This is a genomic window from Streptomyces sp. NPDC032091 (genome assembly GCF_055580265.1).
This window is the reverse complement of record NZ_JBVILR010000006.1, coordinates 248,091-305,153: the sequence shown is the minus strand read 5'-3', so window position 1 is coordinate 305,153 and position 57,063 is coordinate 248,091. Positions and strand designations below refer to the sequence as shown.

Here is a 57,063-nt window from a genome sequence, read left to right as displayed (position 1 = left end):
CCCGGCTCGGTCGGCTCGTTGCCGTGGGTGCGGGCCGCTTCCCGGCAGCGCAGGAGCAGGGTGTCGGCGGCGGTCACGGCAGGCCCCCTTGACATTTCGGCAGGTCGACCCGGCAGGCGGGCACGGGAGCGGAAAGGGTGATGCCTCGCATGATCATGGCCCTCTCGGAAGACGAGGCGGACGACACGTCTCCTCCGACGCTAGGCAATGACGGGTTAGCGTCCGGCCCGTTCGCGGTGAGACGACGGTAAACGCCCAGGTCACCCGCCCAGACCGGGCGTCCTTCCCTGCCCGCCCGCCCCGACGCAGGGAGATGCGCCAGGGCGTCGGCGTCGGCGTCGGGCATACGTCAGGTTGTGCCGCCGAGAGAGGTGAGGAGCGTGGTGAGCGCGTCGACCTCGGTGGCCTTGTCGGGGCGCGGGGCGCGCACTGCCTTCAGGACCTGGTCGATCTCGCCGTCGAGGAAGCCCCACGCCTTCTCGTTCTTGGGCTCAAGGGTGGACTGGTCCTCGTCCCACGCGGCCTCCAGGTCGGTGACGCGGCCGGCCGCGGCTCGCTGATCACCCGCGTCGACCTTCGCCAGGGTGTCGGCGGTGAGGGTGCGGAACGTGGCGAGGTCGGCCGGAGGGAACGGTGCCGTCGCCTCCTGCGGGGTGAGGTGACCGGCCGCGGGCGCGGGGGTGCCCGCTTCCTCGCTCGCGGTGGCGTGCGGCTGGTGGTTCGCCCAGGCGAGCAGCGCCGTGGCCGCGACGGCTACGACGGCGTGGTAGGCGAGCATGCCGCGCTCACGTGCCGGACTCGGCGTCCGCGGGGCACGGGCCGGTTCCTGGGCCTCGATGACGTCACTGCGGCTGAACGTCAGGTACACGACCGTGACGAGGATGGCGACCAGGAAGATCACGCTGGTCAGTGCGGTGCCAAGACCCAGGCCGCCCTCGCCGCTGGACGATCCGAGCCAGTCGCCGAGGTTGGCGCCGAGCGGGCGGGTGAGGACGTAGGCCAGCCAGAAGGAGAGCACGGCGTTGGCGCCGAGGCGCCGGCCGACGACGGTCGCGGCGATCAGGCTGAGCGGCAGGAGGACGGAGACCCCCGCGGTCCAGCCGGTGAGTTCGAGGGTCCAGTCCCCGGTGGCGGTGCCGAGCGCGAAGGTGACCAGGACCGCGAGCCAGTAGAAGAGTTCGCGGGGCCGGGTGGTGATGCTGTGGACCGACAGGGTCCCCTCTCGCACGTACCAGACGCCGAAGACCAGGGCGAGCACGGCGGCGAACACACCGCTGCTCAGGGGGAGGGGCACTCCCAGGCTGTCAGTGAGGATGTCGGTGTAGAGGGTGCCGGTCACGCTGACCACCACGACGGTGAGCCAGTACACGAACGGGATGTAGCGCGAGGCGCCGAGTTGCCAGGCCAGGACTGCTGCCAGGGCTCCGGTGAAGATCAGCGCGGTGTTGAACAGGCCGACGCCGAGGTTCATGTTGATCCAGTCGGCGAAGCTCTCGCCCACCGTGGTGCACAGGATCTTGATGACCCAGAACCAGACCGTGACCCCGGGCACCTTGTTCGGCATCCGGCCGGCAGAGGTCCGGACGCTCTCGCCGGCTCGCGGCTGGTCTCCTGGGCGGGCGGCTGCCCCTGGAGCCGTGGGACTCTCGGACGTTTCGTAGGTCATGCGGCCCGACTGTGCCATCGGGAACCTGAACGCATCCTGACCATCCGGCCGGAGCCCCCGTGGCCGTACTCGGTGGTGCGCGGTCGAGTACGGCCACGGGGGCCGAGCGTCAGGACGAAGTCCGTGCCGCACCGCGGTCGGCCGCGCTCAGCCACAGGACCACGGCGACGATGATCACGGCGAGGACCAGGCTGACCGGCCCGGTACCCAGCCCGAGGCCGCCGCGCTCGGCGCCGACACCGGCCCAGTCCGCGAAGGAGGCGCCGAGGGGGCGGGTGAGCACGTACGCCCACCAGAAGCCGAGCACGGGCGGGAGGGCGAACAGCCTGTGAGCCAGTGCCGGCAGGGCGATCAGGGCGGCGAAGAGCAGTCCCGACGGCAGGTATCCCCAGCCCAGGGTCGCCGCGGTCAGGTCACCGACGGCCGTGCCGAGGGCGAAGGTGGCCATGACCACGGTCCAGTAGAAGACCTCGCGGCGTCCACCGGACACGGTCTCCACGGCGAGCGTGCCCTCGGTCCGCCGCCAGACCGAGAAGACCAGGGCCAGGGCCAGGGCGAACGCCAGCGCGGACACCGTGTAGGGCACGCCGAGGGCGACGTGCGCGACGTCTGCGGCCATGGTCCCGAAGACGCTGACCATGACCACGGCGGACCAGTAGACGGCCGGGACGTAGCGGCGCGTGCGGGCCTGCGCAGCCAGCGCGGCGGCCAGCAGGAGGCCGGCCGCCGCGACCGCGGGGACGGGCCCGAGGGTCCGTGCGAGGTAGTCCGAGGTGGTCTCGCCCATGCCGGTGGTGAGGATCTTGACGATCCAGAACACCGCGGTCACCTCGGGGACCTTGCTCGCCGCGGAGCGTACGGCCTGTGCCTGGGCGCGGCGGTGCGCCCGAGGGGTTGTCGTGGCGCCCAAGACGGCGGCACTCCTTTCTGCGCGGCGCGGCGGGGCCGCGCCGCCCGATCGGTCTGGTTCAGCCGCCCAGAACGGTGTTGCCGGTCAGCGTGCCGCCGGCACCGTCGACGGTCACCGCGTGCCGCACGCCGTCGGGTCCGACGACGACGACCCGCCAGGCTCGGCCGCCGCCCTGCTCCGTGACCGGTGCCAGCGACTCGACCTTGCCGTCGTTGACGGCCGCGGCGGCCTTGCTCACGGCGTCCGCTGCGGAGAGCGACGGCAGCGGGGCCGGCGCGTCGTTGGCCGAAGGGGCACGGAAGCCGCCGGCACGCGGGCCTCGCTCACCCTCCTTGTGCCGGCCGTCGTGTCCGGCGCGGCCGTCGCGGCCCCCGTCCCCCCGCTCGTGGTCTCCGGCCGCCACCTTGTGCTCGCCGCGTCCCTCTTCCTCGTGATGGTGGATGGCCGCCGCAGCCGCGCCACCGCCGATCACCACGACCGCGGCGGCACCGGCTGCCGCCCATCGGGCCCTGCGGCTGCCCAGCCGGCCCTTGCGGGCCGGCTTCTTCGCCGGGGTGCCGGAGCCCCCCTCGCCCGCCTGCTCCTGCGGCTCGACGCCACCCACGGATTCACTCACTGTGACCACCCCGACCTCTTGGCACGGTCCGGGGCCTTGCGCCCGGACGTCGGGGCACAGCATCGTCCGGACACGCTGAAGGGATGCTGAAGACCTGAAGGCCCCTTCAGCTTGGCGGCTCCGCCGCCGGGCGGCGTGCCACTCTGGGGGCATGCGTGTACTGGTGGTGGAGGACGAGCGCCGGATGGCCCTGGCGCTTCAGCACGGGCTGACCGCCGAGGGGTTCAGTGTGGACGTCGCCCACGACGGCCTGTCCGGCTTCGCCAGGGCCACCCGCAACACCTACGACGTCGTCGTGCTCGACATCATGCTGCCCGGCCTGAACGGCTACCGTGTGTGCTCGCGTCTACGGGCCTGCGGCAGCGACGTCGGCATCCTCATGCTGACCGCCAAGGACGGCGAATGGGACGAGGCCGAGGCCCTGGACACCGGCGCCGACGACTACCTCTCCAAGCCGTTCTCCTTCGTGGTGCTCGTCGCCCGCCTGCGGGCGCTGGCCCGCCGGATCGGCAGCCGCGCCCCGCAGCGCACCGTCCTGGGCGACCTGGTCGTCGACTCCGCCGCCCGCACCTGCACCCGCGGCGGCACGCACATCCCCCTCACGCCACGGGAGTTCGCGGTCCTGGACCACCTGGCGCGGCGGGCCGGTGAGGCCGTCTCCAAGCGCGAGATCCTGGACGAGGTCTGGGACGGCAACACAGACAGCGACCCCAACACCGTGGAAGTCCACGTGAGCGCCCTGCGGCGCAAGATCGACGCCCCGTTCGGGCGGGCGGCGGTGCAGACCGTCCGAGGCGCCGGTTACCGGCTGGCGGCCGACGGTGGCTGAGCCGCGAACGGTCACGCCCGAGCCGCGGCGCCCCGGTATGGTCCCCTCCGCACGCCGCCGGGCCGGTGCGCTTCTGCGCCCCTTGGCCGCTCACCCCAGGGCGGCTGCGCTGCTCCAGCGGCTGGCGCCGCGCTCGGTCCGCACCCGTACCACCCTCGCCGCGTGCGTGAGCGTCGCCGTCGTCATGCTCGCCGCATCGGCCGTCGTCCAGACCCTGTTGCGCGTCAACCTGGAACACACCGTCGAAACCGGGGCGCGCGAGGAGACCCAGGCCGTTTCACGCCTCGCCGCCGCCGGCCACCTCACCCCTCGGCTGCCGCTCGGCCCCGGAACCGACTTCATCCAGGTCGTCGACGCCCACGGAAGGGTGGTCGCACAGAGCCAGAACCTCACCGGTCGCCCCACCCTCACCCCCACGGGCACCCACGAGGGCCACCGGACGTACAACTTCGACGCCCTGGGCGAGAAGCACGACCAGCGCGTCACGACCGTCACCACCGACACCCCCACCGGGCCGGTGACCATTCACGTCGGCGCCTCACTGCGTACGGCCGACACGGCGGAGGACATCACCACGGCAGCCCTCACCGTCCTGAGCGTCCTGTTGCTCCTCACCGTCGGCGTCCTGACCTGGCGTACGACCGGCCGCGCGCTGCGGCCCGTCGAAGCCATCCGGGCCGAGGTCGCCGCGATCAGCGACCGCGACCTGGACCGCCGGGTCCCCGCCCCGCGCGGCGCCGACGAGATCGCCCGCCTCGCCGAGACCATGAACGCCATGCTGGAACGCCTGGAAGCGGCGGGGATCCGGCAGCGCAGGTTCATCGCCGATGCCTCCCACGAACTCCGCAGCCCCCTCGCCGTGCTTCGGACCCAGCTGGAGGTCGCGCACACCCATCCCGACCCGAAGGTGCGCGACACCCTGCTGGAGGGCGCCCTCCAGGACACCGAACGCCTCCAGGCGCTCTCCGCCGACCTGCTGCTGCTCGCCCGCCTCGACGCCACCGGCCAAAGTCGGCCCGGCGAACCCGTCGACCTCACCGACCTCGTCCGTACCACCGTGGCGGCACGCTCGACGGACCCGCACGAGGTCGCCCTCCACACGTCCGGCGACATCACCGTCTCCGGCAATGCGCTGTGGCTCGGCCGTCTCCTGACCAACCTCCTGGACAACGCCCAGCGGCACGCCCGTCAGTCCGTCACCGTGCGGCTCGCGGCGGACCCGGTGACCGGCGACGCCGTCCTGGACGTCTCGAACGACGGTCCCGCGATCGCCGCCGCCGACCGGGAGAAGATCTTCGAGCGGTTCACGCGCCTCGACGACGCGAGGAGCCGCGACGACGGTGGCACGGGCCTCGGCCTGTCCATCGCCCTCGACATCGCGGCCCTGCACAGCGGCACGATCACCGTCGAAGACACTTCGGACGGCGTCACCTTCCGCACCCGCCTCGTCGCCGGCCCCCGCCGGTAGCCGCTGCTCGCCGCGAACCGGCTCACGGCTGTTCGCGCAGGGGCAGCAGCAGCGTGAACCGGGTCGGAGCGGTGGAGGTCAGCGAGAGGCGGCCGCCGGCCGCAGCGGCGAGCTGGCGTGCGAGAGCCAAGCCGATGCCGGAGCCGTCGCCGATACCCCGCTCGAAGATCATCTGAGCGTCCAAGTCGGCGGTTCCCTCATCGGCGACGTCCAGGGCGATGGCCGTCGTCAGATCGCGCAGGGTCAGGGTGACGGTTCCCCGGCCGTGCCGGTGGGCGTTCTCCAGGAGGATGTCCAGGATCTGTTCGACCGTCCGGTCCGGCACCTCCAATCCCCCGGCCTGGGGTTCCCAGGTCGTGGTCAGGCGGCGTCCGTCTTCGGCGAAGGCACCGTGCCAGCGGTGCTCGGCGGCCTCCAGGACGTCTTCGGCGGGCTGTTCATGGACCGTTGGAAGCGGACCTGCTCCCGACCTCGCGAGTCTCAGGACCTCTTCGACGGTGTGGTCCAGGTGCCTGGAGCGTTCCGCGGCCTCGGCGAGGGCGGACCGCGGGTCCGCGTCCGGATCGGCCAAGGCGGCTTCCAGACCGAGCTGCAAGCCGGCCAAGGGGGTGCGCAGCTGGTGGGAGGCATTGGCCGTGAAATGGCGTTCGTGTGCGAGGAGCTGCGCCAGGCGGTCGACCATGGTGTTGTGGGCCGTGGCGACCTCGTCGATCTCCGCGATCGTGCTCGGCTCGGCTCGCGCGGTGAGGTCTCCGTCGGCGACGGCGAGCGAGGTGCCGGCGAGGGCCTCCAGAGGGGCGGCGAGGACGGATGCCTGTCGGCGGGCGACGATCACCGCCGCGCCGAGTGCCACCAGGCCAAGGCCCAGCAGGGCGGCCCAGCCCCACAGGACCCGTGCCCACACGGTGCTCGCGCTCGTCGAGGCGCGGATCACTCCGATGACCTGCTCGCCACTGGAGACGGGCACCGCGACGACCAGTTCACCGTCGGACCGGCTCTGGATCACGCTCCCCGCCAGCGCGCGGGTGACAGCGCCCCCTCCGTGGGCCGGCCCCGCCCCGGAACGCAGTCTTCCCGCCGTGTCGTAGAGGGCGAGTCCTTCGCCGGGACGAGCCGCGTGCAGTTCGACCGGGTCCCGCGTCGCGAATTCGGGTCCCACCCGGACGACGGCGGCCATGGCGTCACGTTCCAGTTCTCCGCCTTCGTCGGCGAAGAACGCGTAGCGGACGGCCACCGCCAGCGGCACGGCGAGCAAGATCAGGGCGACGGCCGCGGCCACCAGGGCCACGCGGACCACGCGAGCTCTCATAGCGCCCATCATGAAGGCGGGGCAGCCGCCGCCGGCGCTTCCGGTACGGCGGGTTTTGCCGTCCTCTCACCGTGCGCGGGGCGGGCGCTAACCGGCGTGGACCTAGTGTCGCAGTCGGAGCAGTCCGCCTCCTGTGAAGGAGCACGAGGACCATGCGACTCACCTATGTCCTTCCCCTTCCCGTGGTCGCGCTGACCGTGGCCCTGTCCGCGCTGGCGGGTTGCGGTTCCGCGCACCCTCCCGCCCTTCCCCGAGCCGCCGTCGCCGTCACGGCACCGGCTCCTGCGGAGTCCAACCCGGCCGGCGACATCCCCGACAACCAGGCCTATGTCATCTACCGGTCCGCTTCCGGCTCGTTCAGCCTGAAGGTGCCTGAGGGGTGGTCCCGTACGGACGCGGCCAACGGCGACGTCACGTTCACCGACAAGCTGAACCGCATCGCTGTCCACACCGGCGCGGCGCCAGCGCCCGCCACGGTGCGGAGCGTCAACGCATCCGTCGTCCCGGCACTGCGCGGACAGGTCCCCGGCTTCACCGCGGGCAAGGCCACCACGGTCACCCGGCCCGCAGGAGAGGCGGTCCTCTACACCTACCAGGGCGACGGTCCCACGGACCCGGTGACCGGCAAGGCGGTACGCGACGCCTTCGAGAGGTACGCGTTCTTCCACGCCGGTCAGGAGACCACCCTCACCCTTTCGGGACCGGTCGGAGCCGACAACGTCGACCCCTGGCGCACCGTCACGGACTCGCTGAGGTGGCAGTGATGGGCAGGGCCGACGGCCGTGCGGCCGAGGTCCTGACCGCCCACGACCTGTACCGCTTCTACCGTTCGGGCGTGGAGGAGACCCTCGCGCTGCGGGGGGTCAGCCTGAGCTTGGGGCGCGGGGAGACCCTCGCCGTCATCGGTCCGTCCGGATCGGGGAAGTCCACGCTGCTGGCCTGCCTGGCCGGGTTGGACGAGCCGGACGGCGGCTACGTGTACGTGGGCGGCGAGCGTGTCAGCCACCTGCCCGAAGCGGCGCGGGCCCGGGTGCGGGCCCGGCGGATCGGCGTGCTGCTCCAGTCCGGGAACCTCCTGCCCCACCTCGATCTGGCCGGCAACATCCGCCTGGCCCGCTCGGCGGCCCGCGCGCCCGGCCCCTCGTCCCACCGGCCCGACGCCGGAGAACTCCTCGACCAGGTGGGGCTGGGCGCCCGCGGCCGGGCGCTGGTCCGCGAGCTGGCCGGAGGAGAACGGGCCCGCGCGGGTCTGGCCGTCGCCCTGGCCAACGATCCCGCCGTCCTGCTCGCCGACGAGCCCACGGGCGAACTCGACGGCCGCACCGAACAGCGGATCCTCGACCTGCTGCAGGACCGGGCGCGCCGCGGAACCGGGGTCCTCCTCGTCACCCACAGCCGGCAGGCGGTCAGGATCGCCGACCGGGTCGTCGTCTTGCGCGACGGAAGGATCCGGCGGTGAACACCACCGACGTCCTGGTCCGGTGCGAGGCGGCAGCCCGCACGTACGGCACAGGAACCACCGCCGTCGTCGCGGTCCACGGCGCCAGCTGCGAGGTCCGTACGGGGGACCGCATCGCGATCACCGGTCCCTCGGGATCCGGCAAGTCCACCCTGCTCCACCTGATGGCCGCCCTCGAAGAGCCGACCACCGGCACGGTCACCTGGCCTGCCCTGGCCGAGAAGCCCGGGCCGGAGGCCGTCGGGGTCGTCTTCCAGGGTCCGAGCCTCATCCCCGCCCTGGACGTCGTGGAGAACACGGCCCTCCCCCTGGTCCTCTCCGGGCAGTCGGAACCGTCCGCCCGCCGACGCGCCCTGGACTGCCTTGCCCTCGTAGCCGCCGCCCACCTCGTGGACAAGCTGCCCGAGGAACTCTCCGGCGGGCAGACGCAGCGGGTGGCCGTCGCCCGGGCACTGGCGGCAGCGCCCCGGCTCATCCTCGCGGACGAGCCGACGGGACAACTCGACCGGGCCACGGGACGACACGTCATCGACGTGCTCCTGTCCGCCGCGGACACCCTCGGCGCCGGCCTGGTCGTCACCACCCATGATCCCGGCGTCGCCCGGCGCCTGAGCCGGCAGTGGTCCATGCACGACGGCCGCCTCCAGCCCGAACCCGACGCCTCCTCACCCTCCGTGACGGCCACTGCGCGGGGGGCCGAGCCGTGATCGTCAGCTGGGTCCGGGGACTCCTGCTCCACCGGACGGGGCGGCTCGCCGCCACTGCTGCGGGCATCGCCCTCGCGGTCGCACTCGTCGCCGCCCTCGGTTCCTTCCTGACCGCCTCGAAGTCCACGATGACGCACCGCGCCGTGCGTTCGGTGGCCGTCGACTGGCAGGCCGGGGTCCAGCCCGGCGCCGACACGCGCGCCGTCGTCGCGGCGATCCGGGCCGACCCGGGCGTCCGTGCCAGTGAAACGGTCGGCATGGTCCGCAGCACCGGGCTGCAGAGCACCACCGCGGGCAGCACCCAGAGCACCGGTCCGGGCATCGTTCTCGGACTGTCCGACGGCTACCGCCAGACCTTCCCCCACGCCGTGCGCCTGCTCACCGGGACCGGCACCGGAGTGCTCCTCGCCCAGCAGACCGCGGCGAACCTGCACGCGGCACCGGGTGACACCGTCACCGTCCATCTGCCGGGCACCGCGCCCGCCTCCGTGCCCGTGGCAGGGGTCGTGGACCTGCCCCAGGCGGACTCCCTGTTCCAGAAGGTCGGCGCCCCGCCACAGTCCCAGCCCTCCGCCCCGCCCGACAATGTCGTCATCGTCCCGCAGAGCCTCTTCACGCGGCTGACCGCGCCGATCGCCACCACGGATCCGACCGCCGTCACCACGCAGATCCACATCGCCCGCGACGCACCTCTACCGGCCGACCCGGCGGCCGCCTACACCGCTGTCACCGCTGCCGTCCGCAACCTGGAAGCCCGCACGGCCGGCGGCGTCGTCATCGGAGACAACCTGGGCGCCACACTCGATGCCGCCCGCCAGGACGCCCTCTACGCCCAGGTCCTCTTCCTGTTCCTGGGGATTCCCGGCTCCGTGCTCGCCGCCCTGTTGACCGCCGCGGTGGCCGGGGCGGGCGCTGACCGCAGACGCCAGGAACAGGCACTTCTGCGCACCCGCGGACTCTCGCCCCGCCGAGTGATCGCCCTGGCCGCGGCCGAGGCCGCCGTAGTCGGAATCACCGGAGGTCTGCTGGGCATCGGGATCGCCGCACTCGCCGGCCTGGCCGCCTTCGGCACCGCCTCCTTCGGGGTGAGCGCCGCCTCCGCACTGGCCTGGTCCTCCGCCGCCTTCCTGCTGGGCGTTGCCGTGGCCGGCGCGGCCGTCCTGGTTCCCGCGCTCCGTGACCTGCGGGCCACCACGATCGCCCAGGCCCGGCGTGAGGTGCGGCGCGCCCGTTCCCCCCGCTGGATGCGCTACGGCCTGGACTTCGTCCTCCTCGCCGTCTCCCTGCTGGTCTTCACGGCAGCCGGGGCCAACCAGTACGCCCTCGTCCTGGCCCCGGAAGGCGTGCCGAGCATCTCTGTGTCCTACTGGGCCTTCCTCGGGCCCGCCCTGCTGTGGCTCGGCGGCGCCCTGCTCCTGTGGCGGCTGATCTACCTGGCCCTCGCCCACGGCAGGCCGGTCCTCGCCCGCCTCGCGCGGCCCCTGACGGGCACGCTCGCCGCCACCACGGCGGCCGGCATGTCGCGCAGGCGCCGGCCGCTGGCACACGCGGCCGTCCTGTTGGGCCTGGCCCTGGCCTTCGCCGTGTCCACCTCCGTCTTCAACGCCACCTACCGGCAGCAGGCAGAGGTCGACGCGCGCCTCACCAACGGCGCCGACGTCACCGTCACCGAGCCTCCCGGTACGAGCACCGGGCCCGGCGCGGCCGCGGCTCTGCACGTGGCGGGCGTCCGGCACGTCGAACCCCTCGTCCACCGCTTCGCCTACGTCGGGGCGGACCTCCAGGACCTGTACGGCGTCCGGGCCGCCACCATCGCGAGCGCCACCTCGCTCCAGGACGCCTACTTCGCGGGCGGCACGGCTCGCGCCCTGATGCACCGGCTCGCCGCCCGCCCCGACGCCCTCCTCGTCAGCGAGGAGACCGTAAAGGACTTCCGTCTCGCCCCCGGAGACACGGTCAACCTGCGGCTTCGGGACAGCCGCACCCGGGCCCTGCGCACCGTTGCCTTCCACTACGCGGGCGTCGTCAAGGAGTTCCCCACCGCACCCAAGGACAGCTTCCTGGTCGCGAACGCCGACTACCTGGCACGTGCCACGGGCAGTGACGCCGTCGGCTCGTTCCTCATCGACACGGGCGGCACGGACCAGCACACCGTCGCCGACACCCTGCGCCACCGGCTGGGCCCCTCCGCCACGGTCACCGACATCACCCAGACCCGCTCGAACGTCGGCTCCAGCCTGACCTCCGTGGATCTGGCCGGCCTGTCCCGGATCGAACTCGGCTTCGCCGTGCTCCTGGCCGCCGCATCCGGAGGCATCGTGCTGGCCCTGGGCCTGGCCGAACGCCGACGCACCTTCGCGATCACCACCGTGCTCGGCGCCACACGGAGCCAGCTGCGCGGCCTGGTCCTGGCCGAGGCGGCCTCCCTGACCACCGCGGGGTTCGGGGGCGGCGCCGTCGTCGGCTGGGCCCTGTCCCAGATGCTGATCAAGGTGCTGACCGGCGTCTTCGACCCGCCACCGGCCCACGCGGCCATCCCCTGGGGCTACCTGGGCCTCACCGCCGGGGCGTCCGTCGCAGCGCTCACCGCGGCGGCCCTGAACGCTGCCCGACGCTCGGCCCGCCCACCCGTCGAGGAACTGCGCGAACTGTGACACCCACGCCTACGCTGCTGACCATGCCCGCCCCCCACGACCGCAACCACTCCCCCGCCCTCCTGATCATCGAGGACGACGACACCATCGGACGCCACCTCGACACCGGACTCCGGGCGCACGGGTACGCCACCACGTGGTGCCGCACCGGGAACGGGGGGCTCCAAGCGGCTCGTGCCACACCGCCGGAGATCATCCTGCTCGATCTCGGCCTGCCGGACGCGGACGGCATCGACATCGCCCGGGAGCTCCGCAGCCGCCATCCCGATCTGCTGCTCGTCATCCTGACCGCCCGCAGCGAAGAGATCGACATCATCGCCGGGCTCGACGCCGGTGCCGACGACTACCTCGTCAAACCCTTCGCCCTGTCCGTGCTGCTGGCCCGGCTCCGCGCCCACCTGCGCCGCCTTCCCCCCGGACACGACGATCAAGAGACGGTGCACCGCATCGGGCCCCTCGTGGTGGACACGCGCGCCCGAACATGTCTCCTGGGCAGTGAAGGGGTCGCTCTGCGCCCGAAGGAATTCGACCTGCTCGCCGTGCTGGCCAAGCACGCCGGCACCGCCGTCTCGCGCGAAGACCTCATGGCCCAGGTGTGGGACGAGAACTGGTTCGGCCCCACCAAGACCCTGGACGTCACCCTGGCCTCGCTCCGCCACCGGCTCGCCCAGACCGCTGCCCGGGCCGTTCCCCCCACGCGCCCTCCGAGCATCTCCACCCTCCGCGGCTTCGGCTACCGCCTCGAAGCCGAGCGTGGGTGACAGGAGAGCGCCGCTTCGAGACCCCGTGCCTGCGCTGGCACCTTGGCTGACGAAGGAGAGCTCGTCCGCGCGGCCGCCTGCTCCGCGGCGCGCTGCTGCGCATCGTGGAGCAGGTCGACGCCTCCCCGCGTCACCCGGCGGTAGGCACCTTGGAGCGGCGGTCGCCGACAGCGGGCGGGGGGATCTCGAACACCTATCGGGCTTTGCGTGACGACGGCGGCACGGCCGCCGTACCCGCGCGAGCACGAAGGACGGCAGGTGTAGGGGAGGTGTTCTGCGTCCAGGGCTCGTTCCAGACGAAGTTCTGGCCGTTGACGTCTCCGTGCGTCTGCCACACCTGCCCGGACGTGGTCACGACCTTCACCCATGCGTCGTTGCCTTGGGAGTTGAAGGCCACAGCGCACACACCCGCCGGGTAGTTGGGGTTGGCGGGGTCGGTCGGAGTCGCGACCGCGTTCGTGAGGTCCTGCCACACGATGGTCCCGCCATTCGACGGAGCACGGCCGGCGTAGGTCCGGCCGCCGGTGAGCACTGCCTGGAAGTCCTCCGTGTTGTTGGGGCTTTCAGAGTCAATGTCGGAGCACGGGCCGGCGGCCCCGGTCGCACCGGCTGGCCCCGTCGCACCGGCCGGACCGGTCGCGCCCGCAGGACCCGTAGCACCGGCCGGACCGGTCGCACCCGCGGGACCCGTGGCACCCGCCGGACCCGTGGCACCCGCCGGACCGGTCGCACCCGCGGGACCCGTGGCACCGGCCGGACCGGTCGCGCCCGAAGCCCCCGTTGCACCCGCCGGACCCGAGGCACCCGTCGCACCCGCCGGACCGGTCGCACCCGAGGCCCCCGTCGCACCCGCCGGACCGGTCGCGCCTGCGGGACCCGTGGCACCCGCCGGACCAGTCGCGCCAGTCGCACCCCTGTCGCCCTTGGGCCCAGTCGGGCCCGTGGGCCCGGTCGGGCCTGTGGGTCCGTGGCACTTTTCGTGACCGTGGTCGTCGCCGCCACCGCGGAGGTACGCGCCCAGCAGATGTCCTCGGAGCTGCTTGCCCTCGTCGTCGTCCTCCTCGTGGTGGTGCGGCTTCTCCTTGCAATCGCCGCCACCGGTGGCGGACCGCACCACGGTCTTTGATCCGACAGGTCCGGCCGCGACGGCAATCGGGCTCACGAAACCGACCAGCACGATGGACAGCGAGGCCAGAGCGCCACCGGTCGACCAGGCCCTGCTCCCCGGCAGCGGACCGAAACGAGCTTTGGTCTGGTGCTCACGACTCATGAAGACTCCTTGTGAGAAGTGCGACGCACCAAAACCATCGAGGCCCCGGTCGCACGAAGGAACTGTCCCCAGCCATGACAGTTCGTGGTCGCAACGCCACACGAGTGCACATCGGCGATCAGCACATCAGCCTATTTCACTCCCTCAAATGGCCGCTCGATGTGCAAGGGAAAGGCTCCGGCCCGAATCCGTCTGCCATTCTGCGGCGGACGAAGCGTGAGCGACGTTCAGCGCCGAAATCAGCAGGGCCGCGTCATTGTCGCCGGCGTCTGCCGCACGGCGGAGGACCTTCAGGAGACAGGGCTGGTCGGCAGGGTCGGTGAGCGCGGTCGCGAGTGCGATCGCCGCATTGGGGTCACCTGCTTCAGCGGCCGCCTTCCACTGCGCGGTGGCTTCTTCCCGGCGGTCGGTCTGGCGTAGCACGTCGCCGAGTTGGAAGAGGGCTTCCTTGTGTCCTTCCGCTGCCGCCCGGCGGAAGAAGTCCTCGGCCTCGGTGAGGCGCTTCTGCCCTTTGAGGAGGAGGGCCAGGTTGTAAAGGGCGCTGGTGATTCCGGCGTCGGCAGCTTCCCGATAGAGCGGCTCGGCAAGGTCCGGACGATCGTCGTCCCGATGGAGGTTCGCCAGGTTGAAACAGGCACGGGCATCACCCATGTCGATCGCGCGCCGGTACCAGTGGGTGGCCTGCAGCAGATCTCCTTTCGCCTTGGTCGCGTTGGCCAGGCAGAAAATCGCGTCTCCCTCGCCCGTTTCTGCGGCCTGCCGCAACAAGGGTTCCGCCTCGGCCCATCGGTCCTCCGCAAGGAGCAGCATCCCCCAGTTGGTCAGGCCGCTTGCGTCCCCCGCGTCGTACGCACGCGCATACGCAGCCTTGGCCTCGTCAGCCCGCCCGAGCTCGCCCAAGAGCACCCCGAGGTTGTTCCAAGCCTTCGCCTGCCCCCCTGCACCCGATTTCCGGTAGGCCTCTTCGGCTTCTTCGTGGCGGCCTGTCTTGCACAGCAGGTTGCCGAGGTTCAGCAGGACCGCTGCATCCTCAGGGTTCGCTTGGGTCCGGAACACGTGCTCGGCTTCTTCGTGCCGGCCGAGGTCGGCCAGTGCGACACCGAGGTTGTTCGCGGCCTCGGCGAGGCCGGCATCGGCGAGTGAGCGCCACAGGAACACGCCGATGAAAGGGGCATGAGTACTGGCATTGAGCGCCACCTTGAACATGTCGTCCAGATCGCCGGCCGCGCCGAGCGCCTGGAACCAGGTGAACGGGTGGACCGGGACGCCCTCCTCGTCGGCCGCGGCGGCCAGTTGGGGATGCGCCGTCCAGGCGTCCTCGCCCGCAGGCAGCAGCATGCTGCTGACGCCGAAACGCACCTTGCCGGCCCAGGACAATGCGTCATCGGCCGGTTCGGGGCGCAGTACGGGACCGCCGCTGTCCGCGAGATAGGGCAGGTGCGCTTCGAGGAGCAGTGAGGTGGGCAACGGGCCTGCGAGGCCGACCCGGACGAGGTCGATACCGGCCCGGATGAGTGCCGCCCCCCGCGGTTGCCCGCCCGCCCGGTCGGCCAGCTTCAGTTCCTGCCACAGCCAGGGTCCGGCGGCCAGGCATTCGGCAACTCCGATGGCCGGGTCGGCCCTCGTTGCCTGGACGACCCGGGAGTCCGGCGCCGTGGCCGCCCGCTGTCGCTCGGCCGGGCTCCAGCGCCGATCGAGCACATGGGTCTCCATCTGACGCAACACGGGCGAGCCGTGCCAGTGTTCGTGGGCCGATGCGTCGAGCGTGGCCAGGACGACGGCTCTCGCGCGGCGCAATTCCCCGAGCCCGTGCGGCGTGAGGCAGCGGCCGTCCTCCAGGTAGCGGTGCAACTCGTCGAGCCATAAGACGCAGGGCCCCGCTGCCGCGACGATGCCGGGGATCAGCAACGGGACGTCGCCGGGCTGCGTCGGACGCACCAAGCGGTGGCCGGGCAGCTCCGCGCGTAAGGCTTCGTAGAGCGTGCGGGTCTTGCCCGCAGCGGAATCCCCCACGAGCACGAGCGCTCCGCCTGACTCAGCCGCCGCTCGCATCCGATCTCGCACGACAGGATCGATGTCACGCGCTACATAGGCAGGAATGTCGCCGCTCTCGGGCACGGCGAGGCCGGCATCGATCGGGCTGGTGTCCGCCACCCGAGGCCAGTTCAGCAGGGCGGCCAACGGGGCTTCTGGCTGGAACAGCGCTTCGATTTGCGGGTGTTGGCGGGAACTGGTGTTGAGCCAGTTCAGATCGTGGCAGTCCAAGGGGAAGGGGAAGGCGGCGCGGAGTCCATCGAACCAGTCCCACTCATTCCGGGTAAGACCGAGTGGTACGACGAGAGTCCAACGCGTGGGCTCGCCTTCAGCCGCTCGTTTCAGTGATCGCTCCACCTGACGGCGCCGGCCTGACGTCAGACGCCCCGTGAAGCTCTTCACCTGGAAGACATGGCGTCCGCCTCCCTGGAGGAGAAGGACGGCGTCCTCCCCTCGGTCACCGCCGGAACCGTCAACGCGCCTGAGGCCGGGGTAGACCATGGTGAGGAGTATCGTCACGCCCTCTTCGAACGCCTGCCGTCCCCCGGCGAGCTCTTCCCAACGCGGCCGCACACCCATGGACCCAGTGTGCTGCGATCACGATGAGGTGCACCGCTGGATCGCAGGATTCACCCGATGCGGTCCTTGCCCCTTGCGGGAGGGTCCGGTGCCGGCGCCGCCCCACGCCCCGGCCCGTCGTCGGAGGCCCGCAACGGCCTGACGCCGCCCGCGAGCGAGCCGTCGGCGCCATCCAAGCCCTGAGGCCCTCCACTCACGGCCATCGCTTCGAGACCTCCGACCGGCATCAACCAGCGCCTCTGCTCCGACTCAGGTCATCCGCTCATCACCATGGCCGTCCAGCAGCAGGTTTCGTCGTTCCTGTTCGCGCTTGGAATAGGCGGCTGCCCGGATGGCCTCGTCGCTCTCCAGCCCTGAGCCCAGCGCGCCGCCCACTGTCGCGGTCGAAGCGACGAACCATGACAACGTCCAGTAGTCCGTTGCGTCCAGCGGTTCTCGTGTCATGGAAGCGAACACCTGATCATTGAGGATGAACAGCGCCCACACCACGTTGATGAGCAGGAGACCCACATAGCAGACCAGCACCCCGACACCTACGGTCAGGACCGTCGACGCGTTGTAGAGCCTCGCCTTCTGCCTCGCCTCCGGCGAACCCTCGGCTGAGCGGTGCCACAGCTCCGCGTCCACGATCAGCCAGCCGATCATGAGCGCGACAGACCCGACCATGGCGATCACGAGGCGGGGTGCGCTCAGGCCCTCAGCGAGACTCCAGACGGTGGAGTTCACGGTGGCGACCGCTCCCGTGGCGAGTGCGGCCGCCAGAGCTTTCGACAGGCCCGGTACCAAGCGCCAAGGCCGGTTGGCACGGACCATGCCGAGGAGCACCCGTAGGTAACCGCGTGGCCCGCTGACGACGTAGCGCAGATCGGCGGTCTCCTCCTCACCGATCCGGCCCGGACGGATGGGCGTCAGACGACCGGCAAACGGTCCCGGATGCCGCTGCCTTCGCGGAGGCTCCTCACCACCGGTGTCCTGCGGACCCGCCAAGCCAAGCACGGCTTCTTCCACGGCCCGCCGGGCCCTCGTCTGCAGGCGCAGACCCCCCAGAGAAGGAAGCGAAAGCAGCGCCAGCCCATGCTCGTGACTCAGATCCACGACGACCTTGCGTCCGTGTGCGTACAGGGGAAGGTCGGTGAGGGCCACGATGACGTCCCAGTCCTCCACACTTCCGCGGTCCTTGACCCGGCGCATCAAGGTGTGCGGGTCCTCGGTCCCCGCGGTGAAGGGCTCGCTGACGACCCTGATGTCGAAGCGCCGCCCCTGGCCCGACTCGTCAGCGAGTCGCGCGGAAAGTGCGCGGGCCACGCGCTGCGCGATGTCCGTCGGCGTGTCCGGATCCGCCAGAAGGGCTACGACCGTGACGTCCTGGGGAGACGTATGCATGACCCATGCCCTTCTCGTCGATCTGTCGGGGGCCGGCTGGGGCGGTCGCCGTCAGGGTGTCGGCCGTCCCGCTGCCGGGGGAGGCCCTTCAGGGCCCGCGGAGCGGACCAGGTTGCCCGTCACCTCCCGGTGCTCGTGCACGAAGCGAATCGCCATGGCCCCCTCACCGGCGGCCGAGGCCACTCGCTTGACCGAACCGCTCCTGACATCGCCGGCGGCGAAGACCCCCGGGAGGGTCGTCTCCAGCAGCAGCGGACCGCGGCCGAGGGAGTCCCACCGGGATGCGTCGGCCACCGCTCGGGCGTCGGCACCGGTGAGGACGAAACCCTTCTCGTCCAGGGCCAGCACACCCTTGAGCCAGTCCGTGCGCGGGCGGGCGCCGATGAACACGAACAGCGCCGCGGCCCGCAGCTCGCGGCGTTCACCGTTCGCGTTGTCCTCCACGATCAACGACTCCAGCTTGTCCTTCCCGCAGACGCCCCGGACTTCGGTGTGGAGCAGCACCTCGATCTTCGGGTGCCGTTCCACCTGATCCACGAGGTAGCGCGACATGTCCGCGTTGAGGTCGCCTCCCCGGACGAGGAGGTGGACTCGGGGCGCGTGGTTCGCGAGGAACAGCGATGCCTGCCCTGCGGAGTTCCCGCCGCCCACCACGGCGACCGGATCCGCCCGGCAGAGACTGGCCTCGTGGACGGTCGCCGCGTAGTAGACGCTGATGCCCTCCAGGCGGCCGATGTCGGGGACTTCGAGCCTGCGGTACCAGACGCCCGAGGCGAGCACGACGGCGCCCGCCCGCGCCCTGGACCCGTCCGTGAAGGTGAGGACGTATTCGCCGTCCTGCGGGGCGAGCCCCGTGACCTGGGCCGGCACCATGAGGCGGGCGCCGAACTTGTGGGCCTGGAGCACCGCGCGTTCGATGAGCTCTCCCCCGGAGACGCCCGACGGGAAGCCGAGGTAGTTCTCGATGCGGGACGAGGTGGCGGCCTGGCCTCCGGTGGCCACGGCATCGACGGTGACCGTGGTGAGCCCGTCGGAGGCCCCGTACACGGCGGCGGCGAGCCCCGCGGGGCCCGCACCGACCACCATCACGTCGCACCGCGCGGCCTCCGGCGAGGGGGCGGGCAGCCCGATGAGCCGGGCGAGTTCGGCGTTGCTCGGATTGCGCAGCACCCGTTCGCCCTTCCAGAGGACCACCGGGGTCTCCTCGGGACGGATCGAGAACCGGCGCAGCAGCGCATCGGCCTCCTCGTCCTTCTCCAGGTCCACCCATCGGTGGGGCAGCCGGTTGCGGGCGGCGAACTCGCGCAGCCGCAGCGTGTCCGGTGAATAGCACGACCCCAGGATCCGGAAGCCGGCGCCGAGCCCGATGAGCAGATACCTGCGGCCCAGGTAGGCACGGAGGATCAGGTCGCCGAGGACGGGGTCCCGGTCGACCAGGGCGCGTTGCCGCTCCACCGGCACGGCCAGGACCTCGCCGGTCCGGCGCGTCACGGCGGTGTCGAACGCGGCTTGGCCCTCCAGCAGACCGAGTTCACCGAGGAACCTGCCGGGCCCGTGCACGGCCACCGTGCGCTCCTCGGGCCCACCGTGGTCGTGGAGGATCTCGACGGTGCCGCTGAGGATCGCGAGGAACTCCCGGAACGGTTCGCCCTCGCGGTACAGCACCTCGCCCTGGGCGACGCTGCGGCGTTCACCGTGCGCGGTCAGGTCCTGGAGCTGCTCCGGTGTCAGACGCGGAAACGCCCCGTACCGGTCGGGTGTCTCACGGACCGCACCATGGTCGTGCTCGGCCGTGCCCATCAGACCAGGGCCTCGTGAACGAAGCACCAGCGCCAGTCCTCTCCCGGCTGGAAGGACCGCACGACGGGGTGACCGACGCTCCCCGCGTGCCGTCTGGCGTGCTTGAGGGGCGAGGAGTCGCAGCAGCCGACGTGGCCGCAGGTGAGGCAGAGGCGCAGGTGCACCCACGGGGAATGCTCCCTGAGGCAATCCTCGCAGCCCTCCGGGGTGCGCGGCGTCACCGGGCGCACCATCGTCAGGTGCGGGTCGGGAATCGTGGCCATGAGGGTTCTCCTTGCGTCAACGCGGTGGTCTACCGGCCTGCCATCGCCTGCTCGACCCACGCGCGCAGCACGTGCGCGGGTGCCGCGCCGGCCTGCCGGGCGATCTGCTCGCCCTGATCCAGGACGAGGAGGGTCGGAACGGCCTGCACTTCGAACCGGCGGCTGAGCCCTGGGTTCTTGTCGATGTCGACCTTGACGAGCTTGATCCGTCCGGCGAGGTCGCGGGCGACCTGTTCGAGGGCGGGGCTGACCATGCGGCAGGGGCCGCACCAGGGGGCCCAGAGGTCGACGACGACGGTTACGGAGGCGCGCTCGGCGACCTCGGCGAAGTCGTCGTCGCCGGCGTCCACGAGCCAGGGCAGCGGCTGCTTGCAGTGGCCGCACCTGGGCCGTCCCTCGGCGGCCACGGGAATCCGGTTGCCGCGCCCGCAGTTCGGGCAGGACACCGTCGTCGTCCGGGTGGTGTTCACGCTGCCCATGCTTCCCGGACCTCCTCCTGCTGGTCGTAGGTGACCACCAGCTCTCCGTGCTCGGCGTCGACGCGCACCGTCGCACCGTCCTGGACGTCGCCGCGCAACAGGGCGCGCCCGACCAGCGTCTCGACCTCGTGGGAGATGTAACGCCGCAGCGGGCGTGCCCCGTATACCGGGTCGTAGCCTTGGTGGGCGATCAACTCACGGGCCGTGTCGGTCAGTTCGACGGTGATGCGGCGTTCGGCGAGCCGCCGGCGCAGTTCGTCGAACTGCAGCTCCACGATCCGCTCGATCTGCCGCTCGCCGAGCGGCTTGAACAGCACGATGTCGTCGACGCGGTTGAGGAACTCCGGGCGGAAGTGTCCGCGCAGCTCGCCCATCACCAGGGCGCGGGCTTCGGGCTTGATCTCACCTTCGGCGGTGGCGCCGTCGAGGAGGTGCTCGGAGCCGATGTTGGACGTCATGATGATCACGGTGTTGCGGAAGTCGACGGTGCGGCCCTGGGCATCGGTGATACGGCCGTCGTCGAGGATCTGCAACAGGGTGTTGAAGACATCGGTGTGCGCCTTCTCGACCTCGTCGAACAGCACGACCGAGTACGGCTTGCGGCGTACGGCCTCGGTGAGCTGGCCGCCCTCCTCGTAGCCGACGTATCCGGGTGGTGCGCCCATGAGCCGGCTGACGGTGTGCCGCTCCTGGTACTCGCTCATGTCGAGCCGGACCATGCTCTCCTCGGAGTCGAACAGGGCCCGGGCGAGGGTCTTGGCCAGCTCGGTCTTCCCGACGCCGGTGGGGCCGAGGAAGATGAAAGAGCCGATGGGGCGGCGCGGGTCGCGGATGCCGGAGCGGGCGCGGATGATGGCGTCGGCGACGAGCTTGACGGCCTCGTCCTGGCCGATGACGCGCTCGCGCAGGATCTCGTCGAGGCGCAGCAGTTTCTCGCGTTCGCCCTCCTGGAGGCGGGCGACGGGGACGCCGGTCCAGGCGGCGACGATCTCGGCGATCTCCTCCTCGGTGACGACCTCGCGCAGCAGCCGGCTCTGCCCTTGTTTGGCGGCCAGTTGCTGCTCCTCCGCGGCGAGTCGGCGCTCCAGGTCCTGGAGGCGGCCGTAGCGGAGTTCGGCGGCGCGGTTGAGGTCGTAGGCGCGTTCGGCCTCCTCCGCCTCCAGGCGGACCTGCTCCAGTTCCTGGCGCAGTTCCTGCACACGGCGGATCGCCTGCCTCTCGGCCTCCCACTGGGCGTGCTTGGAGTCTGCCTCCGCGCGCAGGTCGGCCAGTTCCCTCCGCAGTTCTTCCAGGCGGGCCCCACTGGCGGGATCGGCCTCCTTGGAGAGGGCGGCGTCCTCGATCTCCAGGCGGGTGACGCGGCGGGTGATCTCGTCGAGTTCGGCGGGCATGGAGTCGATCTCGGTACGCAGCCGGGCGCACGCCTCGTCCACGAGGTCGATGGCCTTGTCCGGCAGGAACCGGTCGGTGATGTAGCGGTGGCTGAGGGTGGCCGCGGAGACCAGCGCGGTGTCCTGGATCTTCACTCCGTGGAAGACCTCCAGGCGTTCGCGCAGTCCTCGCAGGATGGAGACGGTGTCCTCCACGCTCGGCTCGTCGACCACCACCTGCTGGAAGCGGCGTTCGAGGGCGGCGTCCTTCTCGATGTGCTTGCGGAACTCGTCGAGGGTGGTGGCGCCGATCATGTGGAGTTCTCCGCGCGCGAGCATCGGCTTGAGCATGTTGCCCGCGTCCATGGCTCCTTCGGCGGCACCCGCGCCCACGACGGTGTGCAGTTCGTCGACGAAGAGCAGGATGCGGCCCTGGGCGGCCTTGACCTCGCCGAGCACGGCCTTGAGCCGTTCCTCGAACTCGCCGCGGTATTTGGCCCCGGCGACCAGGGAACCCATGTCAAGGGCGAACACGATCTTGTCGCGGAGTCCTTCGGGCACGTCGCCGCGGACGATGCGCTGGGCGAGACCCTCGACGATGGCTGTCTTGCCGACGCCCGGGTCGCCGATGAGGACCGGGTTGTTCTTGGACTTGCGGCTGAGGATCTGGGTGACGCGGCGGATCTCGGCGTCCCGGCCGATGACCGGGTCGAGCCTGCCGGCCCTGGCCTCCACGACCAGGTCGCGGCCGTACTTCTCCAGTGCTTCGTAGGCGACTTCGGGATTGGCGGAGGTGACGCGCTGGTTGCCGCGGACCTGGGTGAGCGCGCTCAGGAACGAGTCCCTGGTGATGCCGGCCTCTTTGAGCAGACGCCCGGCCTTGGTCGAAGGGCCCTCCTCAGCGAGGGCGAGCAGGAGGTGCTCCACGGACACGTACTCGTCCTTGAGGCGTTTGGCCTCCCGTTCGGCGGCATCGAGCAGGCGGGCGAGGCGCTGGGTGACGAAGACCTGGCCGGGCGCGGCTCCGGGGCCGGTGACCCTCGGACGACGGGAGAGTTCCTCTCGCACGGCCGCGCGCAGCTGGTCCGGATCGTTGGTGCCGGCCTGCCGCAGCAGCCTCGGGATCAGACCGTCCTCCTGGTCGAGGAGTGCGAGCAGCAGGTGTTCCCCGTCGACCTCGGTCTGCCCCATGCCGACGGCCGCGGTCTGGGCTTCCTGGAGGGCTTCCTGGGACTTCTGGGTGAGACGGTTCATGTCCATGGGGGGTTTTCCCTCCTCGTGCCGCGCCCTCGCAGGGCGGCTTCGAGCAGGCTGATGCGATCGAGCAGGTCGAGCACCAGGCCGATCGAGGCGTAGTTGAGGCAGAGACCGGAGCGCAGCCGCTGGATGCGGGCCAGCACCGCCGGGGCCGTGGGGTCGAACACCGGGTGCCCCGCGGCGTCGCGGTCGGCGTCGACCAGTCCGAGGGCGACGAAGCGGAGGATCAGGTCGGGGTGGAGGCCCGAGAGACGGGCCACGGAGTCCAGGGAGAGCCTGTGGACGGGCACGAGCGCGTACCGGACGGCCGTCGAGGCGGTGATGTCAGCGCCCGTTCGCAGCGGACGGTCGCCCGTGCCGGCCCGGCCGGCGCCTGCCGCTCCCGAGGTTCGGTCGTTCATCGTGTCCTCCTGGGGTCGAAGGAGGAGGTGGCGGCGAGCTCCTCGAACAGTTCTCGCTCCCGGTCGCCCAGGGTGGGCGGCACCATGACGCGGAGTTCGGCGTACAGGTCGCCGTCGGAGCCGCGCGGGTGGGGCATGCCCTCGCCGCGCAGCCGCAGTCGCCGACCGCTGGACGAGCCCCCCGGCACGGTGACCTTGGCCGTGCCGCCGCCCGGGGTGGGCACCGGCACGGTCGCGCCGAGGGCCGCCTCCCAGGGGGTGACCGGAACCTGGACGTGGACATCGCGGCCGTCCAGCCGGAACTGTGGATGGGGCTGGATGCGCACCCGCAGGTACAGGTCGCCTCCGGGGGCGTCACCGCTCCCCCGACCGCCCTCCCCGGCCAGCCGGATGCGCTGTCCGTCGGTGACGCCCGGCGGCACGTCGACCTCGTACCGCCGCGGCTGCCCGGTGGGTCCGGCGAGGGTGACGGCGCGACGGCCGCCCCTGAACGCCTCCTCCACCGTGAGCGGCAGCTCGGCCTCCTGGTCGGCTCCCGGTACACCGCCACGGGCGGCGCCCGCCCCGAAGAACGAACCGAACAGGTCCTCGATGTCGACGTCCTCCGCTGCGAAGGCGTCGCCGAAGCCGGTGCCGTACCGGACTCGGGGGCCGCCCGCGCCCGCGGTCCTCCGGGCGCGGAAGCCGCCGCCCGCGCCGGCCGCGACCCGTTCGTCGAAGTCCTCGGGGATCTTGCGGAAGTCCGCACCGAAGCGGTCGTAACGGGCCCGGGTCTTCTGGTCCGACAGGACGCTGTACGCCTCGTTGAGGTCCTTGAAGCGTTCCTCCGCCCCCGGGTCCTTGTTGACGTCGGGGTGGTACTTGCGGGCGAGCCTGCGATACGCCTGCTGAATCTCGTCCTGGCTCGCGGTTCGCGACACGCCCAGCACCTCGTAGAAGTCCTGCGCCATCGCCGGTCACTCCCGCTTCGCGACGGTCACGGCGGCCGGCCTGAGCTGCCGTTCGCCGTCCCCGTAGCCCGGGCGCAGCACGTCGACGACCGTACCCGGCGGGGCGTCGGGGTCCTGGACGACGCCGATCACCTCGTGCCGGGCCGGGTCGAACGCGACGCCGGTCTCCGCGTGCCGCGGGTAGCCGAGCAGTTCGAGGACGTTCACCGCCTGGTCGCGGACCGCCTGGACGCCCTCCACGATGGCTCCGGGGTCGGCGCCGGCATGGGCCAGGGCGAGTTCGAGGTTGTCCAGGACGGGCAGGAAGGCGGCGGCCGTCCGGGAACGCTCGGCCGTCCGCTCCCGCTCCAGTTCCCTGGCGTGGCGCTTGCGCAGGTTGTCGAGGTCGGCGAGCGCGCGCCGCCAGCGGTCCTCCAGTTCTTCGAGCGCGGCCGTGTACTCGTCTTCGGACGGTGCGGGGCCGCCGTCGGCCGCGCCGAGGCGCGGTCGCTCGTCCACGGCCGGGTCGGGTTCCTTGGGGTGGAGGGGCATGGCGGTTCCTCAGGCCTTGTCGAACTCGGCGTCGATGACGTCGTCGTCGCCGGCACCGCCACTCGTGGGACCGCCACTCGTGGGGCCGCCGGTGGTGGGGTCCTGCCCGGGGCCACCGCCCGTGTCGGCGGCGCCGCCCTGGTGGGCCGCCAGCCCGGCGAGCAACTGCCGGAGTTCGGAGGTGAGGGGCCGCACGCGCTCGACGCCCGCCTCTTCCTTGACCGCCGCCCGGGCATCGGACACGAGCATTTCGGCGCGGGCCCTTTCGTGCGCGGGGGCCGTGTCGCCCAGTTCCGTGAGGCGCTTCTCGACCTGGTAGGCGACCGCGTCGAGCTCGTTGCGGGCGTCCACGGCCGTGCGGAGCGCCTGGTCCTGGCCCTGGTTGCGCTCGGCCTCCTGGACCATGCGCTCGACTTCACCACGGTCGAGGTTGGAGCTCTCGCTGATGGTGATGCCCTGTTCCTTGCCGGTGTCCTTGTCGCGGGCCGTGACGTTGAGGATCCCGTTGGCGTCGATGTCGAAGGTGACCTCGATCTGTGCTTCGCCCCGCGGCGCCGGCCGGATGTCGGTGAGCTGGAACCGCCCCAGCACCCGGTTGTCGGCGGCCAGCTCGCGCTCGCCTTGGAGGACGACGATGTCGACGGCGGGCTGGTTGTCCTCTGCGGTGGAGAAGGTCTCCGAGCGGCGCACCGGGATGGTGGTGTTCCGCTCGATGATCTTCGTCATCACGCCGCCACGTGTCTCGACACCCAGCGACAGGGGGGTGACGTCGAGCAGCAGGACGTCCTTGACCTCGCCCTTGAGCACCCCGGCCTGGATCGCGGCGCCCAAGGCCACGACCTCGTCGGGGTTGACGCTCATGTTGGGCTCCTTGCCGCCGGTCAGCCGGCGTACGAGGGCCTGAACGGCGGGGATGCGGGTGGAGCCGCCGACGAGGATGACCTCGTCGATGTCGCTCTCGCCGACCTTGGCGTCGGTCATGGCCTGCTGGACCGGTCCGAGGCACCGCTCCACCAGGTCGCCGGTGATCTGTTCGAAGGTGGACCGCATGATCGAGTCGGTGAGGTGCTTGGGGCCCGCGGCGTCGGCGGTGATGAACGGCAGGCTGACCTGCGTCTGCGTCACCGAACTCAGCTCGGTCTTGGCCTTCTCCGCCGCCTCGAACAATCGTTGCAGCGCCTGCGGGTCCTTGCGGAGGTCGATGCCGTTCTCCTTCTGGAAGCCGTCGGCGAGGTGATCCACCAGGCGCCGGTCGAAGTCGTCGCCGCCCAGGTGGCTGTCACCGGCGGTGGAGCGCACCTCCACCACGCCGTCGCCGACGTCGAGGATGCTCACGTCGAAGGTCCCGCCGCCGAGGTCGAAGACGAGAACGGTCTCGTGCTGCTGCTTGTCCATGCCGTAGGCGAGGGCCGCGGCCGTCGGCTCGTTGATGATCCGCAGCACCTCCAGTCCGGCTATCCGGCCGGCGTCCTTGGTGGCGGTGCGCTGGGCGTCGTTGAAGTAGGCGGGCACCGTGATGACCGCCTCCGTGACCCGTTCCCCCAGCTGTTTGGAGGCGTCCTCGGTTAGTTTGCGCAGCACCTGGGCGCTGATCTCCTCAGGCGCGTACAACTTGTCGCGCACCTTGAAGCGGGCGGCCCCGCCGTCGCCCTCGGCGACGTCGTACGCGACCGCCCTGGCCTCGTCGGAGATCTCGTCGAAGTGCCGGCCGATGAACCGCTTGGCCGAGTAGATGGTTCCCTTGGGGTTGAGAATCGCCTGGCGCCGGGCCATCTGGCCCACCAGACGCTCGCCGGTGTCGGTGAAGGCCACTACGGACGGCGTCGTGCGGTTGCCCTCGCCGTTGGGCACGACGGAGGGCTCCCCGCCCTCCCACACGGCAATCACCGAGTTCGTGGTGCCCAGGTCGATACCCACTGCCTTGGCCATGAGAAAACTCCTCCCAGTGGAGCGGTCTCTCCAGGGTCACCAGCCGGATGGCTACGCGCCTGCTCCTGCCGAGTCAGAAGTACACGGGCCTGGTAGCCCCGCGAGGAGGAAGGGGAGCAATCGAACATCTCGGATGAGCCGCTCCCGAGTGGGTAGACGCGGGGACGATCGCCTCCCCGGGGCTCCAGGCAGAACGGAGTCGACCCATGACCGGCAGCCGGGCACACGGCGCGAACGCACGGGGGGAACCGCGCCCCACAGCCACGAGCCCGTTCGCCCATGCCCTCCACCAGCTGGAATCGCTCTCCCGCGCCCTGTTCGAAGCCTCGGACGAAGGCGAGATCCTGGGCTTGGCCATGCACCACATCGCCGCCGCCGGGCCGTACTGCGCCGAAGCCGGATACCTCGCGGTGGACGGCCGTCTGGCCCCCAGCCCGAGGAACGGTCAGACCCATGCCGCATCCGTGGACCGGAGGGTTCGGGAGCTGGAGGGGCAGGACGGCCCCGTCACCCTGCCCGGCAGGCCCTGGGGCCGGGCTCTGGGGCTGCGCGGGCTGGAGAGACTCCACGGCTACCTGGTGGTGACGTCCCCGGCCCGCCCCACGGAGGCCCAGCGGTCCCTGCTCTCCACACTCGTCCGGTACACCGCGGCCGCCCTGTCGGTCGCTTTCGCGCAGCGCCGCCAGCGCGAGGACGCGGGGGAGCTCTGCCGGATCAGGGAGGAACGCGCCGCTCTTCAGCAGCAGCTGATCTCCGTGGTGGCCGAGCTGGGGTACCAGCGGGCCCTTCATTCGCTCATGGCCGACATCGCCGCCTCGGGCGGCGGTGAGGAGGCCGTCACCCGTGCCCTGCACGAGCTCACCGGACTTCCGGCGCTGGTCGAAGATCGCTTCGGCCGGCTGAAGTCCTGGTCGGGTCCCGGCCGACCCGACCCTTACCCGGAACCGGACCCCGTGCGCCGGAACGATCTGCTACAAGCCGCCGCCCGGGAGTTCGGGCCCGTGCGGATCAGGGACCGGCTGATCGCTCTGGTCCGCCCCCACGGTGAGATCCTGGGCGTGCTGGCACTGGTCGACGCCTTGGACGAAGCCGACGAGCACACCCTGTTCGCGCTCGAACACGCCGCCACGTTGCTCGCCCTGGCGCTGGCGAACCTGCGCAACCTGGCCGAAGTGGAGCTGAGGCTGCACCGCGAGCTGGTCGACGACCTCCTGGCGGGCACGGACGCCGCGAGCGCCTACGCCCGGTCCGAGGCGGTCGGACACGACCTGCACCGGAGCCACTACGTCCTCGTCGTGGAGTGGTCGAACCGGACCGCGGACGATTCGTTCGCCCGGACCGTGAGCCGGGCGGCCTCTGCCGTCGGCATGCGCTCGTTGCTGACCCGACGCTCCGACCACGTCGTCCTCGTCGCCGACGACAGGCCGCACGCTCGCGCGCTGCACGAGGCGCTCACCCGGGAGACCGGAACACGGTCCGGGACGATCGGGGTGAGCGCCCCTTCCGACTCCGTACCCGACATCCCCCACCGCTACCAGGAGGCGCGGCGCGCCCTCGAAGTGCGCCTCAATTCCCGCGAGCGGTACGGCACGACCTTCTTCGACGAGCTCGGCCTGTACCGCATCCTGGGGCCTGGCGCCGATCGCCGGCAACTGGAGACGTTCGTCCACGAGTGCCTCGGGCGGCTCATCGACTACGACTCCCGACATCACACGGCCATGGTGGAGACCCTCACCCGGTACTTCGACTGCGGCGGCAACTACGACGACGCCGCCGCGTCCCTCGCGATCCACCGCAGCACGCTGCGCTACAGGCTGCAGCGCATCCGCGAGATCAGCGGCAACGACCTCGCGAACGTCGAAGACCGGCTCAACCTCCAGGTGGCGACCCGGGTGTGGAAGATCGTGCTGGGCGGATCAGGCTGAAGCGCATGCGTACGCCGGCAAGAGGCCGGCACCCGTCAACGCACCCTTCCCCGGGGCTTCAGGTGCGTGGGCGGGAGTGCGGGCGCCGGAATGGGAGGGCCGTCGTAGCCCTTGACCTCGCCGAAGCGGGTGCCGGTCATCCAGTCCTCGCGGGCCTGGGCGATCTCCTCGTGGGAGCGGCCGATCCAGTTCCAGAACCATTGAATCCCCGGACGTTTCCGCAGGCCAGAGCGCTGCAAGTCTGCTGAAGTCGGCATCGGGGGCTTCCGCCAGGCGCGCGAGCAGCGGGACCCGCTCTCCCGCAACTTGATCCGAGCGCCCCATGGCTCCCCTTCCACCTCAGTCGTCGATGGCCTGGTAGAGGGTCGTCCAGAAGTCCTGCAGGGCCCGCGCCGAGTCCGGGGTGGACATCCCGGTCTGTGTGAGCAGGATGCCGACGAGCTGGTTGTGCGGGTCGGCGTAGGTGGTGGTACCGGCTCCGCCGTCCCAGCCGAACTGGCCGATGGGCGCGTAGTCGCCACGGTAGGTGCGCACCGTCATCCCGAAGCCCCAGCCGCCGGTCTGTCCCTGGCCGTGTGACAGGTGGACGACGCCGCGGGCCCAGGTCTGTAGGGCGGCTGTCTGGTCGGGGGTGAGGCGATTGGTGGTCATCAGCTCGACGGCGGGTCGGGATAGGATGCGCTTGGTGCCGTGCATGCCGTGGTCGAGCAGCATCCGGAAGTAGGCGTGGTAGTCGTCGACGGTCGAGTCGAGTCCGCCGCCGCCGCCCGACTGGAACGCCGGGGGCTTGCTGTGGTGTCCCTCCGCGGCCGGGTCCTCCACGATGAACTCCCCCGTCTGCGGGTCGGGGGCGTACAGGGGAGGCAGCCGGTCGATCTTGTCGGCGGGCACGTGGAATCCGGTGTCCTTCATGCCCAGCGGATCGAATATGCGCTCGCGCAGGAACGCCTCGAACGACTGGCCGGTGACCCTGGCCACCAGCACCCCCAGCACGTCGTCGCTGACGTTGTACAGCCACCGCTCCCCGGGCTGGTACATCAACGGGAGCGTGCCGAGGCGGCGCATCCACTCGTCCGGCTCCACCGCCGGCAGCATCCATCCGATCGGTGGCCGAGGCGGCGCACCAATGTGCGGGATCCCGTGCCGACCACGAGGAGGTCCTCCGTGTCACGTGCCGCGTCAACGAGGGCCGCTCCCGGAGTCCCCCGTACCGTGAGACCCCCGAGGGTGACGCCGGGATTCACGGCGCCGAAGGCCGTATCGAGGGCCTCGCGGAGTCTCTCGACAGCCGCGGCGCGGCATTGTGCAAGGACGGAGGTTCCGAGGCTGTGGCGGCTTCCGAGTTCCCCGCCGGGCGGCTGCCAGGCCAGGACGGCCAACAGCTCCGCACCGCGCACGCGGGCTTCCGCAGCGGCCCGGTGCAGCGCGGCCAGATTCCCTGGGGTTCCGGTCACGCCGACTACGACTCTTCGCACGGCCTCTTCCCTCTCGTCTCGTCGATCGTCCCCATGGAAGGGCCTCGGCGGAGGGTGAGGTGCCGCTGTTGATGGCCTTCTAGCGCAGAGATCCGTAACCATGACGGGTTTCTGATGCCGTCCCGCTCCCGCGTCAGTGATCCGTCAGGACTTGGCCCGCCTCCGTAAGGGTCTCGTTACGGGGCTGCCGTAGGCACGGGGATGCGGGGATAGCTTCGGTGTCACGCCCCGGACTGCCTCCCCGCACCCTGGGCGTCACCTGCCGACTCGTGGTTCCCCAGGGAGGGCCCCATGTGTTTGTTCCAGTACGACGACGATCCCGAGCCTGAAGAACGGATCCCGGCCGGGCCCCTGTACGTGCCGGTCCGGCCGGCAGGAGCGGAGATCGTGGTTCGCCTGTTCCGGACCCCGCTGGGAGCGCGCACCAGCGTCGGCTTCACCAGCCCGGACCGTCTTGCCGCCACGTTCGGCGCCTCGCAGCCGTGGATCCGGCTCTCCGAGTCCGCGCTGCGCTCGATGGCCGAGCCGCTCGGTGTATCTCTGCTGACCGTGGACCCGACGTTCACCGCTCCGGCGGTCGCCGCGGTGCCCCCTGTTGCGGCGTCGCTGCCCCAGGCATCCCCGATCGCAGCCCGGATCGCCTGATGGGGGATCACACGGTGGCGACGGCGGTCCTGTCCGAGGTACAGCCCCGTGCGGGTGATCTCTCGATCTGGCCGGCATCCACGACTCGGCTGGCTCGCGGTGGGCTGGCCGTCGGCGGAGTACCGCTGGCAGAGATCGCAGAACGGTTCGACACCCCCGCCTACGTCCTGGACGAAGGCGAGGTCCGCGAGCGCTGTCGGACCTATCGGGACGCGTTCCCCGAAGCCGACATCCTCTACGCCGCCAAGGCGTTCCTGTCCCGCGCCATGGTCCGCTGGGTGCGGGAAGAGGGGCTGGGCCTGGACGTATGCTCCGCCGGCGAGCTGGAACTCGCCGTCACGGCCGGATTTCCGCCCGAACGCATCGTGCTGCACGGCAACGCCAAGTCGCCCGTGACCTGGAAGCCGCGCTGCGCCTCGGCGTGGGGCGGATCGTCATCGACAGCCCGTCGGAGATAGCCCGGATCGCAGCCGCCGTCGGAGGGGCGCCAGAAGGTCATGGTGCGGGTGGTGCCGGGGGTCTCGGCCGGCGGACACGACAAGATCCGTACCGGTACCGACGACCAGAAGTTCGGTCTCTCCCTCACCGACGGGGGCGCACAGCACGCCATCACCCGGGTACTCGGCCAGCCGCGGCTCGAACTCACCAGACTGCACTGCCACATCGGCTCCCAGATCACCGACGTGAAGCCCTATCTGGTCGCCCTGCGCCGCATGGTCGGACTGATGGCCCGTGTCCGTGACGCTCACGGGGTCGCCTTGGCCGAGCTGGGCATGGGCGGTGGCCACGGCATCGCCTACGGTCCCGGGGAACCCGCCCTCGACCTCACGACACTCGCACGCAGGATGCGCGCCGGGCTCATCGAAGGCTGTGCGGCCGCCGGGCTGACCGTACCCCGTCTCGCCGTCGAACCCGGGCGGGCCATCGTGGGGCCGGCCGGAGTCGCCCTGTACCGGGTACTCACCGTCAAGCACAGCGGCAAGAAGGTCTTCGTCGCCGTCGACGGAGGAATGAGCGACAACCCGCGTCCGGCCCTGTACGGGGTGCGCTATGCGCCCCGCCTGGTCGGCCGCGCATCGACGACTGGACACTGTACGGCCACGGTGGTCGGCCGACACTGCGAGGCCGGCGACATCCTCGCAGCCGATGTGGAACTGTAGGCCGACATCCGCCCCGGAGACCTGCTCGCCGTACCGGTGGCCGGCGCCTACCAGCTGTCCATGGCCTCCGGCTACAACCTCGTGGGCCGGCCGGCGGTCGTCGCGGTCCACGAGGGCTCGGCCCGGCTGCTGGTCCGGCGTGAGACTCTCGAAGGACTTCCGCAGCCGGGACATCGGCGGGTAGGGCCACCTCGTCGATCCCGCGAGGCCTGCAGCAGGGTACTGGGCTAAGGCCGGTAGACGAGCTCGATCGCCATCGCTGCAATGACGCCCCAGACCCCGATGCCGAGCAGCCACATGGCGTCGAGGACGGCCCCGGTGGCGATGACGGTCAGTCCGCCCGCCCCGAGGGCGAGTACGGTCCTGGGGATTCCGCGGTCGGCGCGCGAGCGAGTGGTCACGGTACTGAGAATCCCGCTGGACCGTCGCCATGGCGAGGGTCCAGCGGGATTCCTGTCGGCGCCTTGATGCAGAGGGGTCAGCCGGCGTGGACGTGGGGGCGACGGGAGCGGTCCGGTTCTGCTTCGCGGATGACCTCGCGGGTGACGGGGGCGACCTCACCTTGGCCGAAGAGGAAGAACCGCAGGAAGTTGGCCATCGGGTTGCCCTCGGTCCACTCGAAGTAGATGTGGGGCCGCTGGCCGGTCTCGTCGCGGACGTGGAGCACGAGGGCAGCGAGGGCGTTGGGGATGCTGGAGCTCTCCAGGGTCAGGACCCGATAGCGGTCGTGCAGGACTTCGCCGCGTACCCGCATGCCGGATTCGAATTCGGAGGCGTCCAGGACGGTGACCTCGACGAAGATGACGTCGTCCTCGGCGGGGATGTCGTTGTCCGCGCGGATCTGCGCCTTCTTCTGCCGGTACTCCTCGAAGTCCCGGCTGTCGGGCTCGTTGGCGACGAACCGGATCGTGCGGTTGGCGGTGTCGCGGATGAACCGCTGCGCCATGTCGTCGAACTCGATGTCCGTGACGCGCAGCTCGAAGACCCGGGCGAGGCGCGAGAGGAGCGAGAGCGCCATGATGCCGCCGATGAAGCAGGCGCCGATCTTCACGCCGTCGGGGCGCTCGGCGACGTTGATCGCGGTGGTATAGATGAAGACGGCGGAGATGATCCCGAAGCCGATGGTCCAGCCCCGCTCCCCCGCCCGGCGCGCGGCGATGGTCACGGCGACGGCGGCCGAGGTGATCAGGACCAGGACGCCGGTGGCGTAGGCGCCGCCCTGGGCGTCGACGTCCGCGTTGAACAGCCAGGTCACCAGGAAGGCGACCAGCGTGAAGACGATCACCATCGGGCGCAGGGCACGCGCCCAGTGCGGGGCCATGCCGTAACGGGGCAGGTAGCGCGGCATCAGGTTGAGCAGGCCGGCCATGGCGGAGGCGCCCGCGAACCACAGGATGCAGATGGTCGAGACGTCGTAGACCGTACCGAAGGCGGAACCGAGGTGCTCGTGGGCCAGATACGCGAGGGCGCGGCCGTTGGCCTCGCCGCCGGGCTGGAACGCGTCGGCGGGGATCAGCAGGGTGGTGATGAGGCTGGAGCAGATCAGGAAAATGCTCATGATCACGGCGGCCGTGGTCAGCAGCTTCTTGGCACCGCGGATCCGGCCGGCGGGCTTCTCCTCGGTGTCGTCGGGGTCGCCCTGGACGTGCGGCATCACCGCGACACCGGTCTCGAAGCCGGACAGGCCCAGCGCGAGTTTCGGGAACACGACGAGCGCGATGGCGATCATCATGAAGGGATTGCCGTGCTCGGCGGTCAGCGCGCTCGTCCAGTCGATGATGACGTGCGTCTCGGTGAACACGTTCCACAGCCCGACCGCCACGACGACGACGTTCAGGGCGAGGTAGGTGGAGACCAGGACGACGGCGACGCCGATGGCCTCGCTGAAGCCCTTGAGGAAGACGCCGCCGAGCAGCGCGATCAGGATCAGGGTGATCAGGACCTCGTGCCCGTGCAGGGTGCTGGTGAGGTGCGGGTTCTCCACCATGTGGGCGGTCGCGTCGGCGGCCGACAGGGTGATGGTGATCAGGAAGTCGGTGGCCGCGAACCCGAGCAGGGTCAGGACGAACAGCTTGCCCTTCCAGAAGGAGAGCAGCTTCTCCAGCATGGCGATGGAGCCCTCGCCGTGCGGGCTCTCCTCGGCCACCCGCCGGTAGACGGGCAGCGCGCCGAAGAGGGTCAGCAGGACCAGCACGATGGTCGCCAGCGGCGAGAGCAGACCGGCCGCGAGGAAGGCGATGCCGGGCTGGTAGCCGAGGGTGGAGAAGTAGTCGAGGCCCGTCAGGCACATGACCCGCCACCACGGCCGGCCGTGCGGCTGGGCCGCTGCTTCCTTGGCTGCGGGCGAGCTGGTCTGGGCGGTCAAGCCTTCCAGCATCCACGCGCGCAGGCGCGAGGTGCGGGCAGGGGTGGCCATGATCGGGCGCTCCCGTCGTACGGTATGGATTCAGCCATCGGAGTCGACGGCTGGGCCAGCGTACGCAGCGAGAACGCAGCCAATACGTCTATAGCCTCGTCTGACGGAATCCTGACGCCCTCTTAACGCCCTTCCGTCTGGTGGCCTAGGGGGCGCCCTCCATCCGAGGACAGAGGGCGGCGGACCTCATCCCATGCCGGGGAGGAGGGAGACCAGCAGGTCGATCAGCTTGATCCCGACGAACGGCAGGACGAGCCCGCCCAGGCCGTAGACGCCGAGGTTGCGGCGGAGCAGGTCGTGGGCGGAGGCGGGCTTGTAGCGGACGCCGCGCAGGGCGAGCGGGATGAGGGCGATGATGATCAGCGCGTTGAAGATGATCGCCGAGGTGATCGCGGACCGGGGGCTGCTCAGGCCCATGATGTTGAGGGCTTCGAGGCCCGGGTAGGCCGTCGCGAACATCGCGGGGATGATCGCGAAGTACTTCGCGACGTCGTTGGTGATGGAGAAGGTGGTCAGGGCTCCGCGGGTGATGAGGAGCTGCTTGCCGATCTCGACGATGTCGATGAGTTTGGTGGGGTTGGAGTCGAGGTCGACCATGTTCCCGGCCTCTTTGGCGGCCGAGGTGCCGGTGTTCATCGCGACGCCGACGTCGGCCTGGGCGAGTGCCGGGGCGTCGTTCGTCCCGTCGCCGGTCATGGCGACGAGCTTGCCGCCGGCCTGCTCCCGCTTGATCAGGGCCATCTTGTCCTCGGGCGTGGCCTCCGCCAGGTACTCGTCGACGCCCGCCTCGGCGGCGATGGCGCGGGCCGTCAGCTCGTTGTCGCCGGTCACCATGACCGTGCGGATCCCCATCCGGCGCAGTTCTTCGAACCGCTCCCGGATGCCCTCCTTGACCACGTCCTTGAGGTGGATGATGCCGAGCACCCGCGGGCCGTCCCAGTCGTGGACCGCCACCAGCAGGGGCGTGCCCCCGGACTCGGACACGGTGGCCGACCAGGCCACGGCCTCCGCCGGTACGGTGCCGCCGCGCATCGCCACCCAGTCGCAGACCTGGACGGTCGCACCCTTGCGGATGGCGCAGCCGGCACCGCCCGCCCAGCTCAGGTTGACGCCGCTCATGCGGGTCCGGGCGCTGAACTCGGTGAACCGCGGATTGTCGAGGTCCGCCGCGGTGGCCGGCCGCAGTCCGTGCCGCTGGGCGAGTGCCACGACGGAGCGGCCCTCGGGCGTCTCGTCGGCGAGCGAGGACAGCTGCGCGGCGTCCGCCAGCTTGAGCTGGTCCACGCCCGGCAGGGGGATGAAGGCCACGGCCTCGCGGTTGCCGAGGGTGATGGTGCCGGTCTTGTCGAGCAGCAGGGTGTTCACGTCTCCGGCCGCCTCGACGGCGCGGCCGCTCATGGCGATGACGTTGCGCTGGACGAGGCGGTCCATGCCCGCGATGCCGATGGCCGACAGGAGGGCGCCGATCGTGGTGGGGATGAGGGTGACGAGGAGGGCGACCAAGACCGTCGTGGACTGTGCGGCGTGCGCGTAGTCGGCCATCGGCTGGATGGAGACGACCACGAGGACGAAGATGATGGTCAGGGCGGCCAGCAGGATGTTCAGTGCGATCTCGTTCGGTGTCTTCTGCCGGGTGGCGCCTTCGACCAGGGCGATCATCCGGTCGATGAAGCTGTGCCCGGGGCGCGAGGTGACCCGTATGACGACGCTGTCGGACAGCACGGTCGTACCGCCGGTGACGCCGGAACGGTCACCGCCCGATTCCCGCAGGACGGGCGCCGATTCGCCGGTGACGGCCGACTCGTCGACCATCGCGGCCCCGTCGACGACGTCGCCGTCGGCCGGGACCAGCTCGCCGGCCTCGACGAGCACGAAGTCGAAGGGCTGGAGCTCGGCCGGCGTGACCACCTCCGACTCGGCCCGTTTCAGGTTCGCCCCGTACGTCCAGTGCGTCAGCCGCACCGCGACCGTGTCCGTACGCGCCTTGCGCAGCGACTCGGCCTGGGCGCGGCCCCGGCCTTCGGCGACGGCTTCGGCCAGGTTGGCGAACAGGACCGTCAGCCAGAGCCAGACGCTGATCACCCAGGTGAAGACGGAGGGGTGGATGAGCGCGGAGAGCGTGGTCAGCACGGATCCGACGGCGACGACGAACAGCACCGGCTTCTTGACCAGTTCGCGCGGGTGGAGTTTGCCGACGGCCTCTCGCATGGAGGCGGCCAGGAGCTCGGGGTCCACCACGTTCACCTGGCCGGAGCGTTTCCGGGAGGGCCGGTGGGACGGGGTTCGCGGAGGAGTCCCGAGACCCGGAGGAACGTGCTGCGCGGCGGCAGGAGGCATGAATACCTTCTGGATGGGTTTGAGGCGAGGTAGCCCTGGCGGCTGGTGGGCCAGGTACGGGAGAGGGATGTCGCTGCCGGGGACCGCCTCCCTGGACCCCCTCGGCCGTCATGTGAGTGGTGTGAAGGTCCCCGGCAGCGCAACAGGCAGGAAACTACTGCCTGTTTCCCCGGATACGCGCATGTGGGCGCGGGAATTGGCGCCTCTTTTACGGCGGCGTACGGGACGCGTGAAACCGCCGTCAGAGGTGCGTCAACGCGCGTCGGCCGCGATGCGGAAACGGAGCCGGCAGATCACTGCTTCGGTGTCGCGGCGGACCGCGTGGGCGACGACGGAGCCGCGCTGGTTCTGGAGCAGCCGCTGCCACAGGTGGGCGGGTTCGGTCTCCGGGATGAGCACGGTCACCTGGGAGTCCGGGTGGGTCTGCGCCAGCTTCCGCACGTAGGCCGACAGGGGGCGGCCGAGCGAGCGGGTCTCCGAGGAAAGCTCGAGCAGTTCGACGCCAGGCTTCCACAACTCCCAGTCGCGCCGCAGGGCTTCGGCCGCCTCACGGTCCTCGGGGGACGGGTGGGTGACGGTCACGGCCAGGACCTCGTCACCGAGCGAGCGGGCGGCGGTGAGGGCCTGGCTGGTCAGGCGGGACAGACCGGAGACGGGGACCACGACCAGGGAGCGGGACCGGCGCGGCGCCTGCGGGATCCGGCCGAGCTCCAGGCGTTCGCCGATGTCGGTGTACGCGCGGTGGATCTTCTCGAAGCCCAGGACGAGCAGCGGCAGCGCGACGACGATCAGCCAGGCGCCCTCGGTGAACTTGGTGGCGGTGACCACGACGGCCGACACCCCGGTCAGGAGGGCGCCGAAACCGTTGAGCGCCGCCTTGGCCTGCCAGCCGCGCGGCCGCTGCCCGTACCAGTGCCGGACCATGCCGACCTGGCAGATGGTGAAGCCGACGAAGACACCGATGGCGAACAGCGGGACGAGGGTGTTGGTGTCGCCGCCCGAGAAGACGAGCAGGAGGGCGGAGACGAGCGCCAGCCAGACCACGCCGTGACGGTGGACCTGGCGGTCGGCCTTGAGGGCGAAGACGTGGGGCAGGTGGTTGTCGCGGGCCAGCAGGCTCATCAGCACGGGCAGCCCGCCGAAGGAGGTGTTCGCGGCCAGCGCGAGCAGCACCATGGTGGCGAACTGGACCACGTAGAAGGCGGCGTTGTGGCCGAAGGAGGCGTCCGCGAGTTGGGCGAGGACGGTGACGCCCTCGACGGGTTGGAGGTGGAAGCGCCCGATCAGGATCGACAGGCCGATCAGCATCACGCCCAGGAGGACGCCGAGGGCGACCTCGGTGCGCTGAGCGCGGCGGGCGGCGGGGGCGCGGAAGGACGGCACGGCGTTGGCGACGGCCTCGACGCCGGTCAGGGCGGAGCAGCCGGCGGCGAAGGCCTTCAGCAGCAGCATCGCGCCCACCGTGGTCGCGCCCTCGCCCAGGGCGGAGGCGTGCCCGGTGGCGGAGGCCGTGCTGACGGGGGCATCGCGGAAGAGCCCGACGACGACCATCGCGAGGATCGAGCCGACGAAGACGGCGGTGGGCACGAGGAAGGCCTTCGCGGACTCCACGACCCCGCGCAGGTTCACCGCCGTGACCAGGACCAGGATTCCCAGGCAGATCCACACCCGCTGCCCGTACAGCTCGGGAAAGGCGGAGGTCAGGGCGGCCACGCCGGCGGTGACGGACACGGCGACGTTCAGGACGTAGTCCAGGATCAGCGAGGCGGCCGCGACCAGGCTCGTACGTCGGCCCAGGTGCCGTTTGGCGACCGCGTAGGAGCCGCCGCCGTCCGGGAAGGCGGCGATCACCTGCCGATAGGAGGCCACCAGTACGGCCAGCAGCGCGGCGATCGCCACCGTCACCGGCAGGGTGAAGCCGAGGCCGTACGCCCCGGCCGCGGCCAGGACCAGCACGATCGACTCCGGCCCGTAGGCCACGGACGCCATCGCGTCCAGGGACAGCGCGGCCAGCCCCTGGAGGGTCGTCAGCCGGTGGCGGTCCTCTACCACCGCTGTGGAGATGCAGGTATCAGGCGGCTCCTCCGTGCCCGGAGCCTGCCCTGCAGTGCCAGTCTTTCCCATGTCTGTCGACATCTCTCGCTGTTCCTCCGTTGGACAAAGCGAGGACAGCGTCGGAAATTCCATGGCCGGATCACCAGGGTCCTTGACGTGGTCCATACGGCTGCCGCGCCAGTCCTCACGCGCTCTTGATGCCGAGGCGGGGGCGCCGTATGGGGTGCGTCAAGACTTCGCGAGGGCGGCTGCCCGCGCCTGCGGCGAGGAGCAGGGTTGAAGCGAACGGACAGGAGGCCCACATGTCCGGATACCGACTCCACGACGCCGCCGCCCTGCTCGCGGCGCTCGTGGCCCCCCTCCTCGTGGCGCTCGCGCTCGTGCCCTTCCGTACGGACCTTTCGGCGACGAACGCGGCCCTGATCCTCGTCGTCGCGGTGGTCGCGGTGGCCGCCATCGGTACGCGGACCGCCGGAGCGGTAGCCGCACTGTCGGCGGCCGCCTGGTTCGACTTCTTCCTGACCGCGCCCTATCAACGGTTCGCGATCACCAACCGCGAGGACGTCGAGACGGCGGTCCTGCTGCTCGTCGTCGGTCTGATCGTCTCCCAGCTGTCGGTACGCGCCCGCCGACTGCAAACCGCCGTGATCACCGACGCCGCTCATATGACGAGCCTCCAAGGAACCGCCCGGCTGGCTGAGGACGGCCGCTCGCCGGAGGCGGTCGTCGAGTACGTGCGCCGGGAACTCGTCGGCCTGCTCGGGCTGCGTGGCTGCCGCTTCGAATACGGAACCCTGATGGGCAGCCTGCCGCGTCTGGAACACGACGGTGGCCTGTGGCTGCGCCGCCCGGACCGGATCACGGAGTACGCCGACTGGCCGGACGGCGAAACCGAGCTGCGGGTCGTCGGCGGCGGCCACTACTACGGCCGCTTCCTGCTGGACCCCCGCCCCGGCCCGCTGCCCCCGGAACAGGACCGTCTGGTGGCCGTCGCCCTGGCCGCGCAGGCCGGATCCGCCCTGGACACGCCCGGCCTGGCCCACCTGGGCTGACCGGGCCTCTCCCGTACTTACCCGTATGGGTGGCGTTAAGAGTTCCCCTGCGCCCGTATGGACACCGTCAAGGCGTCTTAACGCCGGCATGAAGACACGGTTATCTCGTCATCGGCCATCTGGCCGATTCATTACTTCCCACTTCACTCAGGAGCTCGCGATGGCCGATCTGGCCTTCGTCGTCACCACGGTCGCGGTGTTCGCGCTGGTGGCTCTCATCGCCAAGGGGGTGACCAAGCTGTGAACGCCGAGAACATCGTCGGCCTCGTCGTGGCCGTCGCCCTGCTGGGGTACCTCGTCCTCGCCCTCGTCAAGCCGGAGAGGTTCTAGCCACCGATGAGTCCCGTTCTCGCTGGTGTGCTCCAGCTCCTCGCACTGATCGCCGCGCTCGCGCTGGCCTACCGCCCGCTCGGCGACTACATGGCCAAGGTCTACTCCTCCGAAGCGCACTACAAGCCGGAGAAGTGGATCTACAAGGCCATCGGCGCCAACCCGTCCGCCGAGATGCGCTGGCCCGCCTACCTGCGCGGCGTCCTCGCCTTCTCCGCGGTCAGCGTCCTGTTCCTGTACGCCCTCCAGCGGCTCCAGGGCGTCCTGCCCGGATCGCTCGGCTTCCAGGCCATCGACCCGGACCAGGCCTTCAACACCGCCGCGTCCTTCGTGGCCAACACCAACTGGCAGTCGTACTACGGCGAGCAGGCCATGGGCCACGTCGTGCAGACCGGCGGGCTGGCGGTGCAGAACTTCGTGTCCACCGCGGTCGGCATGGCCGTCGCGGTCGCGCTCGTACGGGGCTTCGCGCGCTCCCGTACCGGTGAACTCGGCAACTTCTGGGCGGACCTGGTCCGCGGCACCGTGCGGATCCTCCTGCCGATCTCCGTGATCGGCGCGATCGTTCTGGTCGCCTGCGGGGCGATCCAGAACTTCGCCGGGATCCACGAGGTCGGCCAGTTCCTGGGCGGCACCCAGCAGTGGAACGGCGGGGCGGTCGCCTCGCAGGAGGTCATCAAGGAGCTCGGTACGAACGGCGGTGGCTACTTCAACGCCAACTCCGCGCACCCCTTCGAGAACCCGAACCCCTTCTCCAACCTCTTCGAGATCTTCCTGATCCTCGTCATCCCCTTCGCGCTGACCCGCACGTTCGGCCGCATGGTCGGTAGCCTGCGCCAGGGGTACGCGATCCTCGCGACGATGGCGACCATCTGGCTCGGGTTCACCGCCCTGATGATGTGGACCGAGTTCGCGCACCACGGTCCGGCCTTCGACGTTGCCGGCGGGGCAATGGAGGGCAAGGAGACCCGGTTCGGCGTCGGCGCCTCCGCGATCTTCTCGGTCGCTACGACTCTGACCTCGACCGGTGCGGTCAACTCCTTCCACTCCTCCTACACCGGGCTGGGTGGCGGGATCCAGCTGCTGGGCATGCAGCTCGGCGAGATCGCGCCGGGCGGTGTCGGCTCCGGCCTCTACGGCATGCTTGTCATGGCGATCATCGCCGTGTTCATCGCCGGCCTGATGGTCGGCCGCACCCCCGAGTACCTGGGCAAGAAGATCGGCACCCGCGAGATCAAGCTCGCGGCCTGCTACATCCTGATCACCCCGGCGCTCGTGCTCTGCTTCACCGCCGCCGCCATGGCGCTGCCCACCCCGCCGCACTCGATGCTGAACTCGGGCGCCCATGGATTCTCCGAGGTCCTGTACGCCTACACCTCGGGCGCCAACAACAACGGCTCCGCCTTCGCCGGCCTCAACGCCGACACCCAGTGGTACAACACCACGATCGGCCTGGCCATGCTCCTGGGCCGCTTCCTCCCCATGGTTTTCGTCCTCGCACTGGCCGGCTCGCTCGCCGAGCAGAAGCCCGTCCCCGAGACCGCGGGCACCCTCCGCACCGACAAGCCGCTCTACACGGGCCTGCTCGTCGGCACGATCCTCATCGTCACCGGACTGACCTACTTCCCCGCGCTCGCGCTGGGGCCGCTCGCCGAAGGGCTCGCGTCATGAGCACCGCCACCCCGACCCGTGCCCCGCACGAGGACCTGCCCACCGGCCACAAGCCGCCCGCCGGCCGCGTCGGCGGCGGCCTCTTCGACCCCAAGCAGCTGGTCAAGTCCTTCCCCGACGCGATCCGCAAGCTCGACCCCCGCGTCATGATCAAGTCGCCGGTCATGTTCGTCGTCCTCATCGGTTCGGTCGTCACGACCGTGCTGGCCGTCAAGGACCCGACAGACTGGTTCGGCTGGGCCATCACCGCCTGGCTGTGGCTGACCACGATCTTCGCCAACCTCGCCGAAGCCGTCGCCGAAGGCCGCGGTAAGGCGCAGGCGGACACCCTGCGCAAGGCCAAAACCGACTCGGTAGCCCGCCGCCTCACTGCGGACGGCAGCGAGGAGTCCGTAGCGGGCACCGAGCTGAAGATCGGCGACCGGGTGGTCTGCGAGGCCGGTGACATCATCCCCGGCGACGGTGACGTCGTCGAGGGCGTCGCCTCCGTCGACGAATCCGCCATCACCGGCGAGTCCGCCCCCGTCATCCGGGAGTCCGGCGGCGACCGCTCGGCCGTAACCGGCGGTACGAAAGTCCTCTCCGACCGGATCGTCATCAAGATCACGACGAAGCCGGGCGAGACGTTCATCGACCGCATGATCGCCCTCGTCGAGGGCGCGGCCCGGCAGAAGACGCCCAACGAGATCGCGCTGAACATCCTTCTCGCGTCCCTCACGATCGTCTTCCTGCTGGCCGTCGTCACCCTCCAGCCCTTCGCGATTTACGCGGGCGCCGAGCAGTCGATGATCGTGCTGACGGCCCTGCTGGTCTGCCTGATCCCCACCACCATCGGCGCCCTGCTCTCCGCGATCGGCATCGCCGGCATGGACCGCCTGGTCCAGCGCAACGTCCTGGCCATGTCCGGCCGGGCCGTCGAGGCCGCGGGGGACGTCTCGACGCTGCTGCTCGACAAGACCGGCACCATCACCCTCGGCAACCGCCAGGCCTCCGAGTTCGTACCCGTCAAGGGCACCACCGAGGCCGAACTCGCCGATGCCGCCCAACTGTCCTCGCTGGCCGACGAAACCCCCGAGGGCCGTTCCATCGTCGTCCTGGCGAAGGAGAAGTACGGGCTCCGCGAGCGTCACCAGGGCGAGTTGGCGCATGCCACCTGGATCGAGTTCACCGCCCAGACCAGGATGTCGGGTGTGGACGTCGACGGCAGGCAGACCCGCAAGGGGGCGGCCGGCTCGGTCATCACCTGGGTCGAGGAGCAGGGCGGCCAGGTCGCCGACGACGCCGACCTCCTCGCGAACACGATCTCGGAGGCGGGCGGTACGCCGCTGCTCGTCGCCGTCAAGGACGAGAAGGGCGCCCGCGTCCTGGGTGTCATCCACCTCAAGGACGTGGTCAAGGAGGGCATGCGCGAACGGTTCGACGAACTGCGCCGCATGGGCATCAAGACCGTCATGATCACCGGTGACAACCCGCTGACCGCGAAGGCCATCGCCGAAGAGGCCGGGGTCGACGACTTCCTCGCCGAGGCCACGCCCGAGGACAAGATGGCCCTCATCAAGCGGGAGCAGGCCGGCGGCAAGCTCGTCGCGATGACCGGCGACGGCACCAACGACGCGCCCGCGCTCGCGCAGGCCGACGTGGGCGTGGCGATGAACACGGGCACCTCGGCCGCCAAGGAGGCCGGGAACATGGTGGACCTGGACTCCAACCCGACCAAGCTCATCGAGATCGTCGAGATCGGCAAGCAGCTCCTGATCACCCGTGGAGCCCTGACCACGTTCTCCATCGCCAACGACGTCGCGAAGTACTTCGCGATCATCCCGGCCATGTTCGCCGTGGTCTACCCGGGCCTGGACAAGCTCAACATCATGGGCCTGCACTCGCCCGAGTCGGCGATCCTCTCCGCGGTGATCTTCAACGCGCTGATCATCATCGCGCTCGTCCCGCTCGCCCTCAAGGGCGTGCAGTACAAGCCGACCAGCGCCGACAAGATGCTCCGCCGCAATCTGGGGCTGTACGGCGTGGGCGGTCTGATCGCCCCGTTCATCGGCATCAAGATCATCGACCTCCTCATCACCCTCATCCCCGGAATCGGCTGAGACGACATGAACAACTCTGTAGGCAACACCGCACGGTTGATCGGCGCAGGCCTGCGGGCCCTGCTCGTCCTGACGGTGATCTGCGGGGTCATCTACCCGCTCGCCGTCACCGGCATCGCCCAGGCCCTGTTCAATGACAAGGCCAACGGCTCCGAGATCAGGGACAAGAGCGGGCAGGTCGTCGGCTCCTCCCTCATCGGGCAGACCTACAACCTCCCGAAGCAGAACCCCGACGACCCGGAAGAGGCCGCGAAGCCGGACCTGAAGTGGTTCCAGCCGCGCCCCTCCAACGGCCTCGGCGCCAACAGCGTCAATACCCAGTACTCGCTGATCCTGTCGGGCGCCACCAACCGCTCCGCCGACAACGGGGCCGTGGACGGCAAGTGCACCAAGGATGCCGAGGAAGGCACCCTCTGCGCGCAGGTCGTCGCTGCCAAGGAAGGCGTCATCGCCGACAACTCCACCGCCGGCTACAAGGTCAAGCCCGAGGACGTCCCGGCCGACGCCGTCACCTCCTCCGGCTCCGGCCTGGACCCGAACATCTCTCCGGAGTACGCCAAGCTCCAGGTCCACCGGGTCGCCGAGCGTAACAAGCTCGACGTCAAGCAGGTCGAGAAGCTCGTCGCGGACCACACCACCGGCCGCACCCTCGGCTTCATGGGCGAACCCCGCGTCAACGTCCTCGAACTCAACACCGCCCTCAAGGCACTGCCCAAGAGCTGATGTTCCCCATCGCACGGACCGGGAGCCGGCGGGGCGCGGAATGCTCGCGTCTTGCCGGCTCCCGACCATGCCCGCATCGAAGGAAAGGCTGCACACCCATGACCCGGGTGCTGGTGGTGGAGGACGATCCCCAGCTCGTCCGCGCGCTGAAGATCAATCTCCAGGCGCGCAAATTCGAGGTCGAAGAGGCTCCGGACGGCGGCTCGGCCCTGCGCCTGGCGGCCGCGCGCAAGCCGGACGTCATCGTGCTCGACCTCGGACTGCCCGACATGGACGGCGTCGACGTGATCAAGAGTGTTCGCGGCTGGAGCCGCGTGCCCATCCTGGTGCTGTCCGCCCGCCACACCTCGGAAGACAAGATCCGGGCCCTGGACGCGGGCGCCGATGACTACGTGACGAAACCGTTCAGCATGGACGAGCTCCTGGCACGGCTGCGGGCGGCCGCCCGCAGACAGGAGCCGGCCGGCGCCTCGCGGGCCGACGAGGTGTCCATCGTCACGACCGAAGAGTTCACCGTCGACCTGGTCGCGAAGAAGGTGTACCGCGGCGATCGCACGGTACGGCTGACCCCGACCGAGTGGCACCTGCTGGAAATCCTCATCACCCACCCCGGCCGACTGATCACCCAGAGCAGACTGCTGCTGGAGGTCTGGGGCCCGACCTACGGCGAGAACACCAACTACCTGCGCGTATACATGGCCCAGCTACGGCGCAAACTGGAAGCGGACCCCTCTCACCCCCGGTACCTGATCACCGAACCGGGCATGGGATACCGCTTCGAACCCTGATCATCCGCCCGATCGTCGACACAGAAGAAGAGTCTGAACATGGGACGCGGCAAGCTCCGCATCTACCTCGGAGCGGCACCCGGCGTCGGCAAGACGTACGCGATGCTCTCCGAAGCCCACCGCCGGATCGAGCGGGGCACCGACTGCGTCGTCGGCTTCGTCGAGCACCACAGCCGGCCGCGCACCGAGGTGATGCTGCACGGCCTCGAACTCATCGAGCGGCGCGAGCTGGAGTACCGCGGCTCCACGTTCACCGAGATGGACGTCGACGCGATCCTCGCCCGCCGCCCGGCCGTCGCCCTGGTGGACGAGCTCGCCCACACCAACGTGCCCGGCTCACGCAACGCCAAGCGCTGGCAGGACGTCGAGGAGCTGCTCCAGGCCGGCATCGACGTCGTCTCGACCGTGAACATCCAGCACCTGGAATCGCTGGGCGACGTGGTCGAGACGATCACCGGGGTGCGCCAGCGCGAGACCGTCCCCGACGAGGTGGCCCGGCGGGCGGACCAGATCGAGCTGGTCGACATGTCCCCGCAGGCACTGCGGCGCCGTATGGCCCACGGAAACGTCTACAAGCCCGACAAGGTCGACGCGGCCCTGTCGAACTACTTCCGTCCCGGCAATCTGACCGCGCTGCGTGAGCTGGCGCTGCTGTGGGTGGCCGACCGCGTCGACGAGTACCTCCAGGAGTACCGGGGCGAGCACAACATCCGCTCCACCTGGCAGGCACGCGAACGCATCGTCGTCGGCCTCACCGGCGGCCCCGAGGGCCGTACGCTGATCCGGCGCGCCGCCCGCCTCGCGGAGAAGGGCGCGGGCGGCGAGGTACTCGCCGTCTACATCGCCGCGAGCGACGGCCTCACCTCCGCCTCGCCCAAGGAGCTGGCCGTCCAGCGAACCCTGGTCGAGGACCTGGGCGGCACCTTCCACCACGTCATAGGCGACGACGTCTCGGACGCGCTCCTGGAGTTCGCCCGCGGCTGCAACGCCACCCAGATCGTCCTCGGGGTCAGTCGCCGCAAGTCCTGGCAGTCCGTTTTCAGCCCCGGCGTCAGCGCCACCGTCGCCCGCGAATCGGGCCCGGACCTCGACGTCCACATCGTCACCCACGACGAGGCCGCCAAGGGCCGCGGCCTGCCCGTCGCGCGCGGCGCACGCCTTGGACGGTCCCGCCGCATCTGGGGCTGGCTGGCCGGTATCGGCGGCCCCGTGCTGCTCACCGTTCTGCTGAACCAACTGGTCCCCGACCTCGGCCTCGCCAACGACATGCTGCTCTTCCTCACGTGCACGGTGGCGGCGGCACTCCTCGGCGGGCTGCTCCCCGCACTCGCCTCGGCGGCGTTCGGGTCCCTGCTCCTGAACTACTACTTCACGCCGCCGCTGCACCAGTTCACGATCTCCGACCCGAAGAACATCGTCGCCATCGCGATCTTCGTCGGTGTGGCGGTGTCGGTGGCCTCCGTGGTCGACCTCGCCGCCCGGCGCACCCACCAGGCCGCCCGGCTGCGCGCCGAGTCCGAGATCCTCTCCTTCCTCGCCGGCAGTGTCCTGCGGGGCGAGGACTCCCTCGACGCCCTCCTCGAACGGCTCCGTGAGACCTTCGCCATGCAGTCGGTCGTCCTGCTGGAACGCACCAGTGAAGTCGACCCCTGGACGACGGCGGCATCCGTCGGCACCGGTCCCGTCAGCCGTCCCGAGGAGGCGGACGTCGACCTACCCATCGGCGACAACCTGGCGCTCGCCCTGACCGGCCGGGTCCTGCCCGCTGAGGACCGCCGCGTCCTCGGCGCCTTCGGCGCGCAGGCGGCCGTGGTACTCGACCGCCAGCGCCTCGTCGACGAGGCGGAGAAGTCGCGCGAGCTCGCCGAGGCCAACCGCATCCGCACCGCACTGCTCGCCGCTGTCAGCCACGACCTGCGCACCCCGCTGGCCGGAATCAAGGCTTCCGTCAGCTCCCTGCGCTCCGACGACGTCGAATGGTCCGATGACGACAAAGCCGAACTCCTCGAAGGGATCGAAGACGGCGCCGACCGCCTCGCGGCCCTGATCGGGAACCTCCTCGACATGTCCCGCCTCAACACCGGCACCGTCGTACCGCTCATCCGCGAGACCGACCTCGACGAGGTCGTCCCCATGGCCCTGGGCGGCGTACCGGAGGACAGCGTCGACCTCGACATCCCCGAGACCCTTCCGATGGTCGCCGTCGACCGCGGTCTGCTGGAGCGGGCCGTCGCCAACATCGTCGAGAACGCCGTCAAGTACAGCCCCGCCGACCAGCCCGTCCAGGTCTCCGCCAGCGCCCTGGGGACCCGGGTGGAGCTCCGGGTGGTCGACCGCGGCCCCGGCGTCCCGGACGAAGCCAAGGACCGCATATTCGAACCCTTCCAACGCCACGGCGACGCCCCCCGAGGCGCTGGCGTGGGCCTCGGCCTCGCCGTCGCCCGCGGCTTCACGGAGGCCATCGGCGGCACCCTCACCGCTGAGGACACCCCCGGCGGCGGCCTCACCATGGTCCTCACGCTTCCCATGGCAGGCGGCACCCCGCCGGTCACCGCGGACCTGCCGACCTCTGCGGTCACCTGACAACGCGACAACCGGCCGAACCGTCGGGGCCCGCGGACCGGGCCCGGACGAGGCTGGTCACAGGATGTGGCAGCCATCGCCCCACATATCAGTACAGCGGACCCGCGATCGCCGTGAGCGCGGCGACGTGGCGCCGGTAGGCGGCCAGTCCCTCCTCGGTCAGACACAGCCAGGTCCGTGGCCGGCGTCCGACCTGCCCCTTCTCAACCGTCACCCAACCCGCTTCCTCCAGGCGCGAGACCTGTTTCGACAAGGCGGAGTCGGTGATCTCCACGAGATCCCGTACGTAGGCGAACTCGGCCTTCTCCACGGCAGCGAGGGCCGCGACGATCGACAGACGCACGGCCGACGCCAGAAGGGCTGCGAGTCCGTGCCGCGGATGAGGGCCCTGCCCGGCACCCGCCGAGGCCACCGGCGTCATACGGCGCGCCCCTCCCACCAGACTGCCGCAGCAGCCGGAAGCGCGCACGCGAGGGCGGCCACGGCCGCGAACGCGACGCTGTCCAGGAAGACGGTGAAGCCGAACACGAGGGTCAGGACGTAGGCAACCGCCCACGCTCCGATCACCCTGAGGTGCCTGCCGCCGTAGCCCCGCGGGACTACGGGCTGCCGCGTGGCGAACAGGGACAGCCCCATGACCACGAGAGCGTTCGACAGCGTGCTGACGAGTGTGCCCGTTCGCCCGTGCCACAGCAGCACCGCGGGAACGAGGGCTAGCTGCCACACGGCGAACAGCCAGAGGTAGCCGACGTACCAGCCGCCTCGCCCCCGCACGGTCCCCTCGATCCACGCAATTCCCTTCAACGATGCCGCTGCATCGGCCTGTTCACGCATGGCAAACCCCTCCCGCCGTCGCCGAGCAACCTTGTACCTGCCAGCCCGACATCTACTTGCCACATTAGCAACTACTTGCCAGCCGGGAGGACTCGGCTTCGCTTACGCGGGGAAACACGCGAGCCGTCCGGCCCCGGTATCCCCACACCGGAGAGCCGGACGGCTCATGCGTTGTGCGACGGGTGACGGCACGCGGTCGCATCGGTCCGTACCCCCACGGTGGGACCCTGCGCCGCTTCGGACGATGTTCAGGTCACCGCCACCAGCCGCGTGCCGCCGGACCGTCTTCCGGCTCCGTCGCCACACCAGTCTGCGTCCAGCCAGCGGCCATGAGAGCACTCCTTGACGGGTTCCTTCCGCTGGGAAGTCGATCTTTGATGCGGCCCTGACGAAGGGCCATCCGAAGGTCGTCAAGAAGCCTCCGAGCGCTTGCCTCCGCGTCCCCGGTGCGCTGGGATTGCGCCATGAACAGCGGTCCGCGCTACGACGATCGGCCACCGAATCAGGTGCAGCCGACGGCGCCCGCTGTCCGCCCGGCCCTCTGACATCGGCCGCGCGTCCTCCGCGTACCTGCCACCAGCCCCCTGAAGGGCGCTGACCGAGGCGCCGTACGCATCCTCACCTTCACCGCATGACCTGAGCCCCACCCCCCGGCCTCCCGCCGGGGCGCCGGGCACGTCAGGCATGCCCTCTTCCAGGAATCCGCCATGTCTTCACCCCTGTCCGGCCGTACCGTCCTCGTCACCGGAGCCACCTCCGGCATCGGCTACGAGACCACCCGCCAGCTCGCCGAGCTCGGTGCCACCGTCCTCCTCCACGGCCGCACCCCCGAGGAGTCCCAGGCGGCCACCGACCGGCTGATCGCCGCCGCCGGCATCAACGGCGCCCAGCTCAGGCCGCTCGCCGCCGACTTCACCCATCTGGAGGAGGTCGAGAGCCTCGCCCACGCCGTCGTACGCGAACACGCACGCCTGGACGTCCTCGTCAACAACGCAGCCATCGCCGCACCGGAGCGCCACACCCTCACCGCCGACGGCAACGAGATCGCCTTCCAGGTCAACTTCCTGGCCCACTACCTCCTCACCAACCTCCTGGAGCCCGCCCTCACCAGCGAGCCGGGCGGGCGCGTCGTCAACGTCTCCTCCGCGCTCCACCGTTCCGGCGCCATCCAGTGGAACGACCCGCAGCGCGTACGGCGATACTCCCGCCTCGCCGCGTACGCCCAGTCCCAGCTCGCCCTGACCGTCTTCGCCGCCGACCCGCGCGTCACCGCCGTCTCCGTCAACCCCGGCGTGTGCGAGACCGGCCTCCTCCCGCTGTACGGGCACGAGGGCGCGCCGGCCGTGGAAGGCGCCCGGCACGTCGTACGGCTCTGCGACCCGGCCACCGAGATCGTCAACGGCGCCTACTACGACCGGTCCGAACGCGTCGCCCCGGCCCCTGCCGCCACCGAGGACCGCACCGTCAAGCGCCTGGGCAAGCTCGCCGACCTCCTCGTCGGCCACACCGCCTGAAGGGATCCACGGACATGTCCAAGCGCGCACGCAAGAAGAGGGCCCGCCGCAAGAAGGGCTCCAACCACGGCAGCAAACCCTCCTCCTAGTCATCAGCCCCACGCGTGGGGCGGCCCTCCGACAGGGCCGCCGCCCCCCTTCCATGGCCCCGAAGGAAGTCCCGTGATCAACCTGTCGGCGCACCGACTCCCGGCCCTCGTACGCTGGTTCCCGACCGGGTCCGTACTTGCGAGGATGACCCCCAGGACCGGCGCCATCTGCCAGGTCAGCGGGGTGATCAGCGACGCGATCACCCCGGCTGCGGCCGCCGAGGCCAGGACCAGGCCGAGGCGAGCACGCTGACCGGCTCCCTCACGAGGCGCAGTTCGCGCCAGGACAGTCCTCCGCACTGGCGTAGAGCAGGGGCGAGCAGTGAGTACGCGGGGATTCGCCATCGGCGGGCACCCGTGGCCACGACCGTGGCCCGCACCAGGAGGAACAAGACCGTACCGACGCTGCGCATTCCGCCCCCACCCGAGTCGACGCGGACCATGCGGTCACACGACGCCGACCAGGCTTCCCGGCACACCACCTTCACCCTATCGATGGAGCGGCCGTCAATACGCCGTCAAAGTCCCGGCCGACCCGCGTCAGGAAGCCGTATGGGCCGTTTCGTTCGGTGTTTCGTTGTTGTTCGCTGGTGAGGTCGAGGACGCACGGAGGAGTCGGTGTACGGGTGAGCACGGAGAATGTCGTAGGCATCGTCGTCGCGGTCAGCCTGGTCGGGTATCTGGTCCTGGCGTTGTTCTTCCCCGAGAAGTTCTGAGCGTGACGACCGTCCACGAGGCCGCCCCGGCCGCCGGGGCGCGGCCGGACCTCCGGCCCGGAAGGCTCAAGGTCATTCTGGGCGCGGCTCCCGGTGTCGGCAAGACGTACCGGATGCTCGACGAGGCGCACCGCAGGGTGGCCCGCGGCGCGGACGTCGTGGCCGGTTTCGTGGAGTGTCACCGGCGCAGGCACACCGAGGCGAAGCTCGATGGCCTGGAGACGCTCCCCTGGCCGGCCACGACTACGGTGGGGGCCGGTACGCGGAGCTGGACCGCGAAGCGCTTCTGGCCAGACGGCCGCAGGTGGTGCTGATCGATGAACTCGCCCACACCAACGTCCCGGGCGAAGGCCGGCACCCGAAGCGCTGGCAGGACGTCGAGGACATCCTCGCCGCCGGGATCGACGTCGTCACCACCCTCAACATCCAGCACCTGGAATCGCTGAGCGACGTCGTCGAGAAGATCACCGGGGTGCCGCAGCGCGAAACGGTCCCCGATGAGTTCGTACGCCGTGCCGACGAGATCGAGCTGGTCGACATACCCCCCGAGGGACTTCGACGCCGGATGGCCCACGGCAACATCTATCCCCCGGAACGGATCGACGCCTCCCTCGCCAATTACTTCCGCCCCGGTAACCTCATCGCGCTGCGCGAACTGGCGCTCCTGTGGCTGGCCGGGCGGGTGGACGAGGCCCTCCACAAATACCGCGTCGAGCACGGCATCGGGGACGTCTGGGAGACCCGGGAGCGGGTGGTGGTGGCGCTCACGGGCGGCCCCGAGGGCGAGACCCTGATCCGCCGCGCCGCCCGCATCGCCGGCAGGTCCGCCGGCGGCGAGCTGCTCGCCCTGCACATCGCACGCAGTGACGGACTCGCCGCCGGGGTCTCGCACGCGGCACTCGCCGCGCAGCGGGCCCTCGTCGAGGACCTGGGAGGCAGCTACCACTCCGTTGTCGGCGACGAAGTACCCACGGCCCTGGTGGACTTTGCGATGGCGGAGAACGCCACGCAGCTCGTTCTGGGTACGAGCCGCCGCCGGAGACTGGAACGTTTCCTCACCGGCAGAGGCATCGGCGAGACCGTGTGGCGCTCTCCGATGACATCGACGTCCACATGGTCACACACGAGTGGGCGGGACACGGCCGACTGCTGCCGTCCCGCCGCCGCACGCTCCCCACCTCCCGGCTCATCGCCGGCCCCGTGGCCGGGGTGGTGCTCCCGGTACTGCTCACCCTCGCCCTCGACCGGATGCGCGGCACGCTGAACCTCACCAGCGAAGCACTTCTCTTCCTGGTGGCAGTCGTCGGAGTGGCCTGCATCGGCGGAGTGGCCTCCGCCCTGGTCGCGGCGCTGACCGCCGCGTTACTCCTCAACTACTGGTTCATGCCGCCCATAGGCGAGTTCACCATGAGCGACCCGGACAGCGTGCTGGCTCTGGTGGTCTTCGCCGTCGTCGCCGCCACCGTGGCCGCCGCAGCGGACGGTCCCTACGGCTCTCCCGCCGCGCCGCCCGAGCCACAGCCGAGGCGGAGACGATGTCCTCCCTCGCGGGAAGCATCGTCCGCGGCGACCAGACGATACCGGCGCTGCTGGAACGCACCCGGGAGACCTTCGGCATGGACACCGTCGACCTGGCGCCGGAGGCCCCGGACGCGAGTTCCGGCACCGAGAGCGGGCGCCGCGTCCGCGCGGGTTCGGACCCCGCCCTCGTTGTCGCGGCCGGGTCCGGGGCCTTCCTCGTCCTGCGAGGCCGCACGCTGCCCTCCTCCGAGCGCCGCGTGCTGGCCGCCTTCGCCGCGCACGTCGGCGCCGCTGTCGAACGGGCCCGGCTGGCCGAGGCCGCCGCCGAAGTCGAACCCATCAAGGCCGCCGACCACCTGCGCACCGCCCTGCTGCGCGCCGTCAGCCACGACCTGCGCACCCCGTTGGCAGGGGCCCTGGCCGCGATCACCTCATTGCGCACCCCTGACGTCGACTTCTCCGAGGAGGACCGGGCAGAGCTGCTCGAATCCGCCGAGCTGTCCCTGAACCGGCTGAACCGACTGGTGGAGAACCTTCTCGATCTCAGCCGCCTGCAAGCCGGCGCCCTCACCCTCGAACTGCGGGCCACCACCCTTGAGGAAGTCCTGCCGGCCGCCCTGGACTCCCTGGAACCGCTGTCCGCGGACGGGCCCGGCATCGACGCACAGAACCTGGAGACGGTCCCGGCTCTCCAAGCCGACCCGCCTCTGCTCGAACGGGTTCTGGCGAACCTGGTCGGCAACGCGGTCCGCCACGCCCCCGGGGACCTTCCCGTGCTGGTGACGGCGAGCGCCCTGGCCGGCCGGGTCGAAATCAGGATCGCCGACCGGGGCCCCGGGATCGCCGCCGACGACCGCGAGCGGGCCTTCGAACCGTTCCAGCGCCTCGGCGACCGCAACAACAGCGCCGGTCTCGGTCTCGGCCTCGCCCTGGCCCGTGGGCTCACCGAGGCCATGGACGGCACGCTCACGGCGGAGGACACCCCTGGCGGCGGTCTGACCATGGTCCTGTCGCTGCCTGCGGCCGCTGATGCGGCCCCAGGACGGCCCTGACCGGACTATCCTCCTCCCCCTGTGACTTGAAGGAGACTGCCTGTGCGGTACGACGACGAACCGGTCTTCAGACGGAACAAGTGGGGTACGAACCGCTACTCCTACAACCCCCACAACCCCGTCGGACGCGCCCTCATCGTCATCACCCTGCTCTTCGTCGGGACGATGCTGATCCTCATGGCGAACCGGGCAGGACCCTTCAATCCCTCGCCCACCCCCGCACCATGGAGCCCGCCGCCGTACGACGACTCCCGGCCGTCGCCGTCACTCACCCGACCGGGCCCTTGAGGCCGACGGGCTTCCGCTTGGAAGAGGGGACTCTCACCAAGATGGCGTAGCCATCACATCAGCGGTGCGTCAGAGTCCGGCTCCAGAGCCTCTGCCAGCCCTAACGTCGCTCTCATGGAACGACGTTTCACACCTGCCGCGACCGGCGCACACGCCGCCGCGGCGGCACATCCCGGCCCCCTCGCACACGACGTCCACTGGGCTGGTGAGCTGCGCTCTGCGATCGGCGTCGCGTTCCTCCTCTTCGCCGCCCTGCTCGTCGTGGACGCCGGTTTCGGAACTCTCGATCCGACGCGTGGCGCCCTGTGGACCGCCCTCGCCAGCCTGCTCTTCGTAATCTTGCACCCGTCTCGGGTCTCCGTACGTCCTGGCCTGCTGAGCTCCCGCGGACTGCTCACGGCGGACACGGTCCGCACCGACTGCCTCGTCTCGGTCCGCGGGTCCGACGGAGTGGCCCAGCGGATCGTCCTTCGCGACACGGAGGGAAGCCGCATCGAGATCGACCCGACCGTCCTGGTCCGCAATCCGGCGATGTGGCACCTCCTCGATACGGACGCGCGCGCATCGATCCGGCAGGGCACCCTGCTCTCCGGCGTGACCGCCCTGCAACAGCTTGCGCAGCGCATCGACCGCGAGACGGCCCGAACGGTATTCAGGGTCTCCGGCCTGGAGTGACCCCCTACGCCCGCCTCCAGTTGAAGGCCAATGACGGGCCACTACGACTTGGCACACCCGAATTTGGACTCGGCCGCCTTGACGAACGCGGTGAACAAATCTCGTGGGGCGGGTGCGCCGGCTCCGAGGGATTCGGTGTAGCGGAGGCCGGTTTCCATGGCGAAGTACGTGGGCTTTCCGGAGCAGTCGTCGACGGTGTGGGTGGCGTCGAACCCCTGCGCCGTAAACCCCTTCGACTTGCGGATTCCCGAGATGACGGCGGGGTCCTGAGTCACGGAGAAGGTGGCGTAGGCCTGCTTCGCGCCCTCGGCGGTCGCCGTTCCGCAGCTCCAGGTGGCGCCGCTGTCCTGGACGGTTTCCCTCAGGACGGCCGGGATCTCGAAGCCGAGCAGGCCGCACACGCTGCCCGCCGTGGCCAGGCGCTGCGGGGCGGGTGGGTCGATTCGGTCCGGGGCGGCCAGTGGCGCGGGCGGGGCGCAGCCGGCTCGGCCGCTGATGCGGTTCGCGGTGCCGGTTAGGAGCCCGACCAGCTTCGCCGGGTCCGCGGTCTCGGGGGCGTATGCCTCGACCAGGCTCGCCTGGCTGTCCGAACAGGCCGCCGGGAGCTGGACCCAGGCGCGGCCGGGTGCGGCGCCGCCGCCGGGGAAGAACGCCACGGTCGAGGCGTCGGGCCACCGGCCGCCGGTGAAGGCGAAGTCGCCGCGCTCGGTGGTTCCTTGGATGTGCAAGCGCTGGACCTCGGAACCCGGCAGCGCGACGGCGTTTCGCTCGATGACGCAGTCGAACCGGGTCTTCCCGTCGTCCGAGTCACTGCTCGCGCCCGGACGGTCGGAGATCCTGCCCACGCCGGTGAGTACGGCCTCGGCGTCCTGGGCCGTCACCGCGCCCCCGCAGAGGGAGGATTCGCCGAACGAATTCGTGTTCAGCCACAGGTGCAGTCCGCCCAGTACGGCCACGATCGTGACGGCGGCTGCGAGCGTCTTGCGCGGGAACCCGGCTGCCCGCTGCGGGGGCGTGGTCACGGTGCTCTACTTCCTCGTGCGGAGGGCGGAGTAGGCGTCCTCCCGGCCGGTGATGTAACTCTGCTTGGCCTCACCCCTGGCGTGTTCGTGAGCCACGGATCCGTTGGCTCCCTGCCCGCTCGCGAAGGAATCGATCAGCGAGTTCGTCGCGCCGACACCGGCCGCGGCGTCGGCGCTCTCCTTCTTGAGTGCCATTGCCTCGTGCTCGGCCGCGACGTCCTTGGACCATTCATAGGTGGCGGCGTCGATGAGGCGTTGCGCCGGGTCGCCGATGATCGGGAACTGGGTGATGAGTCCGCCGAAGCCGTGGTAGCCATACCGGGCGGCGTCGTTCATGGTGCCGATCTTCGTGTCGCGGTCGTCGAGGGTGATGTCGGAGCCGATGGCGTTCATCGACCCGAAGACCTCGCCGACATGGCGCGCCCGGTTGTCCCAGTCGCCGACGACGTTGCCGGCCTCGCCCGGTTCGGCGGGCTTGGCGTGGCTGAGGTATTCGGCGGAGTAGCGGCGCTCCGATTCGTACATCACGTCGTAGGCGGTGATCGGCTGTCCGGCGGAGCCTGTTCCGACCCCGCCGTCGGCGACACCGCGCATGACGCGCAGCAGGCTGTGCTTGCCGCTGGTGATGCTGGAGTCGTCCCCGCGGGCGGTGATACCGTCCTGGCCGATGGGGCTGCCGGGCGAGGTGCCGCTGAGGATGGAGTGGGTGTCGGCGGTGTAGTCGACCAGGGCTCGACCCAGGGGGGCCTTGAGGTTGTCGGCGATCGTGTCGCCCTTGCCGTCGGCGTCCAGGATGGAGATGGTCCGCTGCATGACCCGCGCCTCCGCCTCGGAGTGGTGGCCGTAGTCCGCCGCGGCCACGCCCGGTTCCTTGCCCGTGGTGGAGGCTTCCAGTGCCAGGCCGAGACCGGTGCGGGCGTCCTTGCCCTCGGACTCGAGGTCACGGTTGGTCTCGAAGTTGCCCTGCCAGACGGGGGTGTCATCGAACTTCCAGTCCCGGTCCTTCAGCAGGTACTGGAGGTTGTCGTTCTTGCCGTCGGGGCCGGGGTCGAAGTAGGAGGTGGAGGCGTCCGGGTTCTTCGACATGATGCCGAGTACGCCGTCGAGGGGGTCGTTGGCGAACCAGCCCTTGTTGCTGCCGCTGAAGTCTCCGTTGAGGTCCCGGATGTCGGGTTCGCCGCCCTGCTTCTTGTCCTCGGCCTTGCGGATGTCCGCGGCCAGGTCGTGCAGGAATGGGGCGGAGTAGCCATCGCCGTTCTGCATGAGGGTGACCAGGCTCTGGTAGCCGCGGACCTTCTGGCCGTGGTCGCGGCTGATGGCGTTGGGCGAGTCGCCGATCTGCTTGAGGTCGTACCTCTCCAGCCCGGCCTTGTTCAGCTGCGTGCGGAAGTTCTTGTAGAAGTCGGACTTCGGGTCCTGCATCGCGTTCGACAGCGAGTTGGCCAGGCCCTTCTGCAGGTCCAGGTAG

48 protein-coding genes and 4 pseudogenes (2 of these 52 running past the window's edge) are annotated in these 57,063 nt (G+C 70.5%); 26 read left to right on the top strand and 26 right to left on the bottom strand.

Annotated elements, in window-relative coordinates; translation table 11 throughout:
• The 4 genes from ACZ5NJ_RS13330 to ACZ5NJ_RS13315 form a co-directional block, all read right to left on the bottom strand.
• Positions 1-77, bottom strand: partial view of an ATP-binding cassette domain-containing protein gene (locus tag ACZ5NJ_RS13330; RefSeq protein WP_468764942.1) — the 5' portion only. It extends 1,498 nt beyond the left edge of the window; the window shows 77 of its 1,575 coding nt (coding positions 1-77); its start codon is at positions 75-77; its stop codon lies beyond the left edge, outside the window.
• A gap of 272 nt (positions 78-349) precedes the next feature.
• Complete coding sequence (locus tag ACZ5NJ_RS13325) at positions 350-1,564, bottom strand: COG4705 family protein (protein ID WP_468764941.1); 1,215 nt, start codon at positions 1,562-1,564, stop codon at positions 350-352.
• 211 nt (positions 1,565-1,775) lie between these two features.
• The gene (locus ACZ5NJ_RS13320; RefSeq protein WP_468764940.1) at positions 1,776-2,576 is read right to left on the bottom strand and encodes a COG4705 family protein; all 801 of its coding nucleotides are present in this window, start codon (positions 2,574-2,576) and stop codon (positions 1,776-1,778) included.
• Between the two features lie 58 nt (positions 2,577-2,634).
• Entirely contained in the window at positions 2,635-3,192 is a 558-nt protein-coding gene (locus ACZ5NJ_RS13315) for a hypothetical protein (RefSeq protein ID WP_468764939.1), read from the bottom strand.
• Between the two features lie 151 nt (positions 3,193-3,343).
• Between ACZ5NJ_RS13315 and ACZ5NJ_RS13310 the strand changes: the two genes are divergently transcribed.
• Together ACZ5NJ_RS13310 and ACZ5NJ_RS13305 are read left to right on the top strand one after the other, a co-directional pair.
• Positions 3,344-4,021 carry a response regulator transcription factor gene (locus tag ACZ5NJ_RS13310; RefSeq protein ID WP_468764938.1) on the top strand — a complete coding sequence of 226 codons (678 nt, stop codon included), beginning with the start codon at positions 3,344-3,346 and terminating at the stop codon, positions 4,019-4,021.
• 82 nt (positions 4,022-4,103) lie between these two features.
• On the top strand, positions 4,104-5,489 hold the full coding sequence (locus ACZ5NJ_RS13305; RefSeq protein WP_468764937.1) for a sensor histidine kinase: 1,386 nt from the start codon (positions 4,104-4,106) through the stop codon (positions 5,487-5,489).
• 22 nt (positions 5,490-5,511) lie between these two features.
• On the opposite strand, the gene ACZ5NJ_RS13300 is transcribed toward ACZ5NJ_RS13305, so the two are convergent.
• Entirely contained in the window at positions 5,512-6,798 is a 1,287-nt protein-coding gene (locus ACZ5NJ_RS13300; RefSeq protein ID WP_468764936.1) for a sensor histidine kinase, read from the bottom strand.
• Between the two features lie 152 nt (positions 6,799-6,950).
• Here ACZ5NJ_RS13300 and ACZ5NJ_RS13295 point away from each other — a divergent pair, with 152 nt between their 5' ends.
• The 6 genes from ACZ5NJ_RS13295 to ACZ5NJ_RS13270 all read left to right on the top strand — a co-directional run bounded on the left by ACZ5NJ_RS13295 (position 6,951) and on the right by ACZ5NJ_RS13270 (position 13,505).
• Positions 6,951-7,562 (top strand): hypothetical protein, encoded by a 612-nt coding sequence (locus tag ACZ5NJ_RS13295; RefSeq protein ID WP_468764935.1) that lies wholly within the window; start codon positions 6,951-6,953, stop codon positions 7,560-7,562.
• A complete protein-coding gene (locus tag ACZ5NJ_RS13290; protein WP_468764934.1) occupies positions 7,562-8,257 on the top strand; it encodes an ABC transporter ATP-binding protein in 696 nt (231 codons plus the stop codon). Before ACZ5NJ_RS13295 ends, ACZ5NJ_RS13290 begins: the two co-directional genes overlap by 1 nt.
• Positions 8,254-8,964, top strand: coding sequence for an ABC transporter ATP-binding protein (locus ACZ5NJ_RS13285; RefSeq protein WP_468764933.1), 711 nt, complete (start codon positions 8,254-8,256; stop codon positions 8,962-8,964). The genes ACZ5NJ_RS13290 and ACZ5NJ_RS13285 overlap by 4 nt, the downstream gene beginning before the upstream one ends.
• Positions 8,961-11,618 (top strand): ABC transporter permease, encoded by a 2,658-nt coding sequence (locus ACZ5NJ_RS13280; protein ID WP_468764932.1) that lies wholly within the window; start codon positions 8,961-8,963, stop codon positions 11,616-11,618. Before ACZ5NJ_RS13285 ends, ACZ5NJ_RS13280 begins: the two co-directional genes overlap by 4 nt.
• 23 nt (positions 11,619-11,641) lie before the next feature.
• On the top strand, positions 11,642-12,379 hold the full coding sequence (locus ACZ5NJ_RS13275) for a response regulator transcription factor (RefSeq protein ID WP_468764931.1): 738 nt from the start codon (positions 11,642-11,644) through the stop codon (positions 12,377-12,379).
• A 967-nt stretch (positions 12,380-13,346) separates the two neighbouring features.
• Complete coding sequence (locus ACZ5NJ_RS13270) at positions 13,347-13,505, top strand: hypothetical protein (protein ID WP_468764930.1); 159 nt, start codon at positions 13,347-13,349, stop codon at positions 13,503-13,505.
• Positions 13,506-13,793: 288 nt separating this feature from the next.
• Here the strand turns inward: ACZ5NJ_RS13270 and ACZ5NJ_RS13265 are convergent, their stop codons facing one another.
• The 10 genes from ACZ5NJ_RS13265 to dnaK form a co-directional block, all read right to left on the bottom strand.
• Positions 13,794-16,262, bottom strand: a complete 2,469-nt coding sequence (locus ACZ5NJ_RS13265; protein WP_468764929.1) for a tetratricopeptide repeat protein — start codon at positions 16,260-16,262, stop codon at positions 13,794-13,796.
• A gap of 249 nt (positions 16,263-16,511) precedes the next feature.
• Positions 16,512-17,645, bottom strand: coding sequence for a hypothetical protein (locus ACZ5NJ_RS13260; RefSeq protein ID WP_468764928.1), 1,134 nt, complete (start codon positions 17,643-17,645; stop codon positions 16,512-16,514).
• A gap of 51 nt (positions 17,646-17,696) precedes the next feature.
• The gene (locus ACZ5NJ_RS13255) at positions 17,697-19,445 is read right to left on the bottom strand and encodes an FAD-dependent oxidoreductase (protein WP_468764977.1); all 1,749 of its coding nucleotides are present in this window, start codon (positions 19,443-19,445) and stop codon (positions 17,697-17,699) included.
• Positions 19,445-19,708 carry a UBP-type zinc finger domain-containing protein gene (locus ACZ5NJ_RS13250; RefSeq protein ID WP_468764927.1) on the bottom strand — a complete coding sequence of 88 codons (264 nt, stop codon included), beginning with the start codon at positions 19,706-19,708 and terminating at the stop codon, positions 19,445-19,447. The genes ACZ5NJ_RS13255 and ACZ5NJ_RS13250 overlap by 1 nt, the downstream gene beginning before the upstream one ends.
• Before the next feature lie 29 nt (positions 19,709-19,737).
• Entirely contained in the window at positions 19,738-20,178 is a 441-nt protein-coding gene (gene trxA, locus ACZ5NJ_RS13245; RefSeq protein WP_468764976.1) for a thioredoxin, read from the bottom strand.
• Entirely contained in the window at positions 20,175-22,817 is a 2,643-nt protein-coding gene (gene clpB / locus ACZ5NJ_RS13240) for an ATP-dependent chaperone ClpB (RefSeq protein ID WP_468764926.1), read from the bottom strand. The genes trxA and clpB overlap by 4 nt, the downstream gene beginning before the upstream one ends.
• Positions 22,808-23,215, bottom strand: coding sequence for a chaperone modulator CbpM (locus ACZ5NJ_RS13235; protein WP_468764924.1), 408 nt, complete (start codon positions 23,213-23,215; stop codon positions 22,808-22,810). Before ACZ5NJ_RS13235 ends, clpB begins: the two co-directional genes overlap by 10 nt.
• Positions 23,212-24,165, bottom strand: a complete 954-nt coding sequence (locus ACZ5NJ_RS13230; protein WP_468764923.1) for a DnaJ C-terminal domain-containing protein — start codon at positions 24,163-24,165, stop codon at positions 23,212-23,214. The genes ACZ5NJ_RS13235 and ACZ5NJ_RS13230 overlap by 4 nt, the downstream gene beginning before the upstream one ends.
• 6 nt (positions 24,166-24,171) lie before the next feature.
• The gene (locus ACZ5NJ_RS13225) at positions 24,172-24,696 is read right to left on the bottom strand and encodes a nucleotide exchange factor GrpE (protein ID WP_468764922.1); all 525 of its coding nucleotides are present in this window, start codon (positions 24,694-24,696) and stop codon (positions 24,172-24,174) included.
• Positions 24,697-24,705: 9 nt separating this feature from the next.
• Positions 24,706-26,625 carry a molecular chaperone DnaK gene (gene dnaK / locus ACZ5NJ_RS13220; protein ID WP_468764921.1) on the bottom strand — a complete coding sequence of 640 codons (1,920 nt, stop codon included), beginning with the start codon at positions 26,623-26,625 and terminating at the stop codon, positions 24,706-24,708.
• A 206-nt stretch (positions 26,626-26,831) separates the two neighbouring features.
• On the opposite strand from dnaK, the gene ACZ5NJ_RS13215 reads away from it, so the two are divergent.
• Positions 26,832-28,550 (top strand): PucR family transcriptional regulator, encoded by a 1,719-nt coding sequence (locus tag ACZ5NJ_RS13215; protein ID WP_468764920.1) that lies wholly within the window; start codon positions 26,832-26,834, stop codon positions 28,548-28,550.
• A gap of 35 nt (positions 28,551-28,585) precedes the next feature.
• Here ACZ5NJ_RS13215 and ACZ5NJ_RS13210 read toward each other — a convergent pair.
• The 3 genes and pseudogenes from ACZ5NJ_RS13210 to ACZ5NJ_RS13200 all read right to left on the bottom strand — a co-directional run.
• Positions 28,586-28,747, bottom strand: a pseudogene (locus tag ACZ5NJ_RS13210) (pirin family protein); the annotation flags it as partial.
• Positions 28,748-28,889: 142 nt separating this feature from the next.
• Positions 28,890-29,651 (bottom strand): annotated as a pseudogene (locus ACZ5NJ_RS13205) (serine hydrolase domain-containing protein); the annotation flags it as partial.
• Entirely contained in the window at positions 29,588-30,127 is a 540-nt protein-coding gene (locus tag ACZ5NJ_RS13200) for a universal stress protein (RefSeq protein ID WP_468764919.1), read from the bottom strand. The gene ACZ5NJ_RS13200 and the pseudogene ACZ5NJ_RS13205, both read right to left, overlap by 64 nt.
• A 189-nt stretch (positions 30,128-30,316) precedes the next feature.
• Between ACZ5NJ_RS13200 and ACZ5NJ_RS13195 the strand changes: the two genes are divergently transcribed.
• The 3 genes and pseudogenes from ACZ5NJ_RS13195 (at position 30,317) to ACZ5NJ_RS13185 (ending at position 31,830) form a co-directional block, all read left to right on the top strand.
• The gene (locus tag ACZ5NJ_RS13195) at positions 30,317-30,670 is read left to right on the top strand and encodes an SAV_915 family protein (RefSeq protein WP_468764918.1); all 354 of its coding nucleotides are present in this window, start codon (positions 30,317-30,319) and stop codon (positions 30,668-30,670) included.
• Positions 30,670-31,542, top strand: a pseudogene (locus tag ACZ5NJ_RS13190) (diaminopimelate decarboxylase family protein); the annotation flags it as partial. The gene ACZ5NJ_RS13195 and the pseudogene ACZ5NJ_RS13190, both read left to right, overlap by 1 nt.
• Positions 31,516-31,830: a hypothetical protein gene (locus tag ACZ5NJ_RS13185; protein ID WP_468764975.1), complete on the top strand. Its 315-nt coding sequence runs from the start codon at positions 31,516-31,518 to the stop codon at positions 31,828-31,830. The pseudogene ACZ5NJ_RS13190 and the gene ACZ5NJ_RS13185, both read left to right, overlap by 27 nt.
• Positions 31,831-32,057: 227 nt before the next feature.
• Here the strand turns inward: ACZ5NJ_RS13185 and ACZ5NJ_RS13180 are convergent, their stop codons facing one another.
• From ACZ5NJ_RS13180 to ACZ5NJ_RS13165, 4 genes are all read right to left on the bottom strand, one after another.
• The gene (locus ACZ5NJ_RS13180; RefSeq protein ID WP_468764917.1) at positions 32,058-32,231 is read right to left on the bottom strand and encodes a hypothetical protein; all 174 of its coding nucleotides are present in this window, start codon (positions 32,229-32,231) and stop codon (positions 32,058-32,060) included.
• Between the two features lie 77 nt (positions 32,232-32,308).
• Positions 32,309-34,246, bottom strand: coding sequence for an APC family permease (locus tag ACZ5NJ_RS13175; protein ID WP_468764916.1), 1,938 nt, complete (start codon positions 34,244-34,246; stop codon positions 32,309-32,311).
• A gap of 186 nt (positions 34,247-34,432) precedes the next feature.
• Entirely contained in the window at positions 34,433-36,583 is a 2,151-nt protein-coding gene (gene kdpB / locus ACZ5NJ_RS13170; RefSeq protein ID WP_468764915.1) for a potassium-transporting ATPase subunit KdpB, read from the bottom strand.
• A 252-nt stretch (positions 36,584-36,835) separates the two neighbouring features.
• Positions 36,836-38,719 (bottom strand): APC family permease, encoded by a 1,884-nt coding sequence (locus ACZ5NJ_RS13165; protein WP_468764914.1) that lies wholly within the window; start codon positions 38,717-38,719, stop codon positions 36,836-36,838.
• Positions 38,720-38,940: 221 nt separating this feature from the next.
• Between ACZ5NJ_RS13165 and ACZ5NJ_RS13160 the strand changes: the two genes are divergently transcribed.
• The 8 genes from ACZ5NJ_RS13160 (at position 38,941) to ACZ5NJ_RS13125 (ending at position 47,884) form a co-directional block, all read left to right on the top strand.
• On the top strand, positions 38,941-39,690 hold the full coding sequence (locus ACZ5NJ_RS13160) for a DUF4118 domain-containing protein (protein WP_468764913.1): 750 nt from the start codon (positions 38,941-38,943) through the stop codon (positions 39,688-39,690).
• 88 nt (positions 39,691-39,778) lie between these two features.
• The gene (locus ACZ5NJ_RS13155) at positions 39,779-39,934 is read left to right on the top strand and encodes a hypothetical protein (RefSeq protein WP_164721007.1); all 156 of its coding nucleotides are present in this window, start codon (positions 39,779-39,781) and stop codon (positions 39,932-39,934) included.
• A complete protein-coding gene (gene kdpF, locus ACZ5NJ_RS13150; protein ID WP_037884112.1) occupies positions 39,931-40,020 on the top strand; it encodes a K(+)-transporting ATPase subunit F in 90 nt (29 codons plus the stop codon). The genes ACZ5NJ_RS13155 and kdpF (ACZ5NJ_RS13150) overlap by 4 nt, the downstream gene beginning before the upstream one ends.
• Positions 40,021-40,026: 6 nt before the next feature.
• Positions 40,027-41,691: a potassium-transporting ATPase subunit KdpA gene (kdpA, locus tag ACZ5NJ_RS13145; protein WP_468764912.1), complete on the top strand. Its 1,665-nt coding sequence runs from the start codon at positions 40,027-40,029 to the stop codon at positions 41,689-41,691.
• Complete coding sequence (gene kdpB / locus ACZ5NJ_RS13140; RefSeq protein WP_468764911.1) at positions 41,688-43,790, top strand: potassium-transporting ATPase subunit KdpB; 2,103 nt, start codon at positions 41,688-41,690, stop codon at positions 43,788-43,790. Before kdpA ends, kdpB (ACZ5NJ_RS13140) begins: the two co-directional genes overlap by 4 nt.
• Before the next feature lie 6 nt (positions 43,791-43,796).
• Positions 43,797-44,513, top strand: coding sequence for a potassium-transporting ATPase subunit C (locus ACZ5NJ_RS13135; protein ID WP_468764910.1), 717 nt, complete (start codon positions 43,797-43,799; stop codon positions 44,511-44,513).
• 98 nt (positions 44,514-44,611) lie between these two features.
• Positions 44,612-45,301 carry a response regulator gene (locus ACZ5NJ_RS13130; RefSeq protein ID WP_468764909.1) on the top strand — a complete coding sequence of 230 codons (690 nt, stop codon included), beginning with the start codon at positions 44,612-44,614 and terminating at the stop codon, positions 45,299-45,301.
• A 39-nt stretch (positions 45,302-45,340) separates the two neighbouring features.
• Positions 45,341-47,884, top strand: coding sequence for a DUF4118 domain-containing protein (locus tag ACZ5NJ_RS13125; protein ID WP_468764908.1), 2,544 nt, complete (start codon positions 45,341-45,343; stop codon positions 47,882-47,884).
• Positions 47,885-47,972: 88 nt separating this feature from the next.
• Here ACZ5NJ_RS13125 and ACZ5NJ_RS13120 read toward each other — a convergent pair whose 3' ends face one another.
• Both ACZ5NJ_RS13120 and ACZ5NJ_RS13115 read right to left on the bottom strand, forming a co-directional pair.
• Complete coding sequence (locus ACZ5NJ_RS13120) at positions 47,973-48,227, bottom strand: winged helix-turn-helix domain-containing protein (protein ID WP_468492145.1); 255 nt, start codon at positions 48,225-48,227, stop codon at positions 47,973-47,975.
• Positions 48,228-48,301: 74 nt separating this feature from the next.
• Positions 48,302-48,718 carry a hypothetical protein gene (locus ACZ5NJ_RS13115; RefSeq protein WP_468764907.1) on the bottom strand — a complete coding sequence of 139 codons (417 nt, stop codon included), beginning with the start codon at positions 48,716-48,718 and terminating at the stop codon, positions 48,302-48,304.
• Between the two features lie 707 nt (positions 48,719-49,425).
• On the opposite strand from ACZ5NJ_RS13115, the gene ACZ5NJ_RS13110 reads away from it, so the two are divergent.
• From ACZ5NJ_RS13110 to ACZ5NJ_RS13085, 6 genes and pseudogenes are all read left to right on the top strand, one after another.
• A complete protein-coding gene (locus ACZ5NJ_RS13110) occupies positions 49,426-50,232 on the top strand; it encodes an SDR family NAD(P)-dependent oxidoreductase (protein WP_468764906.1) in 807 nt (268 codons plus the stop codon).
• 14 nt (positions 50,233-50,246) lie between these two features.
• The gene (locus tag ACZ5NJ_RS13105) at positions 50,247-50,321 is read left to right on the top strand and encodes a 50S ribosomal protein bL37 (RefSeq protein ID WP_468764974.1); all 75 of its coding nucleotides are present in this window, start codon (positions 50,247-50,249) and stop codon (positions 50,319-50,321) included.
• Between the two features lie 626 nt (positions 50,322-50,947).
• The gene (gene kdpF, locus ACZ5NJ_RS13100; protein WP_376122898.1) at positions 50,948-51,037 is read left to right on the top strand and encodes a K(+)-transporting ATPase subunit F; all 90 of its coding nucleotides are present in this window, start codon (positions 50,948-50,950) and stop codon (positions 51,035-51,037) included.
• Positions 51,034-53,610, top strand: a pseudogene (locus ACZ5NJ_RS13095) (sensor histidine kinase). The gene kdpF (ACZ5NJ_RS13100) and the pseudogene ACZ5NJ_RS13095 overlap by 4 nt, the downstream one beginning before the upstream one ends.
• Before the next feature lie 42 nt (positions 53,611-53,652).
• The gene (locus tag ACZ5NJ_RS13090; RefSeq protein WP_468764905.1) at positions 53,653-53,898 is read left to right on the top strand and encodes a hypothetical protein; all 246 of its coding nucleotides are present in this window, start codon (positions 53,653-53,655) and stop codon (positions 53,896-53,898) included.
• A 114-nt stretch (positions 53,899-54,012) separates the two neighbouring features.
• The gene (locus ACZ5NJ_RS13085; protein WP_468764904.1) at positions 54,013-54,573 is read left to right on the top strand and encodes a hypothetical protein; all 561 of its coding nucleotides are present in this window, start codon (positions 54,013-54,015) and stop codon (positions 54,571-54,573) included.
• Between the two features lie 41 nt (positions 54,574-54,614).
• On the opposite strand, the gene ACZ5NJ_RS13080 is transcribed toward ACZ5NJ_RS13085, so the two are convergent.
• Entirely contained in the window at positions 54,615-55,595 is a 981-nt protein-coding gene (locus ACZ5NJ_RS13080; RefSeq protein ID WP_468764903.1) for a hypothetical protein, read from the bottom strand.
• A 6-nt stretch (positions 55,596-55,601) separates the two neighbouring features.
• Positions 55,602-57,063: the 3' portion of a hypothetical protein gene (locus ACZ5NJ_RS13075; protein WP_468764902.1), read on the bottom strand. Its footprint extends 809 nt past the window's final position; the window shows 1,462 of its 2,271 coding nt (coding positions 810-2,271); its start codon lies off the right edge, out of view — the gene reads right to left on this strand; its stop codon occupies positions 55,602-55,604.

Bases quoted from the DNA above. Each gene is read 5' to 3' on its own strand.
- ACZ5NJ_RS13265 (WP_468764929.1), bottom strand. From the start codon at position 16,262: ATGGGTGTGCGGCCGCGTTGGGAAGAGCTCGCCGGGGGACGGCAGGCG.
- ACZ5NJ_RS13175 (WP_468764916.1), bottom strand. From the start codon at position 34,246: ATGGCCACCCCTGCCCGCACCTCGCGCCTGCGCGCGTGGATGCTGGAA.
- ACZ5NJ_RS13300 (WP_468764936.1), bottom strand. From the start codon at position 6,798: ATGAGAGCTCGCGTGGTCCGCGTGGCCCTGGTGGCCGCGGCCGTCGCC.
- ACZ5NJ_RS13130 (WP_468764909.1), top strand. From the start codon at position 44,612: ATGACCCGGGTGCTGGTGGTGGAGGACGATCCCCAGCTCGTCCGCGCG.
- ACZ5NJ_RS13325 (WP_468764941.1), bottom strand. From the start codon at position 1,564: ATGCCGAACAAGGTGCCCGGGGTCACGGTCTGGTTCTGGGTCATCAAG.
- ACZ5NJ_RS13215 (WP_468764920.1), top strand. From the start codon at position 26,832: ATGACCGGCAGCCGGGCACACGGCGCGAACGCACGGGGGGAACCGCGC.
- ACZ5NJ_RS13230 (WP_468764923.1), bottom strand. From the start codon at position 24,165: ATGGCGCAGGACTTCTACGAGGTGCTGGGCGTGTCGCGAACCGCGAGC.
- ACZ5NJ_RS13200 (WP_468764919.1), bottom strand. From the start codon at position 30,127: ATGGTTACGGATCTCTGCGCTAGAAGGCCATCAACAGCGGCACCTCAC.
- ACZ5NJ_RS13255 (WP_468764977.1), bottom strand. From the start codon at position 19,445: ATGGGCACGGCCGAGCACGACCATGGTGCGGTCCGTGAGACACCCGAC.
- dnaK (WP_468764921.1), bottom strand. From the start codon at position 26,625: ATGGCCAAGGCAGTGGGTATCGACCTGGGCACCACGAACTCGGTGATT.
- ACZ5NJ_RS13250 (WP_468764927.1), bottom strand. From the start codon at position 19,708: ATGGCCACGATTCCCGACCCGCACCTGACGATGGTGCGCCCGGTGACG.
- kdpB (WP_468764915.1), bottom strand. From the start codon at position 36,583: ATGCCTCCTGCCGCCGCGCAGCACGTTCCTCCGGGTCTCGGGACTCCT.
- ACZ5NJ_RS13260 (WP_468764928.1), bottom strand. From the start codon at position 17,645: ATGCATACGTCTCCCCAGGACGTCACGGTCGTAGCCCTTCTGGCGGAT.
- ACZ5NJ_RS13235 (WP_468764924.1), bottom strand. From the start codon at position 23,215: ATGAACGACCGAACCTCGGGAGCGGCAGGCGCCGGCCGGGCCGGCACG.
- kdpA (WP_468764912.1), top strand. From the start codon at position 40,027: ATGAGTCCCGTTCTCGCTGGTGTGCTCCAGCTCCTCGCACTGATCGCC.
- ACZ5NJ_RS13115 (WP_468764907.1), bottom strand. From the start codon at position 48,718: ATGCGTGAACAGGCCGATGCAGCGGCATCGTTGAAGGGAATTGCGTGG.
- ACZ5NJ_RS13165 (WP_468764914.1), bottom strand. From the start codon at position 38,719: ATGTCGACAGACATGGGAAAGACTGGCACTGCAGGGCAGGCTCCGGGC.
- ACZ5NJ_RS13310 (WP_468764938.1), top strand. From the start codon at position 3,344: ATGCGTGTACTGGTGGTGGAGGACGAGCGCCGGATGGCCCTGGCGCTT.
- ACZ5NJ_RS13275 (WP_468764931.1), top strand. From the start codon at position 11,642: ATGCCCGCCCCCCACGACCGCAACCACTCCCCCGCCCTCCTGATCATC.
- ACZ5NJ_RS13195 (WP_468764918.1), top strand. From the start codon at position 30,317: ATGTGTTTGTTCCAGTACGACGACGATCCCGAGCCTGAAGAACGGATC.
- ACZ5NJ_RS13290 (WP_468764934.1), top strand. From the start codon at position 7,562: ATGGGCAGGGCCGACGGCCGTGCGGCCGAGGTCCTGACCGCCCACGAC.
- ACZ5NJ_RS13225 (WP_468764922.1), bottom strand. From the start codon at position 24,696: ATGCCCCTCCACCCCAAGGAACCCGACCCGGCCGTGGACGAGCGACCG.
- ACZ5NJ_RS13110 (WP_468764906.1), top strand. From the start codon at position 49,426: ATGTCTTCACCCCTGTCCGGCCGTACCGTCCTCGTCACCGGAGCCACC.
- ACZ5NJ_RS13295 (WP_468764935.1), top strand. From the start codon at position 6,951: ATGCGACTCACCTATGTCCTTCCCCTTCCCGTGGTCGCGCTGACCGTG.
- ACZ5NJ_RS13125 (WP_468764908.1), top strand. From the start codon at position 45,341: ATGGGACGCGGCAAGCTCCGCATCTACCTCGGAGCGGCACCCGGCGTC.
- ACZ5NJ_RS13155 (WP_164721007.1), top strand. From the start codon at position 39,779: ATGAAGACACGGTTATCTCGTCATCGGCCATCTGGCCGATTCATTACT.
- clpB (WP_468764926.1), bottom strand. From the start codon at position 22,817: ATGGACATGAACCGTCTCACCCAGAAGTCCCAGGAAGCCCTCCAGGAA.
- ACZ5NJ_RS13085 (WP_468764904.1), top strand. From the start codon at position 54,013: ATGGAACGACGTTTCACACCTGCCGCGACCGGCGCACACGCCGCCGCG.
- ACZ5NJ_RS13135 (WP_468764910.1), top strand. From the start codon at position 43,797: ATGAACAACTCTGTAGGCAACACCGCACGGTTGATCGGCGCAGGCCTG.
- ACZ5NJ_RS13160 (WP_468764913.1), top strand. From the start codon at position 38,941: ATGTCCGGATACCGACTCCACGACGCCGCCGCCCTGCTCGCGGCGCTC.
- ACZ5NJ_RS13185 (WP_468764975.1), top strand. From the start codon at position 31,516: ATGCGCGCCGGGCTCATCGAAGGCTGTGCGGCCGCCGGGCTGACCGTA.
- kdpB (WP_468764911.1), top strand. From the start codon at position 41,688: ATGAGCACCGCCACCCCGACCCGTGCCCCGCACGAGGACCTGCCCACC.